The sequence below is a fragment of the Streptomyces olivochromogenes genome, assembly GCF_021538895.1.
In the GTDB taxonomy this organism is placed as follows: domain Bacteria; phylum Actinomycetota; class Actinomycetes; order Streptomycetales; family Streptomycetaceae; genus Streptomyces; species Streptomyces olivochromogenes_A.
The window spans coordinates 173015-217971 of sequence record NZ_JADDRL010000002.1; the positions used below are offsets into that span (position 1 = coordinate 173015).

Genomic DNA, 44957 nt, shown 5'->3' on the forward strand with positions numbered 1-44957 from the left:
ACCTGCCCGGCGTCGACCGGATCCTGGACGCCGTGGCGCGGCTGCAGTGGGAGGCCGAGAGCTGATGGCACAGGTGCTGGAGTTCAAGCTCCCCGACCTCGGGGAGGGTCTCACCGAGGCGGAGATCGTCCGCTGGCTGGTGCAGGTCGGCGATGTCGTCGCCATCGACCAGCCGGTCGTCGAGGTCGAGACGGCCAAGGCGATGGTCGAGGTCCCCTGCCCGTACGGCGGTGTGGTCACCGCCCGCTTCGGCGAGGAGGGCACGGAACTGCCCGTGGGCGCGCCGCTGTTGACGGTGGCGGTGGGCCCGGCCGCTTCGGACGGGCCGACCGAGGGCTCGGGGAACGTGCTGGTCGGCTACGGCACGGGAGCGCCCCCGGCGCGACGGCGCAGGGTACGCCCGACGCCCACCGGGTCGTCGGCGTCCACCGGGTCCTCGCCATCCACCGGACCGACGGCACCCGCCGGTTCCTCCGCGGCCACCGGACCGGCGAACGGCTCCGGCGCGAACGGATCCGCGGTCGCGGGCCGGGTACCGGTCACCGCGGCGTTCGACACGGCGTCCGGCAGCGGCAGCGCGGTTCCGGCCGCCGCACAGGCCCTCGCGCGTGGGACCGCGCGGCCTGCCGAGGGTCCCGTCCCCGTGATCTCGCCCCTCGTGCGCAGGCTCGCCCGGGACAACGGCCTGGACCTGCGGCAGCTGGCGGGATCGGGGCCGGACGGGCTGATCCTGCGGGCGGACGTCGAGCACGCGCTGCGGGCCGACACGGCACTCGCCCCCACGGCGGGCGCCCCGGGTCCGCTCACCGCCCCGGCCGAGCGGGCGGCCGCGCCCGCGGCCGCCGCCGTGCGCTCCTCGGCCGTCGCAGCCGGGGGCACCCGCGTTCCCCTCAAGGGCGTTCGCGGGGCGGTGGCCGACAAGCTCTCCCGCAGCCGTCGTGAGATCCCGGACGCCACCTGCTGGGTGGACGCCGACGCGACGGAGCTGATGCGGGCGCGGGCGGCGATGAACGCGTCGGGCGGTCCGAAGATCTCCCTGCTCGCGCTGCTCGCCCGGATCTGCACCGCCGCCCTGGCCCGGTTCCCGGAGCTCAACTCCACCGTGGACATGGAGGCCAGGGAGATCGTCCGCCTGGACCACGTGCACCTCGGATTCGCCGCGCAGACGGACCGCGGGCTCGTCGTGCCCGTCGTACGGGACGCGCACGCCCGGGACGCCGAGGGGCTGACCGCGGAGTTCGCGCGGCTGACCGAGGCCGCGCGGACCGGAACGCTGACCCCCGGGGAGCTGACCGGCGGGACCTTCACGCTGAACAACTACGGAGTGTTCGGCGTCGACGGCTCCACGCCGATCATCAACCACCCCGAGGCGGCCATGCTCGGCGTCGGCCGTATCGTCCCCAAGCCGTGGGTGCACGAGGGCGAGCTGGCGGTGCGGCAGGTCGTCCAGCTCTCGCTCACCTTCGACCACCGGGTGTGCGACGGCGGCACGGCGGGCGGCTTCCTGCGGTACGTGGCGGACTGCGTGGAACAGCCGGCGGTGCTGCTGCGGACGCTGTGACCGGTTCCCTGTGATCAGGGGCGGCACGCATACTCGGAGGGTGACCGCCTCCGAGCCCGCCGCCCCCGCTCCCGATGTGCCGGACGACGCGTCGTCGTCCGGCACGGCCTACGACGCCGTCGTGCTCGCCGGTGGTGCCGCGCGGCGCCTCGGCGGGGCCGACAAGCCCGGCGTGCGGGTCGGCGGCCGCGCGCTGCTCGACCGGGTGCTCACGGCCTGCGCCGGGGCGCGCACGACCGTCGTCGTGGCCGACCCCCGGCCGACCGCCCGGCCGGTGCGCTGGGCGCGCGAGGAACCGCCCGGCGCCGGCCCGGTCGCCGCGCTCGACGCCGGGCTGCGGCACACCACCGCGGAGTACGCCGTCGTCCTCTCCGCCGACCTGCCCTTCCTCGAAGAGGGCACGGTCCGGCGGCTGTTGACCACCCTGCGCGCCGGCGGCGCCGAAGGCGCGCTGCTCACCGACGCGGACGGCCGCGACCAGCCGCTCGTCGCCGCGTACCGTACCGCCGCGCTGCGCCGCGAGCTGGCGGCACTCGCCGACGCCCGGTCCGACGAGGCCGGTTCGACGGACGGCCAAGCCGACCGCGGCGGTCTGACCGGGCTGCCCCTGCGCCGGCTGACCGGTGCGCTCGACCTCACCCGCGTCCCGGACCCGCTCGCGTCCTTCGACTGCGACACCTGGGACGACATCGCAACCGCCAGGGCACGCATCAGGGAGCATGGGCACGTGTTGGATGAATGGATCTCCGCAGTCAAGGACGAGCTGGGCATCGACCTGGACGTCGACACCGGCGTCCTGCTCGACCTCGCCCGCGACGCCGCGCACGGCGTGGCCCGGCCCGCCGCCCCGCTGACCACCTTCCTCGTGGGTTACGCGGCCGCACAGGGCAAGGGAGGCCCCGAAGCGGTCGCCGAGGCCGCCGCCAGGGCCACCGCGCTGGCCCTGCGCTGGGAGGAGGAGAACGCCGCCCCCCAGCCGTCCTCCGGGACCGCCCCCACGGCGCCCGCCCAGCCCGACACCGGCCCGGACGCGGGATGACCGCCCCCGGCACCCGGACCGGCGAGCCCAGCGAGGACACCGACGACCTCGACGTCGAGGAGGCGCTCGCCCTCGTGAGGAACCCCAAGGCGGACCACGGCCACGGCGACCGGACATCTGCGTCCCCGTCCGAGCCCGCTCCGCGCGGCGAGCGCGCGTCCGACGACCGTCACCACCGGGCCACCGCCTGGCCCCGGGCCCGCGAGATCGCTGCACGCGCCGCCCGTTCCGGCACCCGCCGTGCCCCCGTCTCCCTGCCGCTCGGCGACGCCCTGGGGCTCGTCCTGGCCGCTTCCCTCGACGCGCTCACCGACCTCCCCTCCTTCGACACGTCCGCGATGGACGGCTGGGCGGTCGCCGGGCCCGGCCCCTGGGTCGTACGGGACGAGGGCGTGCTGGCCGGGCACGCGCGGCCCGAGCGGCTGACCGACGGCGAGGCGGTACGGATCGCGACCGGCGCCCGCATCCCGGCCGACACCACCGCCGTGCTGCGCAGCGAACACGGCCGCACCGACGGCAAGGGCCGGCTGCACTCCTCGCGCGAACTCGGCCACGGCCAGGACATCCGCCCGCGCGGCCAGGAGTGCCGCACCGGCGACCAGTTGCTGCCCGTCGGCACCCTGATCACGCCGGCCGTACTGGGCCTCGCCGCGGCCGCCGGATACGACACCGTGACCGTCGTCCCCCGCCCCCGTGTCGAAGTCCTCGTCCTCGGTGACGAGTTGCTGACCGAGGGGCTGCCGCGCGAGGGGCTGATCCGCGATGCTCTCGGCCCGATGCTGCCCTCCTGGCTGCGCGCGCTCGGTGCCGAGGTCACCGCCGTACGCCGGCTCGGCGACGACGCCAAGGCTCTGCGCAAGGCGCTCACCTCGTCCGGCGCCGACCTCATCGTGACCACCGGCGGTACCGCCTCCGGGCCCGTCGACCACGTCCACCCCACGCTGGCACGCATCGGCGCCGAACTCCTCGTCGACGGCGTCAAGGTGCGCCCCGGTCACCCCATGCTGCTGGCCCGCATCCGGGAGAACCAGCACCTCGTGGGACTGCCCGGAAACCCCCTCGCGGCCGTCTCCGGCCTGCTCACGCTCGCCGAACCCCTGCTGCGGACCCTCGCCGCGCACCCGGCGCCCGAGCCGTACGCGCTGCCCCTGCGGGAGACGGTGCATGGGCATCCGTACGACACCCGGCTCATCCCCGTGATGCTGCGCGGTGACGGTGCCCGGCCGCTGCACTACAACGGCCCGGCGATGCTGCGCGGCATCGCCGCCGCCGACGCGCTCGCGGTCGTACCACCGGGCGGTGCCCGGCAGGGGCAGGAGGTGGAGCTGCTGGACCTGCCGTGGGCGGCCGCCGGAATCGGGGTGTGTTTCACGTGAAACAACCGGGCCACGACGCCATCGCCCGTCCGGCGGACGAGCCGCTGGTCACCCATCGGGTGAAACTCCCGAAGAAGGTGGTCGAGCGCCCGATCCGCCAGGTCGCCAAACGGCTGTCGCTGGCCCTGCTGGTGCTGGTCGGCACCGCGCTCATCGTCTACGCCGACCACGACGGCTACCACGACAACTCCGACGGCTCCGTGGACTTCCTCGACGCGCTCTACTACGCGACGGTCACCCTCTCCACCACGGGATACGGCGACATCACCCCGGTGAGCGACGGCGCTCGGCTCACCAACATCTTCGTCATCACGCCCCTGCGCGTGTTGTTCCTGATCATCCTGGTCGGCACCACGCTGGAAGTCCTCACCGAACGCACCCGGGAGGAATGGCGACTGAACCGCTGGAGTCAACGATTTGCCAGATGTGCCACAGCGCCTCCGGGGTGCGCGCCCGCATACTGGTTGATCGCGAACGCGCTGTATCGGCTCCTTCGCGGCGCGGCAGGGTCATCAACTTGCGGAATGGCGCGGACTCGGTCCAGTGAAGGGGCCCTGCCCAGGACGGTTGCGACCCGTGATCACACCAGCCACTGCATGCTCCTTGCATAGCCTTCACCGGCGTCGGCGCGTGCGGGTAGGCAGGAGAGGCGTTGCTGCTGTCCACACGCGGGTGGGTAGCGACGGTGACCGCATGCAGTAATCGGCTCGCCCGTATGGACCCTTTTCAAAGTTTTGGTGCGGGCTTGTGCTGATCATGGCACTTAGCGTCGGCTGCGGCGCTCCTCAGCGCCGCGGCGGTCCCGTATGTCCATGCCAGGGCGTCGATCGCTGCCTTCATCCGGAGCACGCCAATGCACCTCGGTGTGGTGCATTGCAGGAGGTCTGCATGTCGGGAATCGCGGTGCGGGGGGCATCGGAGCAGGGGAGTACGGAGCGAAGTCGTGGGGGCACGGGTGCGTGGTGGGTGCTGGTGCGCACCTGGGTGGCGGGACTTGCGGTCCTGGCCGGCCTGGCCGTTCCGCTCGCTGTGGCCACGCCCGCCGCCGCGCAGACGGGCACCTTCACCTACGTCACCAACTTCGGCTCGGACAGCGTGTCGGTGGTCGACACCGCCACCAACACCGTCACCGCCACAGTCCCCGTCGGCGACGGCCCCTTCGACGTGGCGGTCACCCCGGACGGCACCCGCGCCTACGTCGCCAACAACAACTCGGACAACGTGTCCGTGATCGACACCACCACCAACACCGTCACCGCGACCGTCCCCGTCGGCGACATGCCGCGCGGCGTGGCGATCACCCCCGACGGCACCCGCGCCTACGTCACCAACCTCGGCTCCGACGACGTGTCCGTGATCGACACCGCCATCAACACCGTCATCGGGAGTCCCATCCCCGTCGGCAACGGGCCCCGCAGCGTGGCGATCACCCCGGACGGCGCCCGTGCCTACGTGGTCAACACCATCTCAAGCGATGTGTCGGTGATCGACACCGCCACCAACACCGTCATCGCCACCGTCCCCGTCGGCGTCAACCCCGTCGGCGTGGCGATCACCCCCGACGGCACCCGCGCATACGTCGCCAACACCAGCTCGGGCAGCGTGTCGGTGGTCGACACCGCCACCAACACCGTCACCACCAACATCCTCGTCGGCCTTGCCCCCATCGGTGTGGCGATCACCCCCGACGGCGCCCGCGCCTACGTCACCGACAACGTTCAGGCCAATGTGCGGGTGATCGATACCGCCACCAACACCGTCATCGGGAACCCCATCCCCGTCGGCCTCAGCCCGAACGAGGTGGCGATCACCCCGGACGGTACCCGCGCCTACGTCGCCAACGCCGGCTCCGACAGCGTGTCCGTGATCGACACCACCACCAACACCGTCACCACCACCGTCCCCGTCGGTGACGTTCCCGTTGGCGTGGCGATCGGGACCCTCGCCGCCGAGCGCACCCCGACCACCCTGACCCTGAAGGTGAAGAAGGGGAAGGACGCCCGGGGCAACAACGGTGTCACCCTGAAGGCCAAGCTGACCGCCGAGGGCCAGCCCCTGGAAGGCAAGACCATCGACTTCACCACCGACTCCACCCTGCTGTGCACCGAGACGACCAACAGCAACGGCAAGGCCACCTGCAAGGCCCCGGGCAAGCAGGACAAGAAGACGTGCTACACCGCTACGTTCGCCGGTGACGACACGTACGAGCCCTCCACCGCCACCGTCTGCAAGAAGTACCACTACAGCAAGGCCGACACCTGGCCAGGACTGCTCGACCCGACCGACGTCCATGACGGTGTGACCGACATGGTGCAGCCCGCCATGGCCTCGGCGGGCCTGCCGGACTGAGACCACCGATTGTCGTTCGACCGATGGCGTACGGACCAGGCGCAGGGAGTCCATGACGACCTGGTCCGTACGCCCCGGTCACCTCGACACCACAACCGCTGGCAATAGGGCTCCGAACGGCACTTCGCAGAGCGAGAGGTTTGGCGCCGGCGTCGAGCCCAAGCCAAGGTCATTTCTTGATGGTCGTGATCCGCTGGAGGTCCACCGTGCGCGATCACACCGTCGTCATCGGCTTCGGAACGAAGGGGCGGTCCGCGATCGAGACCGTGTGCGGGGCGGGGCTGAGGAAGGACCAGGTCGTCGTGGTCGACCCCAGCTCGAAGGTGATCGATGCGGCGACGGCGGACGGCTTCACGGGCGTGATCGGTGACGGGACACGCAGCGAGGTACTGAAGCGGGCCGAGGTGGAGAAGGCGCGGCAGATCGTCGTCGCTCCGCAGCGCGACGACACCGCCGTCCTGGTCACGCTCACCGCCCGGCAGCTCAACCGGCGCGCGAAGATCGTGGCCGCGGTGCGGGAGGAGGAGAACGCGCCGCTGCTCAAGCAGTCCGGCGCCGACGCCGTCATCACCAGCGCCAGCGCGGCCGGCCGACTGCTCGGCCTGTCGGTGCTCAGCCCGGCCGCCGGCATGGTCATGGAGGACCTCATCCAGCAGGGCAGCGGCCTCGACCTCATGGAGCGCCCCGTCGTCAAGGCCGAGGTGGGCAAGGAGCCGCGCGAGACCGACGACCTGGTGGTGAGCGTCGTGCGCGGGCACCGGGTGCTCGGTTACGACGATCCGTCCATCGGCGCCCTCCAGATGACGGACCGTCTGATCACGATCGTGCGGGCGACGCCGGGCGCGAGGGTCACCCCGGACATGCGGCCGCTGCCGCGGGACTGAACCGGCCCGAGGAGGCCGGCCCGGCCGGGTGGCACGGACCAGGACCCGGCGGGGGTGAGCGGGACCAGCCGGGGTGGTGAGGGGCAGGGCGGGGCTAGGGCCTGTCGTCAAATTCCCGTCGTCGCCCGAAGGGCGGCCGTGCGGCGTCTGGTGCGTGCTCTCGGCGTGCCGGGCGGAAGTCCTCGTACTGGACGTACTTGGGCTTTCGCCCGGTGCGGCGGGAGTACGTGCCAGGCGTCGCGGGGCAGACGGGAATTTGACGACAGGCCCTAGGCGGAGGCCGGGTTGGTGGGGAGTAGCGTCGGCTCCATGCATGCGATCACGATTCCCGAACCTGGTGGGCCCGAGGCGCTGGTGTGGGACGAGGTCCCCGATCCGGCGCCCGGCGAGGGCGAGGTACTGGTCGAGGTGGTGGCCAGTGCCGTCAACCGGGCCGACGTCCTGCAGCGGCAGGGCTTCTACAACCCGCCGCCCGGCGCGTCCCCTTACCCCGGACTCGAGTGCTCCGGCCGGATCGCCGAGCTGGGCCCCGGGGTCTCCGGCTGGGCCGTCGGCGACGAGGTGTGCGCGCTGCTCTCGGGTGGTGGCTACGCCGAGAAGGTCGTCGTCCCGGCGGGGCAGCTGCTGCCGGTCCCCGAGGGCGTGAACCTCACCCAGGCCGCCGCGCTGCCCGAGGTGGTCTGCACGGTGTGGTCGAACGTCTTCATGATCTCCCACCTGCGGCCCGGGGAGACCTTCCTGGTGCACGGCGGCTCCAGCGGCATCGGCACGATGGCGATCCAGCTGGGCAAGGCGGTCGGCGCGAAGGTCGCGGTCACGGCCGGTTCGAAGGAGAAGCTCGACCGCTGCGCCGAGCTGGGCGCCGACATCCTGGTCAACTACAAGGAGCAGGACTTCGTCGCCGAGGTGCGGGAGGCCACCGGCGGAGCGGGTGCCGACGTCATCCTCGACAACATGGGCGCCAAGTACCTGGACCGCAACGTGCAGAGCCTCGCCGTCAACGGCCGGCTCGCGATCATCGGTATGCAGGGCGGCGTCAAGGGCGAGCTGAACATCGCCGCGCTCCTCAACAAGCGGGCCGCCATCAGCGCGACCTCGCTGCGCGCCCGTCCGGCGACGGAGAAGGCGGCCATCGTCGCGGCTGTCCGCGAGCACGTGTGGCCGCTGCTCGCCGCCGGTCACGTCCGCCCGGTCGTCGACCGTGAACTGCCCATGCCGCAGGCGGCGGAGGCACACCGCGTCCTGGAGGAGAGCGGCCACATCGGCAAGGTGCTGCTGGTGGCGCCGTAGCGCGGCCGGCGGTGTCCTACCCCCTGCGCACCCGCAGCGCCACGAACGCCAGGCCCAGGCCGAGGCCGATCAGGACCAGGCCGCTGCCCAGGGGGAGGATCCGCAGGACGGGCTCGGAGGCGTCCTCACCGGCGTGGGTGACCGTGTCGTGCGCCTGGCGCGGCGGGACGGCCGAGGGCACCAGTCCGGCCTCCCGGGGCGTGTCGGAGGCGGCCGGGGCGGACGGGGCGTCCGACGTCCCGGGGGCGGTCTCGTCGCCCTCCCCGGGATCGGCTGCCTCCTGGGAGGCACCGCCGTCCTGGTCGGACGAGGCGTCGTCGTGGTCACCCTCGATCTCCTCCGCGGGCCCGTCCGGCCGCCCCGGCCGCACCTTCCCCTCACCGGCCAGGCTCCCGGCCCGCGAGGGCTCGGCGGAGGCGGAGGCGGAGGGGGCGCGGGACGAGGGGGCGCGGGACGAAGGGGAGCGGGAGCCGGACGGGGAGCCCGCGGGCACTCTCGAAGAAGAGCCCGAAGAAGAGCCCGAAGGAGAACCCGCGGGGGAGCCCGAGGGGGTCGACTCGGCGGCGTACGACGCGGTGGCACCGTACGGCAGGACGACCGCCGCGAGGACGAGCAGCAGCCGTGCAACGCGGAACGTGCAGCGCAGCCAGGGAGTCACGTCGCCGACTCCTTCCGGGAGCCCAGTCGCCAAGACCGACGCAGACAAGCCTCACATTCGACCACCGAACCGGCATTCTGGATTCCGCCGTCAGGTCTAAACGGTGGATCATCCCCCATGGGGGGCACCACGGTGGTGAGGTGTACGGGTGCGAGAGAATGGCGGCATGGAGATGCCGAGGAACGACAGGTCGCCGGAGAACCCTCAGATCCTGGTCCTGGGCCAGGACGGCATGGCGCTCGGTGGCACAGGAGACGAGGACTCCCGCGAGACCCCGGTGACGGATCAGGTGGAGCAGCCCGCCAAGGTCATGCGGATCGGCAGCATGATCAAGCAGCTTCTGGAGGAAGTGCGCGCGGCTCCCCTGGACGAGGCCAGCCGGGTCCGGCTCAAGGAGATCCACGCGAGCTCGGTGAAGGAGCTGGAGGACGGCCTGGCACCGGAGCTCGTCGAGGAGCTGGAGCGGCTCTCCCTGCCCTTCACGGACGACGTGACCCCGAGCGACGCGGAACTGCGCATCGCGCAGGCCCAGTTGGTGGGCTGGCTGGAGGGTCTCTTCCACGGGATCCAGACCACGCTGTTCGCCCAGCAGATGGCCGCGCGGGCCCAGCTGGAGCAGATGCGCCGGGCGCTTCCGCCGGGCGTGGGCGACGGCCAGGACGACCAGCGCACCGGCGGCCGCGCGGGCGGACCGTACCTGTAGACCCCATCCACCACAAAGGGCCCGGCACAGCCTGCCGGGCCCTTTCCTACGCGCGCGATCCCACGCGCGAGAGTCCGGGGATCAGCCGGTCGCCGGGTTGCCCGTCGAGACGTTGAGCTGGATCTCGACGTTCTTCGGGTCGACGTCCGAGTCGGCGGCCGGGAACTGGGTGATCACCGTGCCGTCGCCGTACGTGTTCTCGTCGACCGGCACCGTTTTGACCCGCCAGCCCGCGGCCTGCGCACAGGCCTTGACCGACTTGATGTACTTGAACCGGAAGTCCGGGAGCCGGACCTTGTTCGGGTCGTCGTAGGACTCGGTCGGCTCGGTGCACTCGGTGGTTTCGAGCGTCTTCGAGGTGTCCGGACCGCGGTAGCCCGCCGCGTGCGACGACGGGGCCGAGGCGCTCGCGCTGCTGTCGCCGCCCTTGGGGTCGTCGCCGCCGCCGGTCTTCAGCGACAGCGCGACGATCAGGCCGGCGACCGCGACGAGGGACACCACGACGGAGCCGATGATCACCGACTTGTTGCTCTTGCGGCCGCCCCCGCCGGAGCCCTGGACCGTGGTCTGGGGCGTGATGCTGTATGGCGGCGGGGTCGATGGCGCCTGCTGGCCGTACGCGGCGGGCGGCGTCGGGTAGCCGCCCTGCTGCGGGTAGCCGTAGGCCGGGGACTGCGGCGCGGGCGCCGGGGTGCCGTACGGGTTCTGGACCGGGGCCGGCTGGTACGGCGTCTGGACGGGCCCGGTGGGCGCCGGGGCCGCCTGGTCGACCGGCGGGAACACCGCGGAGCCGACGCCGGCGCCGCTCGGCGTGGGCGCGCCCGGCACGATGCTCGGCGCGGCCGCCTGGAAGGAGGCGGCGACACGCAGGCACTCGTCGCGCATCGACTCGGCGGTCGGGAAGCGCTCGTTCGGGTTCTTCTTCAGCGCGCGGGCGACCAGCGCGTCCACGGCCGGGGGCAGCGAACGGTTGACCGAGGACGGGGCGACCGGCTCCTCCTGCACATGCGCGTACGCGATGGCCAGCGGGGAGTCCGCGTCGAACGGCAGCCGTCCGGTGACCAGCTGGAACAGCATGATGCCGACCGAGTAGAGGTCGGAGCGGGCGTCCACGCCGCGGCCGAGCGCCTGCTCCGGGGAGAGGTACTGCGGGGTGCCGACGACCATGCCCGTCTGCGTCATCGACGTGACGCCGGACTGCATGGCGCGGGCGATGCCGAAGTCCATGACCTTGACGACGCCGCGCTTGGTCATCATGACGTTGCCCGGCTTGATGTCGCGGTGGACCAGCCCCATCTCGTGGCTGATCTCCAGCGCGGCCAGCACGTCCGCCGTGACCTTCAGGGCCTTGTCGGCGGGCATCGCGCCCTGCTCCCGGATGTCCGCGTCGAGGACGGAGCCCAGCGGGCGGCCCTCGATGTACTCCATGACGATGTACGGAGTGGTCATCCCGTCGAGGTCGTCCTCGCCGGTGTCGAAGACCGAGACGATGTTGGTGTGCGTGAGCTTCGCCACGGCCTGGGCCTCGCGGCGGAACCGCTCGCGGAAGGCCTGCTCGCGACCGAGCTCGGTGTGCAGTGTCTTGATCGCGACCTGGCGGTCGAGCACGGCGTCGTACGCCAGGTGCACCGAGGCCATGCCGCCCTCGCCGAGCAAGTCGCGCAGCTGGTAGCGGCCGCCGGCCAGCGCCCGACCCGCGTACCGGCCCTGTGCGCCGTCCACGCTCATGTTTCCGCGTCCCCCACTAGGCCGTCAGGCGCCCTCGTTGATCGAATGAGCCATTCCCGGCCAAGTCTGCCCCAGGGCACTGACACGTCAAGCTCGGTGCCCGTTCCGTGACCGTACGCGAAAGAAGCGTCGCGGAAGCGTTACAGCGGCCGTACGCCCAGTACACAGAATTTGCACGACAGCGCGTGCTGGGGGTTTCATGACCGGTCCGGTCGGGCCGGTCCCCGTACCCATCTCGGACCGGGGGCTTGCGCGGAGGCTGTAGCGTGGCCGAGGGAGACCGTAACAACACCGCGCGCACCGCGGGCAGAAACGACGGCGAGGACTGATGGCACAGACGCAGCGCGCCCAGGGCCCGTCCGACCCCGAGGCGTCCGGCGGAGGCATGTCAGACGCGCCGGAGATGTGGGGCAACGGAGGGCTGGTCGGCGACGGCCGGTACCGGCTGACCCACCGGCTCGGCCGGGGCGGCATGGCCGAGGTGTTCGCCGCCGAGGACGTACGGCTGGGCCGGACCGTCGCGGTGAAGCTGCTGCGCGCCGATCTCGCCGAGGACCCGACCTCCAAGGCCCGCTTCACGCGCGAGGCCCAGTCGGTGGCCGGCCTCAACCACCACGCGATCGTCGCCGTGTACGACTCCGGCGAGGACTACGTGGGCGGCCAGTCCGTCCCGTACATCGTGATGGAGCTCGTCGAGGGCCGCACCATCCGCGATCTGCTGCTCAACGCCGAGGCGCCCGGGCCCGAGCAGGCCCTGATCATCGTCTCCGGTGTGCTGGAGGCCCTCGCCTACTCGCACCAGCACGGCATCGTGCACCGCGACATCAAGCCCGCCAACGTCATCATCACCCACAACGGCGCCGTCAAGGTGATGGACTTCGGCATCGCCCGCGCCCTGCACGGCGCGTCCACGACGATGACGCAGACCGGCATGGTCATGGGCACGCCCCAGTACCTGTCGCCGGAGCAGGCGCTCGGCAAGGCCGTCGACCACCGCTCCGACCTGTACGCGGTGGGCTGCCTCGTGTACGAACTGCTCGCGCTGCGGCCCCCGTTCACCGGTGAGACCCCGCTGTCGGTGGTCTACCAGCACGTCCAGGACATCCCCACGCCGCCGTCCGAGGTCTCCGACGCCGTTCCGCCGGAGCTCGACGGCCTGGTCATGCGCTCGCTCGCCAAGGAGCCGGACGACCGCTTCCAGACGGCCGAGGAGATGCGCGGCCTGGTCCAGTACGGCCTGCAGATGCTGTACGACCAGGGTGGCCACACCGGCACCTGGAACACCGGCCCGGTGGCGCTGCACGAGGGCCGGCACACCCCGGCGGGCGGCTTCGCCGGCACCACGGCGATGCAGCACCCCGGCGACTACGGCCCCGGCACCGCCCAGATCCCGCAGCCGATCCTGCCCGGCGGGTACGGACACGGCGACGACGGCGGTTTCGAGGGGCACGGCAACCGGGGCAGTGGCCGCGGCAAGCTGTGGATCCTCGCCGTCCTCGCGGTGATCGCGATCACGGTGGGCGTGGCGCTGGCGCTGAAGACCACGGGCAACAGCGGCGGCACGGGCACCACGCACTCGCCCACGAGCACGCACAGCACGAAGGACGAGAAGGCCAGCGAGAGCCCGTCCGACGAGCCGACGGACCAGCCCACGGACACGGCCACGGACGACAGCACCGACACGGGCGACAACTCCAGCTACGAGCCGTCGTACACGCCCTCGTACACCCCGTCCCAGACGGCCACCAGCGACCCGACCGACGAGCCGTCGGACCCGACGACCTCCCAGCAGCAGCCGACGGATCCGGGGACCGCGACGCAGTCGCAGCCCTCGGACCCGCAGACGGACCCGACGGGAGACCCGGGACAGGGTTCGCTGGACCCGGGTAATCCTTGAAGGACGCCGTCTGAGCCGTCGCCCCTGGCCGGCTGAGACGTCATGAGAGTTCATCGGGGCCTTCGCGTTCTGCGGGTTCATTCCACGAACGCGTCGCACACCGCGTCGTACTCGCGCGTCCACCACACGGCGAGCGCCGAGGCGGCCGGGAACTGTGGGTCCGCGCGGGTGTCGCCGCGCTCGTAGTGCCAGCGCAGCATCCAGAAGTCGTTCAGGCGCTCCCACCACACGCGGTGCACGGCCGCCGCGAGCTCGGAGGGGGTGGCCCCGGCCGCGCGCCGGTACGCGCGCGCGTAGGCCCGCACCTTCGGCAGGTCGAGGGCGCCCGCGGGCCGTACGAAGAAGATCGCGGCGGCGCGGACGGCCTCCTCGGCGCGGGGCTGCACACCGAGCCGGTCCCAGTCGACGATCGCGGCGGGCGCGTCCCCCTTGTACAGCAGGTTGAAGGGGTGGAAGTCGCCGTGCACCCAGCCCACCGAGGCGCCGCGCGGAGGGCGCCGGTCCGCGTGCTGTTCGAGGAGCGCGCGGCGTTCGAGCAGCCGGTGCCGGGCCAGGGCGTCGAAGGCGTCGGCCGGGCGGTGGCGGCGGACGTGGGCGAGCAGGTCGTCGATGAGGGCGAAGGTGTCGGCGGGGTCGGCGCTCCGCACGGGGTGGGGGCTCGTGGCGGGGCGCGTGCGCCCCTTGGGTGGCATCACGCGCTCCAGACAGGCGTGTACGGCGCCCAGGAGCGCCCCCAGGCGTGCGCACTGCCCCGGAGTCAGCTGGCCGCCGTGGCGGTGCCTGCCGTCGATCCAGGGGTGCAGGGCGTAGGCGTGGCCGCCGACGACGGCGACGGTACGGCCGTCACGGTCCGCGAGCGGCGGGGCGACCGGGACGCCGAGGGCGGCCAGGCGCTGGGTGGCGGCGTGCCGGCGCTCGATCGCCACCGGGTCGGCGGTGTCCGGGTCGAAGTGGTGCTTGAGGAAGTAGCGGCCGCGGGTCGTGCACAGGCGGTAGCCGCGGTTCAGCAGGCCCTGTTCGACGGGGTCGCAGGTGACCGCGGAACCGGCGGCGTACAGGCGGAGCAGATCGCCCAGAGGGGGCGCGTGAGACACAGGGGGTGGTACACATGAGCGCGGCACGCGCCAGATGTTAGGGCACCAGCCAGGGCCGTGAGCTGGGGGTTGTCACAGGCAGTCGCATTCGTTCACAGTACGTGCCCGAAGTGACGCCGGGATCTCACGGTGGGCCCCGCCGATCAGGGACATGACGAGACGGGGCGCGTGGCCGGAATGTGCGCCGATTTCGGTCTTCGCGTACGCGAGCAGTGTCACAGGTTGACTCTTCCCGTGTCCGGGGTGCCCGGGATAACGTGCCCTAGCTCCGGCCTCCTGCAAGGCTGTGACCAGCGACCTTCCAGTCCCTGCCCATTTACTTGGAAATCCAAGCAAAAACGCAGGTCAGGAGGGGTTTCACAGAAATGTGGAGCACTGGGTAACGTGACCTGGTGCAGGGCGCTCGCCGGGGCACCTGTCACGCCTGTTCCCGGCCGAGCGGCACCCACCCCGTGCACGGGTTTCGGAACAGGTGAGCCGCACTGGCCTACCGGCAACCCCGGGGGCCGGACCGACGGAGGAGCACACGTGACCGTGGACAGCAGTGCCGCGAGCAAGCCGCGTCGCAGCGCCGCAGGCAAGGCCGGCACCACCGGCACCAAGCGCACCACCCGCACCGCTGCGAAGAAGAGCACCGATCCGGAGCTCGTGCAGCTGCTCACGCCTGAGGGCAAGCGGGTCAAGAACGCCGAGTACGACGCGTACGTCGCCGGCATCACCCCGGACGAGCTGCGCGGCCTGTACCGCGACATGGTGCTCACCCGCCGCTTCGACGCCGAGGCCACCTCGCTGCAGCGCCAGGGCGAGCTGGGCCTGTGGGCCTCGCTCCTGGGCCAGGAGGCCGCCCAGATCGGCTCCGGCCGGGCCACCCGCGAGGACGACTACGTCTTCCCGACCTACCGCGAGCACGGCGTCGCCTGGTGCCGCGGTGTCGACCCGACCAACCTGCTCGGCATGTTCCGGGGTGTGAACAACGGCGGCTGGGACCCGAACAGCAACAACTTCCACCTCTACACGATCGTCATCGGCTCCCAGGCGCTGCACGCCACGGGCTACGCGATGGGCATCACCAAGGACGGCGCCGACTCCGCGGTCATCGCCTACTTCGGTGACGGCGCCTCCAGCCAGGGCGACGTGTCCGAGGCGTTCAACTTCTCCGCGGTCTACAACGCCCCCGTCGTGTTCTTCTGCCAGAACAACCAGTGGGCCATCTCCGAGCCGACCGAGAAGCAGACCCGTGTGCCGCTGTACCAGCGCGCCCAGGGCTTCGGCTTCCCCGGGGTGCGCGTCGACGGCAACGACGTCCTCGCCTGCCTCGCGGTCACCAAGTGGGCGCTGGAGCGCGCCCGGGCCGGCGAGGGCCCGACGCTGATCGAGGCGTACACGTACCGCATGGGCGCGCACACCACCTCCGACGACCCGACCCGCTACCGCCACGACGACGAGCGGGCCGCCTGGGAGGCGAAGGACCCGATCCTGCGTCTTCGCCGGTTCCTGGAGTCCGCAAACCACGCGGACGAGGGATTCTTCGCGGAACTCGAAGCGGAGAGCGAGGCGTTGGGCAAGCGGGTGCGCGAAGTGGTCCGTGCCATGCCGGACCCGGACGACTTCGCCATCTTCGAGAACGCGTACGCGGACGGGCACGCGCTCGTCGACGAGGAGCGAGCCCAGTTCGCCGCCTACCAGGCGTCGTTCGCGGACGCAGAAGGGGGCAAGTGACATGGCCGAGAAGATGGCGCTCGCCAAGGCGATCAACGAATCCCTGCGCAAGGCGCTGGAGTCCGACCCCAAGGTTCTGGTCATGGGTGAGGACGTCGGCAAGCTCGGCGGTGTCTTCCGGGTGACGGACGGCCTGCAGAAGGACTTCGGCGAGAGCCGGGTCATCGACACCCCGCTCGCCGAGTCCGGCATCGTCGGCACCGCGATCGGCCTGGCCCTGCGCGGCTACCGCCCGGTGGTGGAGATCCAGTTCGACGGCTTCGTCTTCCCGGCGTACGACCAGATCGTCACGCAGCTCGCGAAGATGCACGCCCGCTCCCTGGGCAAGGTCAAGCTGCCCGTCGTCATCCGTATCCCCTACGGCGGCGGCATCGGCGCGGTCGAGCACCACTCCGAGTCCCCCGAGGCCCTGTTCGCGCACGTGGCCGGCCTCAAGGTCGTCAGCCCCTCGAACGCGTCGGACGCGTACTGGATGATGCAGCAGGCCATCCAGAGCGACGACCCGGTGATCTACTTCGAGCCCAAGCGGCGCTACTGGGACAAGGCCGAGGTCAACACCGAGGCGATTCCCGGTCCGCTGCACAAGGCCCGCGTGGTCCGTGAGGGCACCGACCTGACCCTCGTCGCGTACGGCCCGATGGTGAAGCTCTGCCAGGAGGTCGCCGCCGCGGCCGCCGAGGAGGGCAAGTCGCTGGAGATCCTGGACCTGCGTTCGGTCTCCCCGCTCGACTTCGACGCGATCCAGACCTCGGTGGAGAAGACCCGCCGACTGGTCGTGGTCCACGAGGCACCGGTGTTCTTCGGTTCGGGCGCGGAGATCGCCGCCCGCATCACGGAGCGCTGCTTCTACCACCTGGAGGCCCCGGTGCTCCGCGTGGGCGGCTACCACGCCCCGTACCCGCCGGCGCGTCTGGAGGAGGAGTACCTGCCGGACCTGGACCGGGTGCTCGACGCCGTCGACCGTGCCCTGGCGTACTGAGGAGAGGGTCGTGACGACGATGACGGAAGCGTCCGTACGCGAGTTCAAGATGCCCGACGTGGGCGAGGGACTCACCGAGGCCGAGATCCTCAAGTGGTACGTCCAGCCGGGCGACACGGTGACCGACGGTCAGGTGGTGTGCGAGGTCGAGACCGCGAAGGCGGCCGTCGAACTCCCCATCCCGTACGACGGCGTGGTCCGCGAACTGCGATTCCCCGAGGGCACCACGGTCGACGTGGGCACGGCCATCATCGCGGTGGACATCGCGGGCGGGGCGCCCGCCGAGGCGCCTGTGCCGGTTCCCGCCGAGGCGTCCGTGCCGGCCCCCGCCGAGCAGCCCGAGGCCGAGCAGCCCGAGGCCGAGCCGAAGCCGCAGGGCCGCCAGCCGGTCCTCGTCGGCTACGGCGTCGCGGTGTCCTCGACCAAGCGCCGCCCGCGCAAGGGTCCCGAGACGGTGTCCGCTCAGGCCGCGCAGGCGATCCAGGGCGAGCTGAACGGCCACGGCCCCGGCGCCGCCGCCAAGGTGCGCCCGCTGGCCAAGCCTCCGGTGCGCAAGCTCGCGAAGGACCTCGGCGTCGATCTGGCGACGGTGATCCCGTCGGGTCCGGACGGCATCATCACCCGCGAGGACGTGCACGCGGCGGTCGCCCCGCAGGCTCCCGCGGCCCCGGCGGCTCCCGTCCCGGTGCCGGCGGCCCCGGCCGCTGTCGCCGCGCCCGCCCCGGTGGTGACGTTCGACGGCGCTCGCGAGACCCGGATCCCGGTCAAGGGCGTCCGCAAGATGACCGCCCAGGCCATGATCGGCTCGGCGTTCACCGCGCCGCACGTCACGGAGTTCGTGACGGTGGACGTGACGCGCACGATGAAGCTGGTCGAGGAGCTGAAGCAGGACAAGGAGTTCCAGGGCCTGCGGGTCAACCCGCTGCTGCTGATCGCCAAGGCCCTGCTGGTCGCCATCAGGCGCAACCCGGACATCAACGCGTCCTGGGACGAGGCGAACCAGGAGATCGTGCTCAAGCACTACGTCAACCTGGGCATCGCCGCGGCCACCCCGCGCGGCCTGATCGTCCCGAACATCAAGGACGCGCACACCAAGACGCTTCCGCAGCTCGCGGAGGCCCTCGGTGAACTGGTGTCGACGGCACGGGAGGGCAAGACCTCCCCGGCCGCGATGCAGGGCGGCACGGTCACCATCACCAACGTCGGCGTCTTCGGCGTCGACACCGGCACCCCGATCCTCAACCCCGGCGAGTCCGCGATCCTCGCGATCGGCGCGATCAAGCTCCAGCCGTGGGTGCACAAGGGCAAGGTGAAGCCGCGCCAGGTCACCACGCTGGCGCTGAGCTTCGACCACCGCCTGGTGGACGGCGAGCTGGGCTCCAAGGTGCTGGCGGACCTGGCGGCGATCCTGGAGCAGCCGAAGCGGCTGATCACCTGGGCCTGACCCGCACGCACAGCGAAACGCCGCCGGCGGTCACCCACGGGACACGGGTCCCGGGTGACCGCCGACGGCGTTTGCGGGCGGGTGTCAGCCCAGCCGGGCGAAGCCGTAGCTCAGCAGCTTCTTCGCGTCCGACTCACGCTGCGCGATGGAGGTGGAGGCGAGGACGGTGCCGATGACCGTCTTGCCGTTGCGGGTGGCGGCGAACACCAGGCAGTACTTGGCCTCGGGGCCGGAGCCGGTCTTCACGCCGATGGTGCCGCTGTAGCTGGACAGCAGACCGTTCGTGTTGGTCCACGGCGCCATGGTGCGGGTGGTGCCCGTCTTGGTGATGGTCTTCGCCGTGTACGACTTCGTCTTCACGACCGTGCGGAACATGGAGCTCTTCATCGCGCTGCTGGCGAGCTTCGTCAGGTCGCGCGGCGTCGAGTAGTTGTTGCCGTTGCCGATGCCGTCGAACGAGTCGAAGTGCGTCTTCGTCAGGCCGAGGTTCTTCGCGGTGGTGTTCATCTTGCCGATGAACGACTTCACGCGCGCGGCCCGCGTCGTACCCGAGCCGAACTTGTCGGCGAGCGCGTAGGCGGCGTCGCAGCCGGACGGCAGCATCAGACCGTAGAGCAGCTGGCGGACGGTGACCTTGTCACCGACGATCAGGTGCGCCTGGGAGGCGTTGTTGGCGACGACGTAGTCGCTGTACGCCTTCTGGATCGTCACCTTGGCGTCGAGGTTCAGGTTCGACTGGGCGAGCACGACCTTCGCGGTCATGATCTTCGTGGTGGAGCCCGTGGAGCGCTGGGTGTCCGCTGCCTTCGTGTACAGCGTCTTGGCGTTCGCGTTGTCCATGATGTAGCCGCCCTTGGCCACGATCGAGGGCGCGGTGACGGCCTGCGCGGGCGCCGCGGTGAGGGCTCCGGTCGCGAGCACCGCGCCGGCCGTGACGGTGACGGCGGCGGCTCTGCGGACCCGAATGCCCTTGATGCCGTTTATCAAGTCAGATACCCCAATTAAATTGAATGCCCGTTATTTGCGGCCGAGTTGAGGTGGCATAGGAGCAGGGCCGCACGTGTGTGACACGTAAGTAGCACAGATGGTTGTGCCATTGCTGAGAGGAATTTCGCGGCCCCCCGCCCGGTCCGCCTGACGGACGCGCCCTCCTCTTGCGTACGTGATGTATCTATGCTGTGGGCATGAGCCTGGCCGTGAAGCACCCTCCTGCCGCCGACCGCGTCTACAGCCACGTCAAGCAGGGCGTCCTGGACCGCCGCTACGAGGGCGGCACGCTGCTCACCGAGGGCGAGCTGGCCGAGGCCGTCGGGGTCTCGCGCACCCCGGTGCGGGAGGCGCTGCTGCGGCTCGAGGTGGAGGGGCTGATCAAGCTCTACCCGAAGAAGGGCGCCCTGGTCCTGCCCGTATCCGCGCAGGAGATCGCCGACGTGGTGGAGACCCGGCTGCTCGTGGAGGAGCACGCGGCGCGCAAGGCCGTACCCGCCGCGCCGCGCCTCGTCGAGCGTCTGGAGGAACTGCTCGCCCGGCAGAAGGAGCAGGCAGCCGCCGGTGACCTGGCCGCGGCCGCGGTCACCGACCGCTGCTTCCATGCCGAGATCGTGCGCAGCGGCGGCAACGAGATCCTCTCCCGCCTCTACGATCAGCTGCGCGACCGCCAGCTGCGGATGGGCGTCGCGGTGATGCACTCCCACCCGGACCGGATCGCCAAGACACTCACCGAGCACGAGGAGATCCTCGACGCGCTGCGCGCCGGGGACGCGGAGGCGGCCGTCGCGGTCGTACACCGGCACGTGAGCTGGTTCTCGCACCTCGCGCGAGGTGAGGTCCGATGACCAACTCCACCCTTCCGGGTGACCCGCCGGGCGGCCGTCGCGCAGTCGCCATATGGGGGATCGGCGTCTGCGTCTACTTCGTCGCCGTCATCTTCCGGACGTCCCTCGGGGTCGCCGGCCTCGACGCGGCCGACCGCTTCCACGTGGGCGCCTCCGCCCTGTCGACGTTCTCCATCCTCCAGCTCCTGGTCTACGCCGGCATGCAGATACCCGTGGGCCTGCTGGTCGACCGGCTCGGCACCAAGAAGGTGCTGAGCATCGGCGCGGTCCTGTTCACGGCCGGGCAGCTGGGCTTCGCCTTCTCCCCCTCGTACGGCACGGCGCTCGCCTCCCGCGCACTGCTCGGGTGCGGTGACGCGATGACGTTCATCAGCGTGCTGCGGCTGGGCACCCGCTGGTTCCCGGCGCGGCGCGGACCGCTGGTCGCACAGTTCGCGGGCCTGATCGGCATGGCGGGCAACCTGATCTCCACGCTGGTGCTGGCCCGGCTGCTGCACGGCCTGGGCTGGACCCCGGCGTTCGCGGGCAGCGCGCTGGCCGGCGCGGTCGTCCTCGTCCTGGTCCTCCTCTTCCTGAAGGACCACCCCGAGGGCCACGAGCCGGAGCCCTTCCCGCACCGGGGCTCGGCCTACGTCCGCCGGCAGATAGCCGCGTCCTGGCGGGAGCCCGGGACACGGCTGGGTCTGTGGGTGCACTTCACCACCCAGTTCCCGGCGATGGTGTTCCTGCTGCTGTGGGGTCTGCCGTTCCTGGTCCAGGCGCAGGGGCTGTCCCGTGCCACGGCCGGCGACCTGCTGACGCTCGTCGTCGTGTCCAACATGGTGGTCGGCCTGGTGTACGGCCAGATCGTCGCCCGGCACCACGCGGCGCGGCTGCCGCTCGCCCTGGGCACGGTCATGGCGACCGCCCTCGCCTGGGCGGCGGCCCTCCTCTACCCCGCCGACCGGGCGCCGATGTGGCTGCTGGTGGCGCTGTGCACGGTGCTCGGCGCCTGCGGTCCAGCGTCCATGATCGGCTTCGACTTCGCCCGCCCGGCCAATCCGCCGGAGCGTCAGGGCACCGCGTCCGGGATCACCAACATGGGTGGTTTCACCGCCTCGATGACGGCCCTGTTCGCGATCGGCGTCCTGCTGGACGCCACCGGGGACGACTACACCGTCGCCTTCTCGACCCTGTTCGTCCTCCAGGCAGTGGGCGTGAGCCAGATCCTGCGGCTGCGCGGACAGGCCGCACGCAGCGAGGAACGGCTGGTGGCGAGCCGGGTGGAGACGGTGCACGTCCCCGCGTGAGTCAGAGGGCCGGTACGAGGGTGAGATAGGCGAGGCCGAGGACGCCCCGGTAGCTCAGCCACTGTGCGCGGTGCCGGTCGAGCCGTTCGCGGGTCTCCGCCGCCAGCGGATGCTCCGGGTGGGCGGCGAGCCACACCTCGGTGTCCGCCTGGTACGCCGACTCGAACGCCTCCCACTCGTCCCGGTTCGCGGTCTCGGTCCACTCGGGCCGGAAACCGGCGGCCACGGCCAGGTCGAGGAGGCGGGCGAGGTCGTAGTGCTGCTCGGCGGCCGCGTCGGGCCACATGCCGGACAGCTCGGCGGGCGTCGGCCGCCGTTCCCAGAACCCCTCGCCGAGGACCACGCGACCGCCGTCGCTGACGAGCCGCCGCAGCTCGCGCAGGGCGTCGAGGGTGTGCTCCGGGGGTTCCGCCGGGCTGAGGGCCTGGCTCGCGCCGAGACACAGCACCAGGTCGGCGGGCCCGCGTCCGGTGCCCACGGCCGATTCCCTGACGAACTCCACCCGGTCCGCGAGCCCGCGCGCCTCGGCGCCTCGCCGTCCCCGCTCCAGGTCTTCGGCGCGCAGATCGACACCCGTGCCACGGGCATCCGGTACGGCCGCGAGCACCCGGAGCATCAACTCGCCCCAGCCGCACCCGACGTCGAGCACGCTGCGGGGCCGCGTCTGCGCGAGCCGCCCCACCATCGCGTCCGCGCGGGCCTCGGAGAGAGGGCCGTGAAAGGTGAGCCGGGTGAGCCGGGGCGGGAGGTCGGCACCGGGGGCATCGGCGTCGGCGCCGACGACGGAGTCAGTCATGCCGCGCACGCTAGTTCGAGGTCCCGGCGCGGGGACACCGAATATCGCCGACGGCACGACCGGACCGACGGCACGGGCAGACCGACGGCACTGGACCGGCGTCACGACCTGGCCGGCGTCACGCCGTGGGCGGCGCGCTACTGCGTCACGGTGAAGTTCCGCAGGATCGCGGCGGCCAGGTCCGGGTCGCCCTCCGTCTTGATCCGGTCGGCGACCGACTCCGCGGTCACGCGGCCGCAGGCCAGCCGGACGTACGTCTCCCAGTCCAGGGTGAGGCCGGCGGCGGGGCCGAGGGCGGGGGCCGTCTCCAGCGTGCCGCGCCCCTGGATGTCGACGCGGATGGTGCGCAGGAACTCGATGGGCCCGTGCACGTCGAAGACGACCGCGGAACTGCGCGGGGCGTTCGCGTCGTTGGCGACGACACGGGGGAGTTCGCCGAGCAGAAAGTCCCGGGCGATGTGCGCGCCCGGCGAGTCGAGGTTGCCCGGCCGGCCGAGGGCCGCGCGCAGGTCCTGCTCGTGCACCCACACGTCGAACGCGCGGTAGCGCATGGCCGCTTCGAGGGTGATCTCGGTACCGAGCGGGCCGCGCACCTTGTGACCGGGCTCCCGCGCCTCGTTGCGCAGCTGCCGGTTGCGGCGGATGACCGTGTACTCCAGCTCCGACGTCATCTCCGGTGCCGTGTGGTGGCGGCGGACGTCGACCTGCATCTCCATGTAGCGCTGGTGCTCGTTGGTGACGTGGAAGAGGTCACGGGGCAGTGTGTGGATGGGGCGCGGGTCGCCGAGCATCTCGCAGTCCATGCCGATGACATGCGAGACGATGTCCCGGACCGACCAGCCCGGGCAGGGGGTCCGCCGGTTCCACTCGCCCTCCACAAGGGGCTGCACCAGTTCGGATATCGCTTCGATGGAGTGGGTCCAGGCGTCGGCGTAGGGCTGGAGGGTGGGATGCAGACTCACGGAACGGGACCCCTCGGCGGTCGGTACACGGGCGGGTTGTGGCGGGGTTGCCAGTGGGAGGTGGCGGCTGTCGGCGGGTGTCTTGAGCCTCCCCCAATTCTCGACTTCGCTCGAACCGGGGGGACCCCCAAGTTACGCTGCTGTGAGGCACCCCGGCAGTGCTTTCGTGTGACGATCGTAGGCCCGAGTGGACGGCTCGAATGCCAGGACGGTGGTAGTGTGCGCGCCTCTCTGATCCAGATCGCCGTAGACGAGGGCGAATCGGTCGAATCCCGCCGGGCCCGAGTGGCCGGGTTGGTCCGGGACCAGGCCGGGGCCGATCTCGTCGTACTGCCGGAGCTGTGGACCACCGGAGCCTTCGCGTACGAGGAGTTCGGGCGCGAGGCCGAGCCGCTCGAAGGCCCCACCCACGAGGCGATGGCGAAGGCGGCGAGCGACGCGGGCGTCTGGCTGCACGCGGGCTCGATCCCCGAGCGCGACCCGGACGGTCCCCTCTACAACACCTCGCTCGTCTTCTCGCCCTCCGGCGACCTGGTCGCGGCCTACCGCAAGATCCACCGCTTCGGCTTCGACAAGGGCGAGGCCGTGCTGATGGGCGCGGGGCAGGATCTGGTGACGGTCCGGCTCCCGGCCACCGCTCTGGGCGTCGCCACCTGTTACGACCTCCGTTTCCCCGAACTCTTCCGCGCACTGGTCGACGCCGGCGCCGAGACCCTGGTGATCCCGGCGGGCTGGCCCGAGCGCCGTCGCGCGCACTGGACGCTGCTGGCCCAGGCGCGGGCGGTCGAGAACCAGGCGTTCGTGCTCGCCTGTGGAACGGCCGGCACCCACGCCGGGGTTCCGCAGGCCGGTCACTCGATCGTGGTGGATCCCTGGGGCGAGGTCCTGGCGGAGGCGGGCCCCGACGAGGAGGTCCTCACCGTGGACTTCGACCCGTCCCGGGTCGCCGCGACCCGCGAGCAGTTCCCCGCGCTGAAGGACCGGGTCCTCGGACTCCAGCCGCCCAGGCGCTAGGTGTATTGACCCGGGACGTTGTTGACGCGGCTGATGGGTGGGTGGCCGCCGAGTGCGGTGTGGCAGCGCCGGATCCACTTGTGGGCTGTCGGGCGGGAGATGCCCATCTCTGCGGCGACGTGCGCGACGGGACGGCCGGAGCGGACACGCTCAACCAGCAGTCGCCTGCCATGAACGGTCAGCCGGGCATTACGGTGGGACACGAAGGCCTCCGTGCGGTGAAGATTCGACACCTCCACCACACACGGGGGTCTTCGCCATGATCAAGCCCCGTCAGCGTTAACAACGCTCGTGATCAATACAGCTAGGCGACAGGCGCGCCGGAAGCCGGAAGCCGCGAGCCGGGCGTCGTCCGCGCCCGGTGGTGTCAGTCCTCCTCGCGCTCCCGGTCCGCCAGGTGGATCACGCACACCGCCACCGCGATCAGCAGCGCCGGGTCCGCGTCCTCGCGGACGACGTCGACGCCGTAGGTCTCCCGGATGTGCAGCAGGCGCCGGGAGACGACGGCGAGGAGGTCGCCGTCGTACTCGACGGCGAACTCGCGGTCGAGGATCTTTCCGCTGACGTCCAGTTCGGTGCCGTCGACCAGGGACACCCGGTAGTGGTTGCGCAGCAACGACAGCCGCTTGCGCCGGATGGTCGCCAGCGGCTCGCCGCCCCGCTCGATCACCATCGTGTCCCGCAGGGCGAACATCTTCTGGTGGATGTCGACCAGGACCCGCCCGTGCGTGTCCTTCAGCTCGAAGGTGTCCCGCAGCCGCATCGCCTTGCCGTCGACGAGGAACGCCTTGTCGCCGTGCTCGTCCTCGATCCAGTAGTCGTCACCGAAGCCGAGGAGCCGGTCGCGTACGAGGAATCTCATGCCGTTACGGCTTCCCCGGGACGGGGCGATCATCACGGCGGTACCGCGAGCCGGACGACCCTCCGCCGTCGGAGGGTGCCCCGACCGGGGCACGGAATCCAGCCGGACATGGGGTGTCGCGGAGTTGAACATCCGATTGTGGCAAGGAAGTTGGGCATCCATGGGCAGCGGACCCCGGTCCAACGATGCGTAAGTCGTCAAGGCTCCGCACATTCATTTCGGAGGTTCCGCCATGTCCTCTCGCCCCGTCCGTCGCCGGGTGATACGCGCCGTCTCGACGGTGACGCTGGTCCTCGGCACGGCCCTGGCCGTTCCGCTCGGCCTGGCCGGCGCCGCCGGCGCCGCGCCGTCCTCGGCGACCGCCGAGGTCAACCAGTACGACTGGAAGCTCTTCTACACGGCCGCCCCCGGACAGACCAACAAGGCCACCGTCACCGCGTCGCTCACCGCGGACCGGACGGGCTTCGTCTACGTGATCGACGACGTCGTCCCGATCACCGCGGGCCACGACTGCGCCTACCCCGACAGCGCGGACCACACGAAGGTGTCCTGCACGGTCACCAGTGTCGAGAGCCAGGACCCGTACCCCGCCCTGGCCATGGACCTCGGCGACGGCAACGACACGGTCGCCTACAAGAACAACACCGACCAGGTCTACTCCTACGCCCAGATCCTGCTGGGCGCCGGCAACGACAAGGCGACCGACTCCGGCAGCCTCGACGGCGCCTATGTCTCGGGCCAGGCCGGCAACGACACCATCTCGGTGGGCAAGGTGGGCCTGGCCTGGGGCGGTGACGGCAGCGACACGATCTCCGCGAGCGGCGGCGACAACATCGTGATGGGCGGCAAGGGCAACGACGTGCTGCGCGGCGGCTCCGGGGGCCAGTACCTGAACGGCGACGACGGCAACGACGCGATCTACGGCGGGGCCGGGGACGACACGCTGAACGGCGGCAAGGGCAACGACCTCATGTACGGCAACAGCGGCAACGACCGGATGTACGGCAACAGCGGGGACGACAAGCTGTACGGCGGGCCGGGCAGGGACATCCTCTCCGGCGGCCCCGGCCGCAACGTGGTCCACCAGTGACGCTCCGGCACCGACGGCCGGCCCGACCGGCCGACGGCTGACCGCCGGATTGCTCCGGTGCCGGATGAGGTTGGATGGGGGCATGGCAAAGCGCGCGCGTGTCCGCGCCCCCGAGCTTGTCGGCAAGGGTGGCTGGCTGAACACCGGAGACACCCAGTACACCCTCGCCGACCTGCGAGGACGCATCGTCGACCTGGATTTCTGAAAATCAACAACAGAGCACCGAACTTGCGTTCACACTGAGTGTGTGCACCAGGACACGATCTGTGACCTCTACCTTCGCCTGTCCCTCGACCGGGACGGCAAGACCGCAATCGAACGGCAGGAAGCCGACTGCCGTGTCTGGGCCGAACGCAACGGACTGACCGTCCGCAAGGTCCACATAGACAGAGGGCGCTCCGGCTACAAGACCGTTGAGCGCAAGGGCTTCGACGCTGCGCTGGCGGCCGTCACGGCGGGGGTTGTCGGCACGCTGATCGTCTGGAAACTGGACCGCCTCTCCCGCAAGGGCATCGGCCAGGTGGGCAAGGTGCTGGACGACATCGAGAAGTCCGGTGGCCGTCTCGTCTCAGTCGTGGACGGCCTTGACACCTCGAACGCCTCGGCGCGCATGGTCGTCGCGATGCTCGCTGAACTCGCCCGGTCCGAGTCGAAGAATCTCGGCACGCGCGTCGGGCACGCGAAGCGCTACCTGCGCAGCAAGGGCCAGTGGATCGGCGGACAGCCCCCGTACGGGCTGCTCATCGACCCGAAGACCAAGAAGCTCGTTCACGACCCGGACCATGCCGTCTACGCTCGCCTGATCGCGGATGCAGCGCTCGCCGGGACATCGTTGGTCAAGATTGCCCGACTCCTCAACGAGTACGAGATCCTCTCGCCCAGGGGCGGGCAGTGGAACGCGGCCAGCATCATGCAGCTCCTGCGGTTACCTGCGTTCGCCGGCTTGATGCCGGAGACCGAGAGCATCGAGACGGATGACGGCGAGCGGAAGTACACCGGCAGGGTCTTCCCGTATCGCGATCCCGAGACGCTGGACACCGTCGAGATCGGCGAGGGGATCATCACGGTCGGCGAGCGTGAACAGATCATCCGCACCTTGAAATCCAGGACGTTCGTGCATGCAGGAAAGCGGCGGTCGAAGCCCGAGGGGACGGCGTTGCTCACGGGACTCGTCTACTGCGCGGTTCCTGGCTGCGATCGCCGGATGCACCGTGTGGGCGGCAGCTATCAGCGCATGGCTCGCCGCGCGGGCAACCAGTGCATCGGAGCGTCGGCGCTGGCTGAGGCGGTTGACCAGTACGTGACGGAACAGTTCCTCACCAAGCTCCCAGCGCTCGAACCGAACGACCCGCTGCTTGTCGCGATCGCAGATCGCTGGGTGCACCGCGTGGACCCGGAGACCTTCGCGAAACGTGATGCGCTTACTGCCGAGATCCAGGACGAGGAAGCCCGCTTGGCTGATCTGGAGGACGCGCGCTACGTTCGGGGCGAGTTCAATGGCGCCGCAGCCGTGGAACGCTACAACCGGCTTTCGGAACGCCTGAGAGGGCGCATCGAGGGGCTGCGCGCCGATCTCCGCAATCTCCCCATGCCATCCATGGACGTATCGCCGATGCTCGACAGGCTCACCCTGCGCGAGGCATGGGCGGATGCGACGAACGAAGACCGGCGCGGTCGGTTATCGCTCGCCATAGACCGGGTTGAGGTGAGCAAGGGAGTGCGCGGGCAGCGGATCATTCCTGAGCAGCGCATCCAGATCCATTGGGCCAAGCTGCCGGGCACCGGCACCTGAGCATCCTGGCAGGCGCCGCGCAGGAGAATGTGGCGAGTTGACTGGCTTCTGCTTCGGGAGCGAGCGTTCTAAAGGGGCGTTAAGCCCCGAGCCCAGCGGCGAGACCTGCCCGGCGTGTATGAGGCCGAATCAGTCGCTTGAGCGGTTGGTCATTTACGGGCACGTGAAATGCCCCAGGGGAGCGACGCGGTGAACCCTATGGATCAGTACCAGAGCACCCGTGCTGAGGTCGAGCGCGTAGCCGCGCTTCTCCGTGCTGCCCTCATACGCGCTGGTGTGTGCTGCCGCTTCTGCCGCGCTACCGGCCGATGGCTTCGAGTGATCCGAATCCCGTCCTGCCTCAATGTGGGGTGGGTACGGTGGGTGTTTCCGGCTGGGATCAGCCCTGAGCAGGGGCGTTCGGGCTTCCTGCCGGTGGGAACCATCACCTACGGGGATGGCACCCTGGACGCATGAACGCTGCCTCTCCTGCCCCGCGACGTGCCCGAGTCCGTGCCCCCGAGCTGATCGGCAAGGGCGGCTGGCTGAACACGGGTGGGAAGGACCTGACGCTCGCGGAGCTGCGAGGTAAGTGCGTTGTTGTTGATTTTTGGACGTTCTGCTGCATCAACTGTCTGCACGTCCTGGACGAGCTGCGGGAGCTGGAGGAGAAGCACCGGGACACGGTCGTCGTCATCGGTGTGCACTCGCCGAAGTTCGTGCACGAGGCCGAGCACCGGGCGGTCGTCGACGCGGTGGAGCGGTACGGCGTGGAGCACCCGGTGCTCGACGACCCGGAGCTCGCCACCTGGAAGCAGTACGCCGTGCGCGCCTGGCCGACGCTCGTGGTGATCGACCCGGAGGGGTACGTCGTCGCGCAGCACGCCGGCGAGGGGCATGTGCACGCCATCGAGCGGCTGGTCGAGGAACTGGAGGCCGAGCACGAGGCGAAGGGCACCCTGCGCCGCGGCGACGGGCCGTACGTGGCGCCGGAGCCCGAGCCGACCACCCTGCGCTTCCCGGGCAAGGCCCTGCTGCTGCCCTCCGGGAACCTGCTGGTCAGCGACACCACCCGGCATCAGCTGGTGGAGCTAGAGGAGGACGGGGAGAGCGTCGTACGGCGCATCGGCTCCGGCACGCGCGGGTTCGCCGACGGGCCGGCCGAGCGGGCGTCCTTCAACGAACCGCAGGGCCTCGCCCTCCTCGACGACACGTCCGTGGTCGTCGCCGACACCGTCAACCACGCCCTGCGCCGCCTCGACCTCGGCACCGGGGAGGTGACCACCCTCGCGGGCACCGGCCGGCAGTGGTGGCAGGGCTCCCCGACCTCGGGCCCGGCCCGCGAGATCGATCTCTCCTCGCCCTGGGACGTGGCGCTCTTCGGCGGCCGGGTGTGGATCGCGATGGCGGGCGTGCACCAGCTGTGGGCCTACGAACCGGTGGCGGGCACCGTCGCCGTCGCCGCGGGGACGACCAACGAGGGCCTGGTCGACGGGCCCGCCGCCGAGGCCTGGTTCGCCCAGCCGTCCGGGCTCGCGGCCACCGCCGACCGGCTCTGGCTCGCCGACTCGGAGACGAGCGCCCTGCGCTGGGTGGACCTCGACGGTCAGGTCCACACCGCCGTCGGCACCGGTCTGTTCGACTTCGGCCACCGGGACGGAGTAGCCGAACAGGCCCTGCTCCAGCACCCGTTGGGCGTCACCGCGCTGCCCGACGGCTCCGTGGCGGTCTGCGACACCTACAACCACGCCCTGCGCCGCTACGACCCCGCGAGCGGCGAAGTCACCACCCTCGCCACGGACTTGCGGGAGCCGAGCGACGCCGTCCTGGTCGGCGACGACATCGTGGTCGTCGAGTCGGCCCGCCACCGCCTGACCCGGCTGCGCCTGCCGGAGGAGGCGGTGCGGGTCGAGTCCGTCGCCCACCGCACCCGGCGCGCGGCGACGGAAGTGGCCCCGGGCACGCTCCGGTTGGACGTGATCTTCCAGGCCCCGGCGGGCCAGAAGCTGGACACGCGCTACGGCCCGTCCACTCGCCTCCTGGTCTCCTCCACGCCGCCCGAACTCCTGCTCAAGGGCGAGGGCGCGGACACGGATCTGGCCCGCACCCTGGAGCTGAACCCGGCGGTCACGGAGGGCGTCCTGCACATCTCCGCGATGGCCGCCTCCTGCGACGACGACCCGGCCAACGAGTACCCCGCCTGCCACGTCCACCAGCAGGACTGGGGCGTCCCGGTCCGCCTCACCGAGGGCGGAGCGGACCGGCTGCCGCTGGTCCTGGCGGGAATGGACGAGGGGGACGAGGCGGGCGAGACGGCCTAGGGACGGGTCCTAGATGCCGTACCCGTCGCTGTAGCCGTCGCCTCGGTGGTGGTGCCGCTCGTCCTCGACGACGGTCGTCGTGGTCGGCGGCACCATGACCCGCCGGCGCCGTGCGATCCCGCTGAACGTGGCGACGCCGATCAGGCCCACGATCATCAGGATCAGGCCGACCAGATGGACGTTGACGCCCTGCATGTGCCAGTCGGTCGCGAACGCGAGGATGGCCCCCGCGGCGAGAAGGATGATGCACCCGCCGAGCCCCATGAACCTCGCCTCCTTCCGGTCCGGTGTCTTTGGTCGGGGGCGGGTACCCAGGGCCGCGGCGGGCATGCGGAGGACTCCGCTCAGACCACGTCGACGAAGTCCTCGCGTCCGGAGCTCACCAGGTGCGTGCTGTTCGGGTAGAGCAGCACCGCGACCCACGTGCCGTCCTTCGACGCCGTGAAGCCCTTGCTGAACGTGCCGTCCGTGCGGGTGGTCGCGTTGCCCATGTCGTACCAGCTGCTGGAGCCCTTGGGCTTGAAGAGCATCTTCACCTTCTGGCCCGCGTAGGCCTTCCAGACGCCCGAGGTGTAGTGCTGCAGCTTGCCCTTGTAGGTGATCGTGCGGCCCTTGCGGACCGGCTCCGGCGCGGCGTTGCCGTCGATGATCCGGGTCGGCGTGCGGGTGGCGTGCACGACGTAGCTGTACGACTCCTGGAAGTCGCGGCTGCCCTTGAAGTGGGCCCGGTAGTAGCCCTTGTAGGGCGCGTCGAACGTGCCCTTGAACGGCGCGGCGGCGTCGGGGTCGGAGCTGCCCGGCGTGACCGTCTTCATGGTCTTCCAGCCGGTCTTCCCGTCGGCCGAGTACTGCAGCTCCACCTTGTCGACCACGCCCGGCGGCTGGTACCTGCCGGTGTTCAGGCCGCCCTTGGCGGTCAGCGCGGAGTACTTGTCCAGGCTCGCCGTGAAGTTGGTGAAGTACGTCTTCTGCGCGACGTAGACCTTGACCGTCTGCAGCTCACTGAACTTCAGGAACGTTCCGGTGAGCACCCGCACTTCGACCGTGCCGGACTTCGGCAGCGTCAGCTCTCCGGTGAAGCGGCCGTCGGCGCCGGTGACGGGCCGCGAGGCCACGCCGCCGAACTCGTTGGACCAGATCTCCTCCACCGTGGCTCCGGCCAGCGGTTTCCACGCCCCGTCGAGGTACACCTCGGCGGTCCCGGAGACCTTCGCCGCCTGCCCGGCCTTGACGTCCAGTTCGGCGGCGTCCAGGGTCACGCGCGTGTCCGACTGGACGGCCCTGACCTCGACGCTCTCGTTGGCCCTGGACTGGTACCAGGGATCGTCCAGCCGCAGCCAGGCGTTGACGGTGGCACTGGACGGGCTGGTCACGGTGTACACGGAGGTGAAACGGCCGTCGGTGCCGGTCGTGGTGGTCGTGTCGTCCCCGTTGGAGATCTCCAGGTCCACCTTCGCGCCCGCCGCGGGCGTCGTCTCGCCGGTGCGCGGGTCGGTGACGGTGAAGCCGCCGGTGACGGTGACGTCCTGGTGCTCGTAGTCCGGGTTCTGCGGCGTGGCCGCCAGATCGGTGAGGTTCGCTTCGAGCTCGTACTGGTAGGTGCCCTCGGCCGAGGTGGTGTCCCCGTCGGCGTCGGTCAGGTCGATCACGACGCGGTAGGTGCCGAGGTCGGCCAGGCGCAGCGGGGCGGTGGTCCGCCACGTGTGCGCGAAGCCGGTGCTGGAGTCCGGGGTGAAGTCGCTGACCTCGGTGACCTCCGGGGCGTCGGCGGCGGAGCCCGGCGCGTACAGGTGCGCGGTGATCGAGGTGATGGCGGTGTCGGACGAGGCGGACACCCACACCAGGCCGGCACCCGGGTGGTCACCGCTGCCGACGCCGTACAGCACCGGCGCCACCGCCGCGTGCGCGGCGGGTACGGGACCGAGCAGCAGGCCGGCCGCGACGGAGGCGCAGGCGAGCACCAGGGATCTTTTTCGCACGTGTGAGTCCCCCCACGAGACTGTTCCAGGACGCGATCGTTGAAAATCGAATCGCATCGTACGCTGAGGAAACCATCTCTGAACAGGTTCAAAACAAACGGTTTCGCGAGGGGAGGGCGGAGCGGCGGAACTCAGCCTTCCAGGAACGCCGTCAGCGCGTTGGCCAGCAGGAACGGGTCCTCGGCGCCGCAGAGCTCGCGGGCGCTGTGCATGGACAGGATCGCCACGCCGATGTCGACGGTCCGGATGCCGTGGCGGGCCGCGGTGATCGGTCCGATCGTGGTGCCGCACGGCATGGAGTTGTTGGAGACGAAGGACTGGAAGGGCACGCCGGCTCTCTCGCAGGCCGCCGCGAAGACCGCGCGGCCGGTGCCGTCCGTGGCGTAGCGGTTGTTGACGTTCACCTTCAGGATCGGCCCGCCGTTGACCCGCGGGTGGTGCGTCGGGTCGTGCCGCTCCGCGTAGTTGGGGTGGACCGCGTGACCGGTGTCGGAGGACAGGCAGACCGTGCCGGCGAACGCGCGGGCCCGGTCCTCGTACGCGCCGCCGCGCGCGAACACCGAGCGCTCCAGCACGCTGCCGAGCAGCGGCCCGTCCGCGCCGGTGTCGGACTGCGAGCCGTTCTCCTCGTGGTCGAAGGCGGCCAGCACCGGGATGTACGGCAGTTCGGCCCCGGACGTCGCGAGGGCCGCCAGCGCCGCCGTGCCCGCGTGCACCGACAGGAGGTTGTCCATCCGCGGACCGGCGACCAGCTCCTTGTCGCGGCCCAGGTAGGCGGGCGGCTCCACCGAGTGGACCATCAGGTCCCAGCCGGTCACCTCGCCCGCCGGCAGCCCGAGCTCCTCCTCCAGGAAGGCGATCAGGTCGCCGTCGCGCACGTCGTCGTCCAGGCCCCACACCGGTTGCAGATGCCGCTGCTTGTCGAGCTTGAGCCCCTCGGAGGACACCGACCGGTCGAGGTGGATGGCCAGCTGGGGCACCCGCAGCAGCGGCCGGTCCACGTTCACCAGACGGGTCGAGCCGTCCCGCAGGGTCAGCCGGCCGGCCAGGCCCAGGTCGCGGTCGAGCCAGGAGTTCAGCAGCGGCCCGCCGTAGATCTCCACGGCGACCTGGCGCCAGCCGTGCGCCCCGCTGTCCGGCAGCGGCTTGACCCGCAGGTTGGGGGAGTCGGTGTGCGCGCCGATGATCCGGAACGGCGTGTGCGGCGCGGCGTCCTCGGGGACGTACCAGGCCACGATCGCCCCGCCGCGCAGCACGAACCGGCCGCCGCTCGTCCCGTCCCACGCGTCCGTCTCCGCGACCTGCCGGAACCCGGCCTTCTCCAGTCGCTCGGCGGTGTTCGCCACGGCGTGGTACGGCGACGGGCTGGCCGCGAGGAAGGACATCAGGTCGTCGGTGTGGCCGCGGTCGAAGCGCGCTGATTGGGTCATGGTTCTCACCTTAACGACGGAGGGGGGCCCGCTCCCCTTGAACGACGAGGGCCCGCTCCCTCGAACAGGGAGCGGGCCCGTCGCGGAACCCGGGGGACGCGTGCCGGACTAGGGCCCCTCGTTTGGATCATGCCGGGCTCGCGGGGTCTGGCACCGCTCCCTGATCCGGCCTGATCCAAACGAACGACCCTAGAACGCGGCCTCGTCCAGCTCCATCAGGTCCAGGTCGACGGTCTCCGAGATCTTGCGGGCCAGGGTGACGCCGGGCAGGACGTTGGCCGCGAAGAACTTCGCCGCGGCGATCTTGCCGGTGTAGAAGGCCTTGTCCTTCGCGGAGGCCGTCTCCAGCTTCTCGGCGGCCACGGCGGCGCCCTTGAGCAGCAGGTAGCCGACGATCACGTCACCGGAGGCGAGCAGCAGGCGGGTGGTGTTCAGGCCCACCTTGTAGATGTTCTTGACGTCCTGCTCGGTGGCCGCGAGGTCGGTCAGCATCAGGCCGACGATGGCCTCCAGCTCGACGGCCGCCTTGGCGAGGTACTCGCGGGCGCCGGCCAGCTCCTCGCCGCCGGTGCCGAGCGCCAGGAACTTCTTGATGTCCTCGGCGAGGGAGTTGAGCGCCGCGCCCTGGTTGCGGACGATCTTCCGGAAGAAGAAGTCCTGGCCCTGGATCGCGGTGGTGCCCTCGTACAGGGTGTCGATCTTGGCGTCGCGGATGTACTGCTCGATCGGGTACTCCTGCAGGAAGCCGGAGCCGCCGAAGGTCTGCAGCGACTGGGCGAGCTGCTCGTAGCCCTTCTCGGAGCCGTAGCCCTTGACGATCGGCAGGAGCAGGTCGTTGAGCGCGTGCTCGGCCGAGGGGTCCTCGCCGCTCTCCTCCTTGACCGCGATCGCGTCCTGGACGGAGGCGGTGTAGAGGACGAGGGCGCGCATGCCCTCCGCGTACGCCTTCTGCGTCATCAGCGAGCGGCGCACGTCGGGGTGGTGGGTGATGGTGACCTTCGGCGCGGTCTTGTCCATGAACTGCGCGAGGTCGGGACCCTGGACGCGCTCCTTGGCGTACTCCAGGGCGTTCAGGTAGCCCGTGGAGAGGGTGGAGATCGCCTTCGTGCCGACCATCATGCGGGCGAACTCGATGATGCGGAACATCTGGCGGATGCCTTCGTGCTTGTCGCCGATCAGCCAGCCCTTGGCCGGGTGGCGGTCGCCGAAGGTCATCTCGCAGGTGTTGGAGGCCTTCAGGCCCATCTTGTGCTCGACGTTCGTGGCGTAGGCGCCGTTGCGCTCGCCCAGCTCGCCGGTCTCGAAGTCGAAGAGGTACTTCGGGACGAGGAAGAGGGACAGGCCCTTGGTGCCGGGGCCGGCGCCCTCGGGGCGGGCGAGGACGTAGTGGAGGATGTTCTCCTCCATGTCGTGCTCACCGGAGGTGATGAAGCGCTTCACACCCTCGATGTGCCAGGAGCCGTCCTCCTGCTGGATCGCCTTGGTGCGGCCGGCGCCCACGTCCGAACCGGCGTCCGGCTCGGTGAGGACCATGGTGGAGCCCCAGGTCTTCTCGACCGCGATCTGAGCCCACTTCTTCTGCTCCTCGGTGCCCTCCTCGAAGAGGATGCGGGCGAACGCCGGGCCGGAGGAGTACATCCAGATCGCCGGGTTCGAGCCGAGGATCAGCTCCGCGTACGCCCAGATCAGCGACGGCGGGGCGGTGGTGCCGCCGATCCCCTCGGGCAGGCCCAGGCGCCAGTACTCGGAGTCCATGAAGGCCTTGTAGCTCTTCTTGAAGGACGCCGGGACCGGCGCGGTGTTCGTCTCCGGGTCGAAGACCGGCGGGTTGCGGTCGGCGTCCGTGAAGGACTCGGCCAGCTCGTTCTCCGCGAGGCGCGTGAGCTCCTCCAGGATGCTCTTGGCGGTGTCCGTGTCCATCTCACCGAACGGGCCGGTGCCGTACAGCTTGTCGCGGCCGAGCACTTCGAACAGGTTGAACTCGATGTCGCGGAGGTTCGGCTTGTAGTGCCCCATGAGACAGCTCCGTTGAGAGATCGGCGAGGCACTGTGTTCCTCGCGACGGTTCACTTACCAACAAGTAGCTCCGATGATGCTACCCGTCGGTAATAAGAAGCAACCCCGATCGGGTCATCTGTGACTCAGTACGCTTGCGTGCATGTACGGCTATGACCAGAACCTGGGCGCTCAGCAGCAGTACGCCCCGCCGCAGCAGTCCGGCGGTCTCGGGTACGGCCAGCAGCCGCCCCTGTACCCCGAGCCCTCGACGCCCTCGCTCGCGGACGCGGTGCGTGCCTTCACCACCGGACAGCTGGCGGCGGAGGACTTCCAGCAGGTCTTCGCGACGTCGAAGGTCTACTGCCCGCGCGGTGACAACCCCGGCTTCCTCGCGCTGCACAACACCCAGCAGCCGGTGATCCCGATGTTCACCTCGCTCAAGGAGCTGCGCCGGTACGCGGGCAAGGAGTCCAAGTACTTCGTGCTCACCGGTGCGGAGGTGATCGACCTGCTGCCGACCGGCTACGGCTTCGTCCTGGACATGGAGGGCGAGCACCGGATGGTGTTCGACGCGAAGGCCGTCGAGCAGATGGTCGAGTTCGCGATGCGCCGCATGTACGGCTAGGCACATGTACGACTAGGCGCACGTACGGCTGAATGTCCCCTTCCGGTCGGATGGCTCGCCTACTGTGCCCCGTGACCGACAACGAAACGGCGCCGCCGGTCCCGCGTGACCGGCGGCGCTGTGCTGCGTAAACCGTCCTGTTCGTATCACCCGCGCCCGTGCGGCCCGGAGGGAATGTCCTCCGGGCTTTCTCTGTTGGGGGTGGCAGAAAGTTCAACGCTCAACTAAAGTGGGCGCACAAGGAGGTAGGAACCATGCCTGCAGTGACCGTCGAGAACCCGTTGACGCTGCCCCGTGTGACCGCGCCGGCCGACGCCGTCGCACGTCCCGTGCTGGCCGTCACGACCGCGCCGAGCGGTTTCGAGGGCGAGGGCTTCCCGGTGCGCCGGGCGTTCGCCGGAATCAATTACCGCCATCTCGACCCGTTCATCATGATGGACCAGATGGGCGAGGTGGAGTACGCGCCGGGTGAGCCCAAGGGCACCCCGTGGCACCCGCACCGCGGCTTCGAGACCGTGACGTACATCATCGACGGCACCTTCGACCACCAGGACTCGCAGGGCGGTGGCGGCACCATCACCAACGGCGACACCCAGTGGATGACGGCCGGCTCCGGCCTGCTGCACATCGAGGCCCCGCCGGAGTCCCTGGTCATGTCCGGAGGTCTCTTCCACGGTCTGCAGCTGTGGGTGAACCTCCCGGCCAAGGACAAGATGATGGCCCCGCGCTACCAGGACATCCGCGGCGGCAACGTCCAGCTGCTCACCTCCCCCGACGGCGGCGCGCTGATCCGCGTCATCGCCGGTGAGCTGGACGGGCACAGCGGTCCCGGTATCACGCACACCCCGATCACGATGATCCACGCCACCCTCGCCCCGGGCGCGGAGCTCACCCTGCCCTGGCGCGAGGACTTCAACGGCCTCGCGTACGTCCTGGCCGGCCGCGGCTCCGTCGGCACCGACCGCCGTCCGATCCACCTCGGCCAGACCGCCGTCTTCGGCAGCGGCTCCTCGCTGACCGTCCGCGCGGACGAGAAGCAGGACTCCCACACGCCGGACCTGGAGGTCGTGCTGCTGGGCGGACAGCCGATCCGTGAGCCCATGGCCCACTACGGTCCCTTCGTCATGAACACCCGTGACGAGCTCCAGCAGGCCTTCGAGGACTTCCAGAAGGGCCGCCTCGGGACGATCCCGGCGGTGCACGGGATGACCGGGAGCGGGCCGGGGGCCTGACCCGAAGGGCCGCGGCACCTCCTCGGAGGACCGCGGCCCCCCAGAGCAGAGCCCCGTCCGTCAATGGCGCCGGACGGGGCTCTTGACGTACCCGGACCCGTACCCGCCGGCCGCGTGTCACCCGCCCGGCCGTGCGCGCAGGACAGGTGTGCCCGGCGCGTGATCGGCTGGAGGGGTGCAGCTGCTGCCCGACCCCGTCCGCCGCCTCGCCGCCTGGTGCGTGGTGGCCCTGCTCGTCTCCGGGGTCGTGTACGTCGGGGTCCGGCTGTGCGTGACCTTTCGTACGGCCATCACACCCGTGCTGCTCGCGCTGCTGGGCACCGCCCTGCTCGGACCCCTGTACCGGCGGCTGGTCGGGGTCGGCGTGCAACGGTCGCTGGCCGCCGGGCTGACCTGCGTGGCCGTGGTCGCCGTCGTCGGCGGGGCCGTGTACATCGTCGTCGCCGCGCTCGTCGACAACGGGGACCAGATCATCGCCTCGCTGCGCAGCGCCGGGCGGGCCGTCGCCGTGCACTTCGGGGCCGCCGGGACCTCCCTCGACGACCTCGCCGAGAACTCCCGGGAGCTGCTGAGCAAGTTCGGCGCGACGGCCGCCTCCAACGTCATCAGCGGGGTCAGCGTGGCCGGCGAGACCATCGCCATGGCCGTCCTCGCGCTGCTGCTCGTCTTCTTCTTCCTGCGCGACTCCCACCGCGCCGCCGAGGTGCTGCGGTCCGCGGCGCCGGGCGACACCGGCGACGCCCTGGAGGCCATGGCGCGCCGGGCCTTCCAGGCCGTCGAGGGGTTCATGCGGGGCACCACGGTCATCGCGTTCATCGACGCCGTCTGCATCACGATCGGGCTGCTCGTCCTCCAGGTGCCGGGCGCGCCCGGCCTCGGCGCGCTCGTCTTCGTCGGCGCCTACATCCCCTACCTCGGCGCCTTCCTCTCCGGCGCGGTGGCCGTGCTGGTCGCGCTCGCCGACCGCGGGTTCGTCATCGCGCTGTGGGCGCTCGGGGTCGTGGTCGCCGTACAGGTGCTGGAGGGGCACGTACTCCAGCCGATGATCCAGAGCCGGACCGTGCAGATGCATCCGGCGGTGGTGATGCTGGCGATCACGGCCGGGGCGTCCGTCGCCGGGATCGTCGGGATGCTGCTGGCGGTACCGCTGACCGCGGCGGCGTTCGGGGTGGTGCACGAGCTCAGGGCGCGGTACGAGACGCGGTAGCCGGCTCAGTCCTTCTCGTACAGCTCGAACCGCGTCCACGGTGACCAGCCCGGTGGCGGTGTCCCAGTGCCACAGGCCGGTCGCGAGGGAGGCGAGGACGTCCCCTACGGCGGGCAGAGGCTCGCCAGTGCGCATTGCCCTGCTTTAAGAAGAGGTGATCGAAGAGTGCCACCGTTGGCCCGCGGAGCTAATGGTGGGGAGCCGATCTTGGGGTGCCCGGTACGCTTGGGAGGTCCGGGCCGTGTCCGCGCCCGGAGAGCCGGGGGGTGCGACCCCGGTGACTCCCCGATCCGCGAAGACTGGATGAACGACGATGCATCGGTACAGGTCCCACACCTGCGGCGAGCTCCGCGCCTCTGACGTCGGCACCGACGTCCGGCTGAGCGGCTGGCTGCACAATCGGCGCGACCTGGGCGGCATCCTCTTCATCGATCTGCGCGACCACTACGGCATCACGCAGTTGGTCGCCCGCCCCGGCACGCCCGCGTACGAGGCCCTGGACAAGCTCTCCAAGGAGTCCACGGTCCGCGTCGACGGCCGCGTTGTTTCACGTGGAACAGAGAACGTGAACCCTGACCTCCCCACCGGTGAGGTCGAGGTCGAGGTCTCAGAGGTCGAGCTGCTCGGCGCCGCCGCCCCGCTGCCCTTCACGATCAACACCGAGGACGGGGTCAACGAGGAGCGGCGCCTGGAGTACCGCTTCCTTGACCTGCGCCGCGAGCGCATGCACCGCAACATCCTGCTGCGCACGGCCGTGATCTCCGCGATCCGCCACAAGATGACCGCGCTCGGCTTCAACGAGATGGCGACGCCGATCCTGTCCGCCACCTCCCCCGAGGGCGCCCGCGACTTCGTGGTCCCCTCCCGTCTGAACCCGGGCAAGTTCTACGCCCTGCCGCAGGCGCCGCAGCAGTTCAAGCAGCTGCTGATGATCTCCGGCTTCGACCGCTACTTCCAGATCGCGCCCTGCTTCCGCGACGAGGACGCCCGCGCGGACCGCTCGCCGGGCGAGTTCTACCAGCTCGACATCGAGATGTCCTTCGTCGAGCAGGAGGACGTCTTCCAGCCCGTCGAGAAGCTGATGACCGAGCTCTTCGAGGAGTTCGGCGGCGGCCGCCACGTCACCTCGCCGTTCCCGCGGATCCCGTTCCGCGAGGCGATGCTCAAGTACGGCTCCGACAAGCCGGACCTGCGCGCCCAGCTGGAGCTCGTCGACATCACGGACATCTTCGAGGGCTCGGAGTTCAAGGCCTTCGCCGGCAAGCACGTGCGCGCGCTGCCGGTCCCGGCCGTCCAGGACCAGCCCCGCAAGTTCTTCGACCAGCTCGGTGACTTCGCGGTCTCGCTCGGCGCGAAGGGCCTGGCCTGGGTCCGCGTCGCCGAGGACGGTTCGCTGACCGGTCCGATCGCGAAGTTCCTGACCGAGGAGAACGTCAAGGTCCTCACCGAGCGCCTCGGGCTGGAGGCCGGCCACGCCGTCTTCTTCGGCGCGGGCGAGTTCGACGAGGTCTCGAAGATCATGGGCGCGGTCCGGGTGGAGGCCGCCAAGCGCGCCGGCCACTTCGAGGAGAACGTCTTCCGCTTCTGCTGGATCGTCGACTTCCCGATGTACGAGAAGGACGAGGAGACCGGCGCGATCGACTTCTCGCACAACCCCTTCTCCATGCCGCAGGGCGGCCTGGAGGCCCTGCGGACCCAGGACCCGCTGGACATCCTGGGCTGGCAGTACGACATCGTCTGCAACGGCGTCGAGCTGTCCTCCGGCGCGATCCGGAACCACGAGCCGGAGATCATGCTCAAGGCCTTCGAGATCGCGGGCTACGACCGGGAGACCGTCGAGGAGAAGTTCGCGGGCATGCTCCGCGCCTTCCGCTTCGGCGCCCCGCCGCACGGCGGCATCGCCCCGGGCGTCGACCGCATCGTCATGCTGCTGGCCGACGAGCCGAACATCCGCGAGACCATCGCCTTCCCGCTCAACGGCAACGCCCAGGACCTGATGATGGGCGCGCCGACGGAGCTGGAGGAGATCCGGCTGAAGGAGCTGCACCTCACGGTGCGCAAGCCGCAGCCGAAGTAAGAACGGCTTGAGGGGCCGGAAACCGATACCGGTTTCCGGCCCCTTTCGCTCGGCCGTACGCCCTGCGGGGTGCTAGATCACCCAGAGCAGGCCGTTGCCGCCGAGCAGTGTGCCGTTCTGCTGGGTGAGGTTGACCGAGGCCGCCGTGAAGACATGGCTGCCGCCGGCCTTCGGGCCGGTGGCGGAGCCGGGGAGGACCCAGACGGCGCCGGTGGAGTTGTTCTCGCCGGCCGCGCCGATGAACAGTTCGGGCTTGCCGTCGCCGTTGACGTCCCCGGCGGAGACGGTCGTACCGAAGAAGTCGTCGACCTCGTTGCCGCCCGGGATGCCCGCCGTGTACTGGTTGAACGCGTACGAACCCGCGCCCAGCGCGCCGGTCTTCCGGCCGGGGATCACGGTCACCTCGCCCGAGCGGTTCTTGCCGGCGACGCCCTCGTAGGGGGTGCCGACGACGATGTCGTCGACGCCGTCCTGGTTGAGGTCGGCCACCGTCAGGCCGCCGCCGAAGGCGTCGTGGCTCTCGCTGGTGCCCGGGACTCCGGGGGTGTTCTGGGTGAGCTCGACGGGCTTGTCGGAGATGCCGATGCCCCCCGGCGCGGCACCGTAGTAGACGAGCACCCTTCCGCCGAGCGCGCCGTCCTCGCCCCGGACCGTGGGCTCGTCGGGGTCGCCGACCACGAGGTCGTCGTAGCCGTCGCCGTTCACGTCACCGGTGGCCGTGATCAGGCCGTTGCCCTCCGTCTGCTCGGCCAGCTTCCCCGGCGGGGCGAACACATAGCCGCCGCTCAGGCCCTCGATGCGGGAGCTGGTGGCGGCCGCGTCCGGCGTGCCGTCGCCGTCGAAGTCGCCGAGGGAGACGCTTTCGAAGGCCGAGGCCCCCGGGTCGAAGTTGGTCCAGCGGTTGCCGTACCTGCCGGTGCGGCTGAACGGTCCGGCGAAGTAGACGACCGGGACCGCTCCCGCTCCGCCGACCATGATCTGTGTCTTGTTGCCCGGACCGAGGCCGACCGCGGCGAGGTCGGTGCCGTAGTGGGATCCGCGCCCGCCCCCGAGACCGGTGGTCGGCAGCTCGGTGGCGCTGGTCAGACCACCCTTGCTGCCCCACAGGACCGTGAGCAGCCCGGTGTCCTTGCCGTCGGCGGTGTCCTCGTACGGTGCCGAGACCACCAGGTCGGCGTAGCCGTCCCGGTTGAGGTCGGCCGTGGCGGTGGCGGCGCCGAACCGGTCGTAGGGCTCCGCCTGGCTCGGAACCCCGGGGGTGTTCTGCGTGATGGTCTTGCGGTGGGTCGCCGACAGCCCCGACCTGGAGCCGTACAGCACGACGATCGCACCGGCCGCCTCCTGTCCGGCGACGTTCGCGCCCGGCGCGGTCAGGATCGCGTCACGGTAGCCGTCGCCGTTGAAGTCGCCCGGCACCGCTCCGTGCACCGCGCCTGCCGGGGCGGCCGACAACAGAGAGGCGCTCAGCAGCCCGGCGAGCAGGACGGTGGCGGATGTCCAACTCCGTCTGGACACACGTCTGTTCATGATGATGTGACTCCCCTCGGCCCCAGGCGCATCAGGCGTGCGCCGACGTCACGCGGCGGAGTGTAAAGGGGTTTCGTGAACACTTGGCACCGTCGATTTCCGGCCCCTTTCGCGCGCGACTGCGCAACTGGGCCGTTTTCTCAGCTCAGTGACAGGGTTCCTGCCTACCTTCCAGGCGCATGACAGCCCATGAGGAACCCCAACAGGACAAGAAATCAGGCGCGTTGACACGTCGTCGGGTGATCGCCGTCGGCGCGGGCGCGGTCGCCGCGGCGGGACTCGGCGGCGGTGCGTTCGCCGCGAACGCGACGGCCGGTACGCGCCCCGCCCCAGGGCGTCGGAGACATCGCCGGTGGCATCGGCGTCGGCGTCGTAGTTACGGACGAGGGGGCGCCCCGGGGTCAGTCGTCCGGGGACGCCCCCTCCTCCAGCAGTCGCTCGGCGATGTCCGTCGACCAGGCCTGGGCCCAGGCGCGCAGGGCGGTGATCTCGTCGTCCGCCAGGCCGTAGGCCGTGAAGGCCGTGTCCGGGTAGTAGTCCGTGCCCTCCAGGCGGGTCCGGAGGGTGGGGAGGTCGAACTCGTCGCGGACGTGGCGGCGGGCCAGCTCCTCCAGGTCGGGGAGGGAGAAACGGGACGCCGCCGCCCGCGCGTCGATCAGGTCGACCGCCAGGCCCCGGTCGTACAGGGCCCGGATCTTGGTGCCCACCGCGTCCTCCGGACAGAGCGTCGGGCCGTACGAGGTCAGGAGGGGCGGGCTCCAGAAGGTCTCCTTGTGGAGGCCCAGGGAAACGGTGGTGCCGGTCGGCGGATCCGTGACCGTCAGATGGGCGGAGAGGGGATCCACGTCCTGGACGGTCGCCTCGCGGCCCCGGGACACGAGCGCGTCGTGCAGCGCGGCCGCGATGCGGGGCATCGGCTCGGCGCTCTCCGTCGCGAAGTCCACGTTCGCGTGGGCGCGTTCGAGCAGGCCGTGGGCCTGAAGGGCGTATCCGCCGGCCAGGGCCATGCGGTCGGCCACGGCCGGGACGTCGGCGAGGAGACGCCGATGGGGTTCGGGAAGGTGCGCGGCAAGGGATGCGGGGAGGTTCACTCGGTGGCCCGGGGGAGGTGCGGTCGTAGGGCTGGAGCCTAGTGGCCGGGCGCGGTACCGGATCTCCGACGGGGCCGTGCGGGCGCGGCGACCTTTGCGGGCGGGGCGGCGACTGAGGAGGCGTAAGCCGCCTCGCCACTTCCAGCTCAACCGCGTACTGCCGTCATGGCCTCGTCCAGGACGGCGCTCAGCTGCCGCAGAGCTTCCTGTGCGGTGGCAGGGTCCTCGTGTTCCAGCGTGCTCTGCGCCTGAGCGAAGCGGGAGGACAGGTCGGGGCGGCGGGCGATCTCGATATCCCTGGCCCAGATGAGGACCCAGCTCTGCACGGGGCTCAGCGACTGCCACTCGACGGCTTTGGCAAAGGCGTCGGCCCTCATGAGGAGGAGGCGCCCTACGTCCGGGGCGGGGCTCACTGCTGCTCCCCCGTCCCGACTTCGTAACGCGGCAGATTGTGGGTGGAGATCGTCCAGTCGGCGATGGTGACGTCCTCGCCGTAGACGAAGTCCTTGCGGGTGGCGTAGCGGGGGCCGTCGGGGGTGGGATGGATGTCGGTGAGGACGGCGCCGGTGCCGGTACGGGGGTCGAAGACCGCGTAGACGGGGACACCGATCAGGGGGTAGTCGCGCATCTTGGAGACCCAGTCGTTGTCCGGGTTGGAGCGCGAGACGATTTCGACGGCGGCGATGAGCGAGCGGGGTTCGAAGGAACCGTCCCCCTCCATCTCCGCTTCGCTGATCACCATCACATCGGGGCGGCGCATGACCCCCTCGGGTTCGTCCTCGACGTCGGGTTCCCCCGTGTGAGCCACCAGAGCCTCCGGCATCACCTTCTCCAGACGCTGCCGGACGCGCAGCACGGTGAGCTCGTGCGGCTTCGAGGGCGACATCATGTCGAGGACGATCCCTTCCTTGGTGATCTCGAACTTGCCGGGAAGGGTGTCGTCCGTGGAATGCACGAACTCCCGCATGGCCCGGTAGAGGTGGGAGGCGCCCTGCCGCGCGTTGTCCGGGGCGATGGTCATGGCGCTCGCTCCTCGTCGTCTGTGCCCAGGGGCAAGGATCGTCGCCTTCATGCTAGGCGGCCTCCAGGAGATCGGATCGGCAGTCGCGGCAGCGGCCGGGGGTGGGGGA

At 70.7% G+C, this 44957-nt stretch carries 37 protein-coding genes and 3 pseudogenes (1 of these 40 cut by a window edge); 24 read left to right on the plus strand and 16 right to left on the minus strand.

The window, feature by feature from the left end; all coding sequences use genetic code 11:
• The 8 genes and pseudogenes from IPZ69_RS01820 to IPZ69_RS01855 all read left to right on the plus strand — a co-directional run.
• Nucleotides 1-65, plus strand: partial view of an alpha-ketoacid dehydrogenase subunit beta gene (locus IPZ69_RS01820; protein ID WP_235451829.1) — the 3' end only. 940 nt of this gene lie to the left of the window's left edge; the window shows 65 of its 1005 coding nt (coding positions 941-1005); the start codon falls outside the window, past its left edge; its stop codon occupies nucleotides 63-65.
• On the plus strand, nucleotides 65-1561 hold the full coding sequence (locus IPZ69_RS01825; RefSeq protein ID WP_235451830.1) for a dihydrolipoamide acetyltransferase family protein: 1497 nt from the start codon (nucleotides 65-67) through the stop codon (nucleotides 1559-1561). The genes IPZ69_RS01820 and IPZ69_RS01825 overlap by 1 nt, the downstream gene beginning before the upstream one ends.
• A 40-nt stretch (nucleotides 1562-1601) precedes the next feature.
• Nucleotides 1602-2600: an NTP transferase domain-containing protein gene (locus tag IPZ69_RS47680; RefSeq protein WP_374292578.1), complete on the plus strand. Its 999-nt coding sequence runs from the start codon at nucleotides 1602-1604 to the stop codon at nucleotides 2598-2600.
• Nucleotides 2597-3976: a molybdopterin molybdotransferase MoeA gene (locus IPZ69_RS01835; protein ID WP_374292580.1), complete on the plus strand. Its 1380-nt coding sequence runs from the start codon at nucleotides 2597-2599 to the stop codon at nucleotides 3974-3976. The genes IPZ69_RS47680 and IPZ69_RS01835 overlap by 4 nt, the downstream gene beginning before the upstream one ends.
• Nucleotides 3973-4383 (plus strand): annotated as a pseudogene (locus tag IPZ69_RS01840) (potassium channel family protein); the annotation flags it as partial. The gene IPZ69_RS01835 and the pseudogene IPZ69_RS01840, both read left to right, overlap by 4 nt.
• A gap of 559 nt (nucleotides 4384-4942) precedes the next feature.
• Complete coding sequence (locus IPZ69_RS01845; protein ID WP_235451831.1) at nucleotides 4943-6325, plus strand: beta-propeller fold lactonase family protein; 1383 nt, start codon at nucleotides 4943-4945, stop codon at nucleotides 6323-6325.
• A 191-nt stretch (nucleotides 6326-6516) separates the two neighbouring features.
• Nucleotides 6517-7209, plus strand: a pseudogene (locus IPZ69_RS01850) (potassium channel family protein); the annotation flags it as partial.
• Between the two features lie 309 nt (nucleotides 7210-7518).
• Entirely contained in the window at nucleotides 7519-8499 is a 981-nt protein-coding gene (locus tag IPZ69_RS01855) for an NAD(P)H-quinone oxidoreductase (protein ID WP_235451832.1), read from the plus strand.
• Between the two features lie 16 nt (nucleotides 8500-8515).
• Here IPZ69_RS01855 and IPZ69_RS01860 read toward each other — a convergent pair whose 3' ends face one another.
• Complete coding sequence (locus IPZ69_RS01860) at nucleotides 8516-9157, minus strand: hypothetical protein (protein WP_235451833.1); 642 nt, start codon at nucleotides 9155-9157, stop codon at nucleotides 8516-8518.
• 166 nt (nucleotides 9158-9323) lie between these two features.
• Here IPZ69_RS01860 and IPZ69_RS01865 point away from each other — a divergent pair, with 166 nt between their 5' ends.
• Nucleotides 9324-9860, plus strand: coding sequence for a bacterial proteasome activator family protein (locus IPZ69_RS01865; RefSeq protein WP_235451834.1), 537 nt, complete (start codon nucleotides 9324-9326; stop codon nucleotides 9858-9860).
• An 81-nt stretch (nucleotides 9861-9941) separates the two neighbouring features.
• Here the strand turns inward: IPZ69_RS01865 and IPZ69_RS01870 are convergent, their stop codons facing one another.
• Nucleotides 9942-11588 (minus strand): Stk1 family PASTA domain-containing Ser/Thr kinase, encoded by a 1647-nt coding sequence (locus IPZ69_RS01870; RefSeq protein WP_235451835.1) that lies wholly within the window; start codon nucleotides 11586-11588, stop codon nucleotides 9942-9944.
• 328 nt (nucleotides 11589-11916) lie between these two features.
• Here IPZ69_RS01870 and IPZ69_RS01875 point away from each other — a divergent pair, with 328 nt between their 5' ends.
• Nucleotides 11917-13485, plus strand: coding sequence for a protein kinase domain-containing protein (locus tag IPZ69_RS01875; RefSeq protein ID WP_235451836.1), 1569 nt, complete (start codon nucleotides 11917-11919; stop codon nucleotides 13483-13485).
• 77 nt (nucleotides 13486-13562) lie between these two features.
• Here IPZ69_RS01875 and IPZ69_RS01880 read toward each other — a convergent pair whose 3' ends face one another.
• Nucleotides 13563-14579, minus strand: coding sequence for a phosphotransferase (locus IPZ69_RS01880; RefSeq protein ID WP_235451837.1), 1017 nt, complete (start codon nucleotides 14577-14579; stop codon nucleotides 13563-13565).
• 528 nt (nucleotides 14580-15107) lie between these two features.
• On the opposite strand from IPZ69_RS01880, the gene pdhA reads away from it, so the two are divergent.
• From pdhA to IPZ69_RS01895, 3 genes are read left to right on the plus strand one after another with little or no spacing between them, the layout of a single operon-like run.
• Nucleotides 15108-16298, plus strand: a complete 1191-nt coding sequence (gene pdhA, locus IPZ69_RS01885) for a pyruvate dehydrogenase (acetyl-transferring) E1 component subunit alpha (protein ID WP_235451838.1) — start codon at nucleotides 15108-15110, stop codon at nucleotides 16296-16298.
• Nucleotide 16299: 1 nt separating this feature from the next.
• On the plus strand, nucleotides 16300-17277 hold the full coding sequence (locus tag IPZ69_RS01890; RefSeq protein WP_235451839.1) for an alpha-ketoacid dehydrogenase subunit beta: 978 nt from the start codon (nucleotides 16300-16302) through the stop codon (nucleotides 17275-17277).
• A gap of 10 nt (nucleotides 17278-17287) precedes the next feature.
• Nucleotides 17288-18721 carry a dihydrolipoamide acetyltransferase family protein gene (locus tag IPZ69_RS01895; RefSeq protein WP_235451840.1) on the plus strand — a complete coding sequence of 478 codons (1434 nt, stop codon included), beginning with the start codon at nucleotides 17288-17290 and terminating at the stop codon, nucleotides 18719-18721.
• Between the two features lie 84 nt (nucleotides 18722-18805).
• Here IPZ69_RS01895 and IPZ69_RS01900 read toward each other — a convergent pair whose 3' ends face one another.
• The gene (locus IPZ69_RS01900; protein WP_235451841.1) at nucleotides 18806-19708 is read right to left on the minus strand and encodes a D-alanyl-D-alanine carboxypeptidase family protein; all 903 of its coding nucleotides are present in this window, start codon (nucleotides 19706-19708) and stop codon (nucleotides 18806-18808) included.
• 197 nt (nucleotides 19709-19905) lie between these two features.
• Here IPZ69_RS01900 and IPZ69_RS01905 point away from each other — a divergent pair, with 197 nt between their 5' ends.
• Nucleotides 19906-20556 (plus strand): GntR family transcriptional regulator, encoded by a 651-nt coding sequence (locus tag IPZ69_RS01905; RefSeq protein WP_235451842.1) that lies wholly within the window; start codon nucleotides 19906-19908, stop codon nucleotides 20554-20556.
• Entirely contained in the window at nucleotides 20553-21845 is a 1293-nt protein-coding gene (locus IPZ69_RS01910) for an MFS transporter (protein ID WP_235451843.1), read from the plus strand. The genes IPZ69_RS01905 and IPZ69_RS01910 overlap by 4 nt, the downstream gene beginning before the upstream one ends.
• A 1-nt stretch (nucleotide 21846) precedes the next feature.
• Here IPZ69_RS01910 and IPZ69_RS01915 read toward each other — a convergent pair whose 3' ends face one another.
• Together IPZ69_RS01915 and IPZ69_RS01920 are read right to left on the minus strand one after the other, a co-directional pair.
• Nucleotides 21847-22641 (minus strand): SAM-dependent methyltransferase, encoded by a 795-nt coding sequence (locus tag IPZ69_RS01915; protein ID WP_235451844.1) that lies wholly within the window; start codon nucleotides 22639-22641, stop codon nucleotides 21847-21849.
• 137 nt (nucleotides 22642-22778) lie between these two features.
• Complete coding sequence (locus IPZ69_RS01920) at nucleotides 22779-23603, minus strand: maleylpyruvate isomerase family mycothiol-dependent enzyme (protein WP_235451845.1); 825 nt, start codon at nucleotides 23601-23603, stop codon at nucleotides 22779-22781.
• A gap of 219 nt (nucleotides 23604-23822) precedes the next feature.
• On the opposite strand from IPZ69_RS01920, the gene IPZ69_RS01925 reads away from it, so the two are divergent.
• Nucleotides 23823-24617 carry a carbon-nitrogen family hydrolase gene (locus IPZ69_RS01925; protein WP_235451846.1) on the plus strand — a complete coding sequence of 265 codons (795 nt, stop codon included), beginning with the start codon at nucleotides 23823-23825 and terminating at the stop codon, nucleotides 24615-24617.
• Between the two features lie 65 nt (nucleotides 24618-24682).
• Here the strand turns inward: IPZ69_RS01925 and IPZ69_RS01930 are convergent.
• Both IPZ69_RS01930 and IPZ69_RS01935 read right to left on the minus strand, forming a co-directional pair.
• A pseudogene (locus IPZ69_RS01930) lies at nucleotides 24683-24820 on the minus strand (helix-turn-helix domain-containing protein); the annotation flags it as partial.
• Between the two features lie 164 nt (nucleotides 24821-24984).
• The gene (locus tag IPZ69_RS01935) at nucleotides 24985-25479 is read right to left on the minus strand and encodes an LURP-one-related/scramblase family protein (protein ID WP_235451847.1); all 495 of its coding nucleotides are present in this window, start codon (nucleotides 25477-25479) and stop codon (nucleotides 24985-24987) included.
• 232 nt (nucleotides 25480-25711) lie between these two features.
• Between IPZ69_RS01935 and IPZ69_RS01940 the strand changes: the two genes are divergently transcribed.
• The 4 genes from IPZ69_RS01940 (at nucleotide 25712) to IPZ69_RS01950 (ending at nucleotide 30661) form a co-directional block, all read left to right on the plus strand.
• Complete coding sequence (locus tag IPZ69_RS01940; protein WP_235451848.1) at nucleotides 25712-26569, plus strand: calcium-binding protein; 858 nt, start codon at nucleotides 25712-25714, stop codon at nucleotides 26567-26569.
• 82 nt (nucleotides 26570-26651) lie between these two features.
• Nucleotides 26652-26774 carry a hypothetical protein gene (locus tag IPZ69_RS46830; RefSeq protein WP_268834134.1) on the plus strand — a complete coding sequence of 41 codons (123 nt, stop codon included), beginning with the start codon at nucleotides 26652-26654 and terminating at the stop codon, nucleotides 26772-26774.
• 42 nt (nucleotides 26775-26816) lie between these two features.
• A complete protein-coding gene (locus IPZ69_RS01945; RefSeq protein ID WP_235451849.1) occupies nucleotides 26817-28361 on the plus strand; it encodes a recombinase family protein in 1545 nt (514 codons plus the stop codon).
• 452 nt (nucleotides 28362-28813) lie between these two features.
• Entirely contained in the window at nucleotides 28814-30661 is a 1848-nt protein-coding gene (locus IPZ69_RS01950; protein ID WP_235451850.1) for an NHL domain-containing thioredoxin family protein, read from the plus strand.
• A gap of 9 nt (nucleotides 30662-30670) precedes the next feature.
• Here IPZ69_RS01950 and IPZ69_RS01955 read toward each other — a convergent pair whose 3' ends face one another.
• The 4 genes from IPZ69_RS01955 to IPZ69_RS01970 all read right to left on the minus strand — a co-directional run bounded on the left by IPZ69_RS01955 (nucleotide 30671) and on the right by IPZ69_RS01970 (nucleotide 36086).
• Nucleotides 30671-30925 carry a DUF6458 family protein gene (locus IPZ69_RS01955; protein WP_235451851.1) on the minus strand — a complete coding sequence of 85 codons (255 nt, stop codon included), beginning with the start codon at nucleotides 30923-30925 and terminating at the stop codon, nucleotides 30671-30673.
• 80 nt (nucleotides 30926-31005) lie between these two features.
• On the minus strand, nucleotides 31006-32640 hold the full coding sequence (locus IPZ69_RS01960) for a DUF4198 domain-containing protein (protein WP_235451852.1): 1635 nt from the start codon (nucleotides 32638-32640) through the stop codon (nucleotides 31006-31008).
• Between the two features lie 131 nt (nucleotides 32641-32771).
• A complete protein-coding gene (locus tag IPZ69_RS01965) occupies nucleotides 32772-34070 on the minus strand; it encodes a M18 family aminopeptidase (RefSeq protein ID WP_235451853.1) in 1299 nt (432 codons plus the stop codon).
• Nucleotides 34071-34259: 189 nt separating this feature from the next.
• A complete protein-coding gene (locus IPZ69_RS01970; protein WP_235451854.1) occupies nucleotides 34260-36086 on the minus strand; it encodes an acyl-CoA dehydrogenase in 1827 nt (608 codons plus the stop codon).
• Nucleotides 36087-36228: 142 nt separating this feature from the next.
• On the opposite strand from IPZ69_RS01970, the gene IPZ69_RS01975 reads away from it, so the two are divergent.
• The 4 genes from IPZ69_RS01975 (at nucleotide 36229) to aspS (ending at nucleotide 41209) form a co-directional block, all read left to right on the plus strand.
• The gene (locus tag IPZ69_RS01975) at nucleotides 36229-36693 is read left to right on the plus strand and encodes an SseB family protein (protein ID WP_235451855.1); all 465 of its coding nucleotides are present in this window, start codon (nucleotides 36229-36231) and stop codon (nucleotides 36691-36693) included.
• Nucleotides 36694-36947: 254 nt separating this feature from the next.
• A complete protein-coding gene (locus IPZ69_RS01980; protein ID WP_235451856.1) occupies nucleotides 36948-37925 on the plus strand; it encodes a pirin family protein in 978 nt (325 codons plus the stop codon).
• 175 nt (nucleotides 37926-38100) lie between these two features.
• A complete protein-coding gene (locus tag IPZ69_RS01985; protein ID WP_235451857.1) occupies nucleotides 38101-39132 on the plus strand; it encodes an AI-2E family transporter in 1032 nt (343 codons plus the stop codon).
• A 313-nt stretch (nucleotides 39133-39445) separates the two neighbouring features.
• Nucleotides 39446-41209: an aspartate--tRNA ligase gene (aspS, locus tag IPZ69_RS01990; protein ID WP_235451858.1), complete on the plus strand. Its 1764-nt coding sequence runs from the start codon at nucleotides 39446-39448 to the stop codon at nucleotides 41207-41209.
• 72 nt (nucleotides 41210-41281) lie between these two features.
• On the opposite strand, the gene IPZ69_RS01995 is transcribed toward aspS, so the two are convergent.
• The 4 genes from IPZ69_RS01995 to IPZ69_RS02010 all read right to left on the minus strand — a co-directional run bounded on the left by IPZ69_RS01995 (nucleotide 41282) and on the right by IPZ69_RS02010 (nucleotide 44848).
• Nucleotides 41282-42736, minus strand: coding sequence for an FG-GAP-like repeat-containing protein (locus IPZ69_RS01995; RefSeq protein ID WP_235451859.1), 1455 nt, complete (start codon nucleotides 42734-42736; stop codon nucleotides 41282-41284).
• Between the two features lie 401 nt (nucleotides 42737-43137).
• Nucleotides 43138-43743 (minus strand): hypothetical protein, encoded by a 606-nt coding sequence (locus IPZ69_RS02000; RefSeq protein ID WP_235451868.1) that lies wholly within the window; start codon nucleotides 43741-43743, stop codon nucleotides 43138-43140.
• Between the two features lie 230 nt (nucleotides 43744-43973).
• Nucleotides 43974-44240, minus strand: coding sequence for a hypothetical protein (locus IPZ69_RS02005; RefSeq protein ID WP_374292593.1), 267 nt, complete (start codon nucleotides 44238-44240; stop codon nucleotides 43974-43976).
• Complete coding sequence (locus IPZ69_RS02010) at nucleotides 44237-44848, minus strand: Uma2 family endonuclease (RefSeq protein ID WP_235451860.1); 612 nt, start codon at nucleotides 44846-44848, stop codon at nucleotides 44237-44239. The genes IPZ69_RS02005 and IPZ69_RS02010 overlap by 4 nt, the downstream gene beginning before the upstream one ends.
• Nucleotides 44849-44957 lie beyond the last annotated feature (109 nt).

Bases quoted from the DNA above. Each gene is read 5' to 3' on its own strand.
- IPZ69_RS01965 (WP_235451853.1), bottom strand. From the start codon at position 34,070: ATGACCCAATCAGCGCGCTTCGACCGCGGCCACACCGACGACCTGATG.
- IPZ69_RS01835 (WP_374292580.1), top strand. From the start codon at position 2,597: ATGACCGCCCCCGGCACCCGGACCGGCGAGCCCAGCGAGGACACCGAC.
- IPZ69_RS01915 (WP_235451844.1), bottom strand. From the start codon at position 22,641: ATGACTGACTCCGTCGTCGGCGCCGACGCCGATGCCCCCGGTGCCGAC.
- IPZ69_RS01940 (WP_235451848.1), top strand. From the start codon at position 25,712: ATGTCCTCTCGCCCCGTCCGTCGCCGGGTGATACGCGCCGTCTCGACG.
- IPZ69_RS01910 (WP_235451843.1), top strand. From the start codon at position 20,553: ATGACCAACTCCACCCTTCCGGGTGACCCGCCGGGCGGCCGTCGCGCA.
- IPZ69_RS01890 (WP_235451839.1), top strand. From the start codon at position 16,300: ATGGCCGAGAAGATGGCGCTCGCCAAGGCGATCAACGAATCCCTGCGC.
- IPZ69_RS02010 (WP_235451860.1), bottom strand. From the start codon at position 44,848: ATGACCATCGCCCCGGACAACGCGCGGCAGGGCGCCTCCCACCTCTAC.
- IPZ69_RS01875 (WP_235451836.1), top strand. From the start codon at position 11,917: ATGGCACAGACGCAGCGCGCCCAGGGCCCGTCCGACCCCGAGGCGTCC.
- IPZ69_RS01975 (WP_235451855.1), top strand. From the start codon at position 36,229: ATGTACGGCTATGACCAGAACCTGGGCGCTCAGCAGCAGTACGCCCCG.
- IPZ69_RS01980 (WP_235451856.1), top strand. From the start codon at position 36,948: ATGCCTGCAGTGACCGTCGAGAACCCGTTGACGCTGCCCCGTGTGACC.
- aspS (WP_235451858.1), top strand. From the start codon at position 39,446: ATGCATCGGTACAGGTCCCACACCTGCGGCGAGCTCCGCGCCTCTGAC.
- IPZ69_RS01970 (WP_235451854.1), bottom strand. From the start codon at position 36,086: ATGGGGCACTACAAGCCGAACCTCCGCGACATCGAGTTCAACCTGTTC.
- IPZ69_RS01950 (WP_235451850.1), top strand. From the start codon at position 28,814: ATGAACGCTGCCTCTCCTGCCCCGCGACGTGCCCGAGTCCGTGCCCCC.
- IPZ69_RS02000 (WP_235451868.1), bottom strand. From the start codon at position 43,743: ATGGCCCTGGCCGGCGGATACGCCCTTCAGGCCCACGGCCTGCTCGAA.
- IPZ69_RS46830 (WP_268834134.1), top strand. From the start codon at position 26,652: ATGGCAAAGCGCGCGCGTGTCCGCGCCCCCGAGCTTGTCGGCAAGGGT.
- IPZ69_RS01870 (WP_235451835.1), bottom strand. From the start codon at position 11,588: ATGAGCGTGGACGGCGCACAGGGCCGGTACGCGGGTCGGGCGCTGGCC.
- IPZ69_RS01955 (WP_235451851.1), bottom strand. From the start codon at position 30,925: ATGGGGCTCGGCGGGTGCATCATCCTTCTCGCCGCGGGGGCCATCCTC.
- IPZ69_RS01935 (WP_235451847.1), bottom strand. From the start codon at position 25,479: ATGAGATTCCTCGTACGCGACCGGCTCCTCGGCTTCGGTGACGACTAC.
- IPZ69_RS01865 (WP_235451834.1), top strand. From the start codon at position 9,324: ATGGAGATGCCGAGGAACGACAGGTCGCCGGAGAACCCTCAGATCCTG.
- IPZ69_RS01855 (WP_235451832.1), top strand. From the start codon at position 7,519: ATGCATGCGATCACGATTCCCGAACCTGGTGGGCCCGAGGCGCTGGTG.
- IPZ69_RS01825 (WP_235451830.1), top strand. From the start codon at position 65: ATGGCACAGGTGCTGGAGTTCAAGCTCCCCGACCTCGGGGAGGGTCTC.
- IPZ69_RS01995 (WP_235451859.1), bottom strand. From the start codon at position 42,736: ATGAACAGACGTGTGTCCAGACGGAGTTGGACATCCGCCACCGTCCTG.
- IPZ69_RS01905 (WP_235451842.1), top strand. From the start codon at position 19,906: ATGAGCCTGGCCGTGAAGCACCCTCCTGCCGCCGACCGCGTCTACAGC.